This window comes from Microcoleus pseudofavosus SVA1_A4, assembly GCF_036700565.1.
GTDB lineage: Bacteria > Cyanobacteriota > Cyanobacteriia > Cyanobacteriales > Microcoleaceae > Microcoleus.
In genome coordinates this window covers 57,169-114,839 of record NZ_JAUBPE010000005.1, presented here as the reverse complement: position 1 = coordinate 114,839, position 57,671 = coordinate 57,169, and the positions used below count along the sequence as shown (strand labels likewise).

51 protein-coding genes (1 of these 51 running past the window's edge) are annotated in these 57,671 nt (G+C 46.9%); 20 read left to right on the top strand and 31 right to left on the bottom strand.

Annotated elements, in window-relative coordinates; translation table 11 throughout:
• The 3 genes from QUA02_RS03950 to QUA02_RS03940 form a co-directional block, all read right to left on the bottom strand.
• Positions 1–744, bottom strand: partial view of a calcium-binding protein gene (locus QUA02_RS03950; protein WP_333025461.1) — the beginning only. Its footprint begins 1,245 nt before the window's first position; only the first 744 of its 1,989 coding nucleotides appear in the window; its start codon is at positions 742–744; its stop codon lies off the left edge, out of view.
• Between the two features lie 6 nt (positions 745–750).
• A complete protein-coding gene (locus QUA02_RS03945) occupies positions 751–930 on the bottom strand; it encodes a hypothetical protein (RefSeq protein ID WP_333025459.1) in 180 nt (59 codons plus the stop codon).
• A gap of 278 nt (positions 931–1,208) precedes the next feature.
• Positions 1,209–2,342: a cob(I)yrinic acid a,c-diamide adenosyltransferase gene (locus QUA02_RS03940; protein ID WP_333025458.1), complete on the bottom strand. Its 1,134-nt coding sequence runs from the start codon at positions 2,340–2,342 to the stop codon at positions 1,209–1,211.
• Positions 2,343–2,569: 227 nt separating this feature from the next.
• Here QUA02_RS03940 and fraC point away from each other — a divergent pair, with 227 nt between their 5' ends.
• From fraC to larE, 5 genes are all read left to right on the top strand, one after another.
• Positions 2,570–3,088 (top strand): filament integrity protein FraC, encoded by a 519-nt coding sequence (fraC, locus tag QUA02_RS03935; RefSeq protein ID WP_333025456.1) that lies wholly within the window; start codon positions 2,570–2,572, stop codon positions 3,086–3,088.
• A 5-nt stretch (positions 3,089–3,093) separates the two neighbouring features.
• Positions 3,094–4,092 (top strand): DUF5357 family protein, encoded by a 999-nt coding sequence (locus QUA02_RS03930; protein ID WP_333025454.1) that lies wholly within the window; start codon positions 3,094–3,096, stop codon positions 4,090–4,092.
• A 172-nt stretch (positions 4,093–4,264) separates the two neighbouring features.
• Positions 4,265–5,038 carry an ABC transporter permease gene (locus tag QUA02_RS03925; RefSeq protein WP_333025452.1) on the top strand — a complete coding sequence of 258 codons (774 nt, stop codon included), beginning with the start codon at positions 4,265–4,267 and terminating at the stop codon, positions 5,036–5,038.
• A 301-nt stretch (positions 5,039–5,339) separates the two neighbouring features.
• Entirely contained in the window at positions 5,340–6,119 is a 780-nt protein-coding gene (locus QUA02_RS03920) for a Uma2 family endonuclease (RefSeq protein WP_333025526.1), read from the top strand.
• 20 nt (positions 6,120–6,139) lie between these two features.
• On the top strand, positions 6,140–6,970 hold the full coding sequence (gene larE, locus QUA02_RS03915; RefSeq protein WP_333025450.1) for an ATP-dependent sacrificial sulfur transferase LarE: 831 nt from the start codon (positions 6,140–6,142) through the stop codon (positions 6,968–6,970).
• Here the strand turns inward: larE and QUA02_RS03910 are convergent.
• The gene (locus QUA02_RS03910) at positions 6,967–7,425 is read right to left on the bottom strand and encodes a hypothetical protein (protein ID WP_333025448.1); all 459 of its coding nucleotides are present in this window, start codon (positions 7,423–7,425) and stop codon (positions 6,967–6,969) included. The two genes, larE and QUA02_RS03910, sit on opposite strands and share 4 nt — an antisense overlap.
• A 5-nt stretch (positions 7,426–7,430) precedes the next feature.
• Entirely contained in the window at positions 7,431–7,754 is a 324-nt protein-coding gene (locus QUA02_RS03905) for a polymorphic toxin type 24 domain-containing protein (protein WP_333025446.1), read from the bottom strand.
• Between the two features lie 157 nt (positions 7,755–7,911).
• On the opposite strand from QUA02_RS03905, the gene QUA02_RS03900 reads away from it, so the two are divergent.
• A complete protein-coding gene (locus QUA02_RS03900) occupies positions 7,912–8,646 on the top strand; it encodes an SGNH/GDSL hydrolase family protein (RefSeq protein ID WP_333025444.1) in 735 nt (244 codons plus the stop codon).
• Positions 8,647–8,775: 129 nt separating this feature from the next.
• Here the strand turns inward: QUA02_RS03900 and QUA02_RS03895 are convergent, their stop codons facing one another.
• Positions 8,776–10,599 (bottom strand): polysaccharide biosynthesis/export family protein, encoded by a 1,824-nt coding sequence (locus QUA02_RS03895; RefSeq protein ID WP_333025442.1) that lies wholly within the window; start codon positions 10,597–10,599, stop codon positions 8,776–8,778.
• A 237-nt stretch (positions 10,600–10,836) separates the two neighbouring features.
• Between QUA02_RS03895 and QUA02_RS03890 the strand changes: the two genes are divergently transcribed.
• Together QUA02_RS03890 and QUA02_RS03885 are read left to right on the top strand one after the other, a co-directional pair.
• Positions 10,837–11,520, top strand: coding sequence for a class I SAM-dependent methyltransferase (locus QUA02_RS03890; protein ID WP_333025441.1), 684 nt, complete (start codon positions 10,837–10,839; stop codon positions 11,518–11,520).
• Positions 11,521–11,711: 191 nt separating this feature from the next.
• Complete coding sequence (locus QUA02_RS03885; protein ID WP_333025439.1) at positions 11,712–11,840, top strand: hypothetical protein; 129 nt, start codon at positions 11,712–11,714, stop codon at positions 11,838–11,840.
• Between the two features lie 17 nt (positions 11,841–11,857).
• Here QUA02_RS03885 and QUA02_RS03880 read toward each other — a convergent pair whose 3' ends face one another.
• The 3 genes from QUA02_RS03880 to QUA02_RS03870 form a co-directional block, all read right to left on the bottom strand.
• Entirely contained in the window at positions 11,858–12,196 is a 339-nt protein-coding gene (locus QUA02_RS03880) for a type II toxin-antitoxin system RelE/ParE family toxin (protein WP_333025438.1), read from the bottom strand.
• Positions 12,193–12,447 (bottom strand): hypothetical protein, encoded by a 255-nt coding sequence (locus QUA02_RS03875; protein WP_333025437.1) that lies wholly within the window; start codon positions 12,445–12,447, stop codon positions 12,193–12,195. The genes QUA02_RS03880 and QUA02_RS03875 overlap by 4 nt, the downstream gene beginning before the upstream one ends.
• Before the next feature lie 301 nt (positions 12,448–12,748).
• Positions 12,749–13,018, bottom strand: coding sequence for a hypothetical protein (locus QUA02_RS03870; protein WP_333025436.1), 270 nt, complete (start codon positions 13,016–13,018; stop codon positions 12,749–12,751).
• A gap of 323 nt (positions 13,019–13,341) precedes the next feature.
• Here QUA02_RS03870 and QUA02_RS03865 point away from each other — a divergent pair, with 323 nt between their 5' ends.
• Entirely contained in the window at positions 13,342–13,980 is a 639-nt protein-coding gene (locus tag QUA02_RS03865; protein ID WP_333025435.1) for a histidine phosphatase family protein, read from the top strand.
• 147 nt (positions 13,981–14,127) lie between these two features.
• Positions 14,128–14,895: a YebC/PmpR family DNA-binding transcriptional regulator gene (locus QUA02_RS03860; RefSeq protein ID WP_333025433.1), complete on the top strand. Its 768-nt coding sequence runs from the start codon at positions 14,128–14,130 to the stop codon at positions 14,893–14,895.
• A gap of 129 nt (positions 14,896–15,024) precedes the next feature.
• On the opposite strand, the gene QUA02_RS03855 is transcribed toward QUA02_RS03860, so the two are convergent.
• From QUA02_RS03855 to QUA02_RS03815, 9 genes are all read right to left on the bottom strand, one after another.
• Positions 15,025–15,627: a Uma2 family endonuclease gene (locus QUA02_RS03855; protein ID WP_333025432.1), complete on the bottom strand. Its 603-nt coding sequence runs from the start codon at positions 15,625–15,627 to the stop codon at positions 15,025–15,027.
• Between the two features lie 121 nt (positions 15,628–15,748).
• Positions 15,749–17,623, bottom strand: coding sequence for an adenylate/guanylate cyclase domain-containing protein (locus QUA02_RS03850; protein WP_333025430.1), 1,875 nt, complete (start codon positions 17,621–17,623; stop codon positions 15,749–15,751).
• Positions 17,624–17,782: 159 nt separating this feature from the next.
• Positions 17,783–21,091 (bottom strand): PAS domain-containing sensor histidine kinase, encoded by a 3,309-nt coding sequence (locus QUA02_RS03845; protein ID WP_333025428.1) that lies wholly within the window; start codon positions 21,089–21,091, stop codon positions 17,783–17,785.
• A gap of 332 nt (positions 21,092–21,423) precedes the next feature.
• A complete protein-coding gene (locus tag QUA02_RS03840; protein WP_333025426.1) occupies positions 21,424–24,543 on the bottom strand; it encodes an AAA family ATPase in 3,120 nt (1,039 codons plus the stop codon).
• A 64-nt stretch (positions 24,544–24,607) separates the two neighbouring features.
• A complete protein-coding gene (locus tag QUA02_RS03835) occupies positions 24,608–24,949 on the bottom strand; it encodes a type II toxin-antitoxin system PemK/MazF family toxin (protein WP_333025425.1) in 342 nt (113 codons plus the stop codon).
• Entirely contained in the window at positions 24,942–25,217 is a 276-nt protein-coding gene (locus QUA02_RS03830; protein WP_333025424.1) for a hypothetical protein, read from the bottom strand. The genes QUA02_RS03835 and QUA02_RS03830 overlap by 8 nt, the downstream gene beginning before the upstream one ends.
• A gap of 104 nt (positions 25,218–25,321) precedes the next feature.
• Entirely contained in the window at positions 25,322–25,786 is a 465-nt protein-coding gene (locus QUA02_RS03825; RefSeq protein WP_333025422.1) for a type II toxin-antitoxin system VapC family toxin, read from the bottom strand.
• On the bottom strand, positions 25,787–26,050 hold the full coding sequence (locus QUA02_RS03820; RefSeq protein WP_333025420.1) for a hypothetical protein: 264 nt from the start codon (positions 26,048–26,050) through the stop codon (positions 25,787–25,789).
• Between the two features lie 324 nt (positions 26,051–26,374).
• On the bottom strand, positions 26,375–27,484 hold the full coding sequence (locus QUA02_RS03815) for a hypothetical protein (protein ID WP_333025418.1): 1,110 nt from the start codon (positions 27,482–27,484) through the stop codon (positions 26,375–26,377).
• 681 nt (positions 27,485–28,165) lie between these two features.
• On the opposite strand from QUA02_RS03815, the gene QUA02_RS03810 reads away from it, so the two are divergent.
• Positions 28,166–28,705, top strand: a complete 540-nt coding sequence (locus QUA02_RS03810; RefSeq protein ID WP_333025417.1) for a cyclic nucleotide-binding domain-containing protein — start codon at positions 28,166–28,168, stop codon at positions 28,703–28,705.
• A gap of 528 nt (positions 28,706–29,233) precedes the next feature.
• On the opposite strand, the gene QUA02_RS03805 is transcribed toward QUA02_RS03810, so the two are convergent.
• From QUA02_RS03805 to QUA02_RS03795, 3 genes are all read right to left on the bottom strand, one after another.
• Complete coding sequence (locus tag QUA02_RS03805) at positions 29,234–29,647, bottom strand: hypothetical protein (protein WP_333025415.1); 414 nt, start codon at positions 29,645–29,647, stop codon at positions 29,234–29,236.
• 126 nt (positions 29,648–29,773) lie between these two features.
• Positions 29,774–30,808, bottom strand: a complete 1,035-nt coding sequence (locus tag QUA02_RS03800; protein ID WP_333025413.1) for an FAD-binding domain-containing protein — start codon at positions 30,806–30,808, stop codon at positions 29,774–29,776.
• A complete protein-coding gene (locus QUA02_RS03795; RefSeq protein ID WP_333025412.1) occupies positions 30,787–30,945 on the bottom strand; it encodes a hypothetical protein in 159 nt (52 codons plus the stop codon). The genes QUA02_RS03800 and QUA02_RS03795 overlap by 22 nt, the downstream gene beginning before the upstream one ends.
• An 11-nt stretch (positions 30,946–30,956) precedes the next feature.
• Here QUA02_RS03795 and ribD point away from each other — a divergent pair, with 11 nt between their 5' ends.
• Both ribD and QUA02_RS03785 read left to right on the top strand, forming a co-directional pair.
• Positions 30,957–32,132 (top strand): bifunctional diaminohydroxyphosphoribosylaminopyrimidine deaminase/5-amino-6-(5-phosphoribosylamino)uracil reductase RibD, encoded by a 1,176-nt coding sequence (ribD, locus tag QUA02_RS03790; protein WP_333025411.1) that lies wholly within the window; start codon positions 30,957–30,959, stop codon positions 32,130–32,132.
• 52 nt (positions 32,133–32,184) lie between these two features.
• On the top strand, positions 32,185–32,796 hold the full coding sequence (locus QUA02_RS03785; protein WP_333025410.1) for a hypothetical protein: 612 nt from the start codon (positions 32,185–32,187) through the stop codon (positions 32,794–32,796).
• A 183-nt stretch (positions 32,797–32,979) separates the two neighbouring features.
• On the opposite strand, the gene QUA02_RS03780 is transcribed toward QUA02_RS03785, so the two are convergent.
• On the bottom strand, positions 32,980–33,894 hold the full coding sequence (locus QUA02_RS03780; RefSeq protein WP_333025408.1) for a PPC domain-containing protein: 915 nt from the start codon (positions 33,892–33,894) through the stop codon (positions 32,980–32,982).
• A gap of 93 nt (positions 33,895–33,987) precedes the next feature.
• Between QUA02_RS03780 and QUA02_RS03775 the strand changes: the two genes are divergently transcribed.
• Positions 33,988–35,691, top strand: coding sequence for a flavin monoamine oxidase family protein (locus QUA02_RS03775; RefSeq protein WP_333025406.1), 1,704 nt, complete (start codon positions 33,988–33,990; stop codon positions 35,689–35,691).
• Positions 35,692–35,750: 59 nt separating this feature from the next.
• On the opposite strand, the gene QUA02_RS03770 is transcribed toward QUA02_RS03775, so the two are convergent.
• Positions 35,751–36,506: a Uma2 family endonuclease gene (locus QUA02_RS03770; protein ID WP_333025405.1), complete on the bottom strand. Its 756-nt coding sequence runs from the start codon at positions 36,504–36,506 to the stop codon at positions 35,751–35,753.
• 139 nt (positions 36,507–36,645) lie between these two features.
• On the opposite strand from QUA02_RS03770, the gene QUA02_RS03765 reads away from it, so the two are divergent.
• Together QUA02_RS03765 and QUA02_RS03760 are read left to right on the top strand one after the other, a co-directional pair.
• Positions 36,646–37,128, top strand: a complete 483-nt coding sequence (locus tag QUA02_RS03765; protein ID WP_333025402.1) for an FxLYD domain-containing protein — start codon at positions 36,646–36,648, stop codon at positions 37,126–37,128.
• A gap of 340 nt (positions 37,129–37,468) precedes the next feature.
• On the top strand, positions 37,469–39,196 hold the full coding sequence (locus QUA02_RS03760) for an ABC transporter ATP-binding protein (protein ID WP_333025401.1): 1,728 nt from the start codon (positions 37,469–37,471) through the stop codon (positions 39,194–39,196).
• Positions 39,197–39,574: 378 nt separating this feature from the next.
• Here the strand turns inward: QUA02_RS03760 and QUA02_RS03755 are convergent, their stop codons facing one another.
• Positions 39,575–44,035, bottom strand: coding sequence for a WD40 domain-containing protein (locus QUA02_RS03755; RefSeq protein ID WP_333025400.1), 4,461 nt, complete (start codon positions 44,033–44,035; stop codon positions 39,575–39,577).
• Positions 44,036–44,731: 696 nt separating this feature from the next.
• Between QUA02_RS03755 and QUA02_RS03750 the strand changes: the two genes are divergently transcribed.
• Positions 44,732–45,088, top strand: coding sequence for a hypothetical protein (locus tag QUA02_RS03750; protein ID WP_236506825.1), 357 nt, complete (start codon positions 44,732–44,734; stop codon positions 45,086–45,088).
• Between the two features lie 143 nt (positions 45,089–45,231).
• Here the strand turns inward: QUA02_RS03750 and QUA02_RS03745 are convergent, their stop codons facing one another.
• The 3 genes from QUA02_RS03745 to QUA02_RS03735 form a co-directional block, all read right to left on the bottom strand.
• Entirely contained in the window at positions 45,232–46,191 is a 960-nt protein-coding gene (locus QUA02_RS03745; RefSeq protein ID WP_333025398.1) for a YegS/Rv2252/BmrU family lipid kinase, read from the bottom strand.
• A 389-nt stretch (positions 46,192–46,580) separates the two neighbouring features.
• A complete protein-coding gene (locus QUA02_RS03740; RefSeq protein ID WP_333025397.1) occupies positions 46,581–47,309 on the bottom strand; it encodes a DUF3891 family protein in 729 nt (242 codons plus the stop codon).
• A 157-nt stretch (positions 47,310–47,466) separates the two neighbouring features.
• Entirely contained in the window at positions 47,467–49,062 is a 1,596-nt protein-coding gene (locus tag QUA02_RS03735) for a metallophosphoesterase family protein (protein WP_333025525.1), read from the bottom strand.
• A 461-nt stretch (positions 49,063–49,523) separates the two neighbouring features.
• Between QUA02_RS03735 and QUA02_RS03730 the strand changes: the two genes are divergently transcribed.
• On the top strand, positions 49,524–50,909 hold the full coding sequence (locus QUA02_RS03730; protein WP_333025396.1) for a hypothetical protein: 1,386 nt from the start codon (positions 49,524–49,526) through the stop codon (positions 50,907–50,909).
• Positions 50,910–51,477: 568 nt separating this feature from the next.
• Here QUA02_RS03730 and QUA02_RS03725 read toward each other — a convergent pair.
• Positions 51,478–51,876 (bottom strand): DUF4342 domain-containing protein, encoded by a 399-nt coding sequence (locus tag QUA02_RS03725; RefSeq protein WP_333025394.1) that lies wholly within the window; start codon positions 51,874–51,876, stop codon positions 51,478–51,480.
• A 712-nt stretch (positions 51,877–52,588) separates the two neighbouring features.
• On the opposite strand from QUA02_RS03725, the gene QUA02_RS03720 reads away from it, so the two are divergent.
• Positions 52,589–52,834, top strand: coding sequence for a hypothetical protein (locus tag QUA02_RS03720; RefSeq protein ID WP_333025393.1), 246 nt, complete (start codon positions 52,589–52,591; stop codon positions 52,832–52,834).
• 470 nt (positions 52,835–53,304) lie between these two features.
• Complete coding sequence (locus tag QUA02_RS03715) at positions 53,305–54,789, top strand: sensor histidine kinase (RefSeq protein ID WP_333025392.1); 1,485 nt, start codon at positions 53,305–53,307, stop codon at positions 54,787–54,789.
• A gap of 96 nt (positions 54,790–54,885) precedes the next feature.
• On the opposite strand, the gene QUA02_RS03710 is transcribed toward QUA02_RS03715, so the two are convergent.
• From QUA02_RS03710 to secF, 3 genes are all read right to left on the bottom strand, one after another.
• Positions 54,886–56,079: an RNA-guided endonuclease InsQ/TnpB family protein gene (locus QUA02_RS03710; protein WP_333111826.1), complete on the bottom strand. Its 1,194-nt coding sequence runs from the start codon at positions 56,077–56,079 to the stop codon at positions 54,886–54,888.
• 133 nt (positions 56,080–56,212) lie between these two features.
• A complete protein-coding gene (locus tag QUA02_RS03705; RefSeq protein WP_333025390.1) occupies positions 56,213–56,593 on the bottom strand; it encodes a hypothetical protein in 381 nt (126 codons plus the stop codon).
• 109 nt (positions 56,594–56,702) lie between these two features.
• The gene (secF, locus tag QUA02_RS03700) at positions 56,703–57,671 is read right to left on the bottom strand and encodes a protein translocase subunit SecF (RefSeq protein WP_333025389.1); all 969 of its coding nucleotides are present in this window, start codon (positions 57,669–57,671) and stop codon (positions 56,703–56,705) included.

Genomic DNA, 57,671 nt, shown 5'->3' with positions numbered 1-57,671 from the left:
ATCGTTGCCCCCACCGCCAATCAAGGTAGTTCTCTCAATGCCGATCGTGATGACGGTCGAAGCAAACGGGCTGGTTTGGGTACTGTTGGTAATGACCAAGGTGTCGTTGTCATTATCGCCGGACAGGTAGCTGCTGCTGGCCACACCTACTAGGGTGTCGTTGCCTCTACCGCCGAAGAGAGAGTCTCTCTGGTTGATACCTACAACCAAGTCGTCGCCCAAATCGCCCCGCAAATAGTTGCTGCCTTCATTGCCAGCGAAGCCAACAGCCAAGCCACCAGGTAAAGAGAGGTTGTTGCCGCCGCCTGCGATGAAGAAGCCGATCGCGTCATTGCCCTTGCCGCCGTAGAGGGAGTCTCTTCTCTGCGCCCCTCCCAGCATCGTATCTGCGCCCTCATTACCAAAAAGGAGGTTAGCTTCGACAGTACCTTGGAGGAAGTCTTCTCCCAAACCGCCGTAGATCGTAGCGCGGGCTTCAGCGACTATGGTGTCTGCGCCTGCGTCGCCAAACAGCAAAGCCGGAGTGCGCTGGGATCTGATTGAGTCTTCGTCGTCGCCGCCGTACAGGGTATCGTTCGGGCCGACGGAAATCAGAGTATCGTTATCGCCTTGGCCAAATATTAAGCTGCCGCCCAGGGTGGAAGTTCTCACGAAATCCGCCCCGGCTCCGGCGAATATTGTATCCGGGCCCAGTCCCGGAAGGTTTAAATCTAATTGATTAGGATCGTCACTTAACGTTGTCATACAGCTTCACTCCTCTACTTCTTGTTGGTCATCGCTTGTGCGACTACAGACACTGCCTAGAACACCGAATGTTTGGATGCCGCTGTAGTTTAACCTGTTTGCCAGCCGCAAGTCTAGCCTACTGGCGTTAACCATGTCTAGACTTTCTCCCTCGCGGACTTTTTGCTTGTAAGCTTTTATTTTCAATGCCTTCCACCCTTTTATAATCCTTTTGCACAGTCTCAGGTGCTCACGCTCAACAAGACGCGGCTGATATTCTTAATGTTCCATTCTGGATTGGCGGTCGGGGATCGCCTCCGGGGGAGGACATTAAAGATTAAAAAAGGTTGATCGGGCCGATCGGGAAGACAAGGAAAAGTGGGAGATTGGTTACTTGGTTGCAAGGCTTTGTGGCAATTTCCGGTTTCCCAGGCAGCGCCGTCTTTAAATAACTGGTACGATCGAACTCTATACCACTCCGGGGTCTAAAAGTCTACACCCCGCTTTAGTTCTACGCCCCGATCTCCGTAGTGTTTGTGACAGTATACCTCGGAGTGCACGCTTGCCAAGTCAAAGTAAGCGTGGGGTTTGTGGCAGCGCCCGGTGATAATAATTTCTGTATCGCGGGGCTTGCGCAGCAGCGCTTCGACGATCGGCTCTACGGGCAGCAGTTCTAAGTCTACTGTGGGATTGAGTTCGTCGAGAATAATCGTTTTGTACCAGCCGCTGGCGATCGCACATTTGGCGATTTCCCAGCCGCGTTCTGCTTCGGTGCAGTCTAGCTCTTGCTGTTGTCCCCGCCAAACTATAGCATCTCGGCCGCACCGCTGGTGGTCTACTAGCTGCGGGTAGCTTTGGCGCAAAGCTGCGATCGCCGCATCTTCTGTATAACCGGTGCCGCCTTTGAGCCACTGCACGATTAACACCCGGTGAGATTGGTCTTGGCTGATACCCCTGCCGATCGCCTGCAAAGCTTTTCCCAAAGCGCTTGTAGACTTGCCTTTGCCCGCTCCGGTGTATATTTCGATACCGGAAATATTATGCTCTGCCGCTGCCGGGTGATAGTGGGGCTTCATTTCTGAGTGCAAGTCGGCAATATCCAGCAAAGCTTCGGGGGCCGCTCGGCCTGTGGCGATTACTTCTAAATATTCTGGTTTGTTTTTGAGGGTTTGGACTACTTCGTCTACTGGCAGCAAACCCAAGTCCAATACTGGGTTTAGTTCGTCTAGTACCACCACGGAATAGAGATCGCTGGCGATCGCTCCTTTGGCGATATCCCAGCCTCGCTGAGCTTCTGCGCGATCGAAGCGGGTGATTGCTTCGGCCCCAAAATATTCGGCTCTGCCGGTACGCACTTGGTCGATCAAGTGCGGAAATGCCCGTTGCAAGGCTTCTATTGCCCCGTCTTCGTCGTAGGAGCGGCCGGGGCCTTTGAGAAAGCGCAGCAACAAGACTCGCGTGGGCGAGGCTGAATTGATACCCAGCCCGATCGAGCGCAACACTACTCCCAAAGCTGCCTGAGACTTGCCTTTACCAGCGCCGTCGTAGACGTGAATCTGACCTGCGGCGCGTTCCGAGCGGGATGAGGCTGTCCGAATACCTATGCCATTCCTTACCATAATCAGCAGTTATTTGAGTCTCTCTCGGGGTGGGTATTCGATCGCGCGGATTGAATGTTTAATGTTTCCATTCTGTTGGCCGATCTCAACAGATTATACGATAAGTCCTAACTCCCAATCTTACTAGGGGCGATCGAACGCAATCAGGGGATCAAACCGGCGGTTAAGATTATTCCGTTTGTGCTGTAGAATTAAAATTTAACACGGACTGATATACCTGAAGGCTTATGATTGCGAGTGTTTTCCCATTTCGGACTGTTTTGGTACAAATTTTAATTATGTTTTTGGCGATCGCGATCGAATCGTGGTTTCTGCAAAAACTACTTAAACTAGGTCCCAAAACCAGCGTTGAATATACAGCCATCCTCAATCTATCTTGCACTTTCGTAGGCTGGTTAGTTTTCTTCGGCATTGAAAGCGTTCTTCCCAAAGATTTGCGGGAACAGCTTATCGGTTATATTTTATTAGGTCGAGGGCAGGATGTTTACGCTCGAATAACTATGATAGCAGTCTCAGTATTGGCAGTGACTTTTATAGCTAAATGGCAGGGATTAGAAATCATAGAAAACATGGTTTTCGGCAATAAAAAAGCTTCCAAAACTCAGTTTTTAGGACCGCCAACCCTCACCCGCCGTCCTCCCAAAAAAAGTTTTCAAGTAACTACCCAGTTGGGGGGAATTTTAATCGCCCACACTGTTAGCAATTTCGTTATTTTAACCGTGTTGTTTTTGCAAAGCGTCAATTGAAATATATGATGAAGCAATTTTTTGATGCCACCCAGCAACTCACTAAGCTGACGAACAACCTTTGGGAAACCAATAAAAAAATCCAAAAGGCGATGATTCCGCCTAAAGTTGTCCACTGGAAGACGCCTTTACTGCTCAGCATTTTTTTAGCTTTGCTGTCAGTAGCGGCAGTCACTGACTGGCGGACGAGAACTCTGCTTTTTGATATGAGCTGGTTATTTTTTACACTTTCAATGGGTTTGCTGAGCAGCCAGCAACCTTTTGTGATTAAAGGAGTAAGTCTGAGTCCGTGGGTGACAAGCATCTTAATTGGCTTGTGGTTGCTGGTAAGATTGCCGGCGGATAAGAAGGAAATAGCATGGATATCCGGCCCAATTATAGCAGTAGTAATTCTTGCTACAATAGAGATTTGGAATAGCGAGTCAAAACGGGAAAGTATCAGGTCGTTGATGCGCCCTCAGTTTGTGATGATTACCCTAGTTCACCTGCTGTTTTCGTGTTGGTTTGCATTTCACTTTTTAATTCAAGGTTGGATACAACAGTATCCGAGCATTTTATCGCAGGATTTGAGGCAAAGCGATTATGTGGTGACATTTCAACAGCCAACTATTAATCGCTCCCGAGGAATTGTGATCCTCAATGCAATGGAGCGATACCTGCAAAATGAAGCCCGGACAAAACCGTGGGCGCAGGTAGAGCAAATGTTAATAGATATTGACAACGAGCGATTTTTTCTGCGGAATCAAGCCTTAAAAACAACTGGGATAGTCCCAGAAGATGCGAGCTGGGATGTCAAAACTTCGATCGTCCAAGGGCAGTCGCGCTATCAGTTAGAGATGCAGGCAACTTGGCTGGGGCTGGTTTTTCGACCGGAAATATATTCGTTTACCAAGTCTTGCGAGGTGTTCGAGACAGGCAATAGGGCGACTGTAACCTGCGACGCTATCAAACGCTCTCAACCCGGACAGAAAAAAGATGGAACTGCGGGAGACAGTCAAGTTTGATAATCTCGCAGCTAATTGCAAACATACAGCAGGAGATGATTCTGCTGTAATTAAATCTCATTTACCAATTCCCAAGCAGTAAGGTGCGCACTGCAAACCTGCAATATAGAGGCTTTGCGTAAGTCCCGATCGACCAATTTCCCATTCCCCATTCCCCATTCCCAATTCCCAAATGAATTTGAGAAGAATCTTGACAGTCGCGACCAATGTATTTTGGGAAGTAATTCGCGATCGCATCCTTTACTTAATTATTATTTTTGCTCTGTTGATGGGAGCCTCGGTACGGTTGATACCGGAATTGGCTGCGACAACCGAGAAAAAAATTATCTTAGATGTCGGTTTGGCTGCTATGAGCATTCTCGGTCTAATTGTCACAGTCTTTGTGGCTACCGGACTGGTCAACAAAGAAATTGAAAAGCGCACTGTTTACCTGTTAGTTGCTAAACCGATAAGTCGGGCTGAGTTAATTGTGGGCAAGCATTTAGGGCTGTCGGCGGTGCTGGCGGTGCTTGTAGCAGCAATGACTGCGATATATCTGGCTATTCTGAGTTTGAGCCGGATTCCTTTCCCTTTGGAAAGCATTTTAATCGCTTCGCTGTTTGTCTGGTTTGAGCTGTGTCTCATGGCCGGTGTCGGGATTTTATTTGGGGTGTTCAGCAGTTCGCTGCTGGCAACTTTACTGACATTTGGCGTTTATTTGATGGGACATTCGACGCGGGATTTAGTGGCTTTGGGCAAGTTAACTAAAAATCCTGGAATTGAACAATTGATGATGGGACTTTATTTGGTTTTGCCGGATTTAGCCAGATTCAATTTGAGAAACGATGCTGTTTACGGACAAGTTCCTTACTTGGCAGGTTTGATTACAGATGCTGGCTACGGTTTGCTGTATGTGGTTCTGCTGCTGTCAATTGCGATCGCCATATTTTCCCGCCGAGAATTTTAAAACGCGCATTCGGCACCGCCCGGGGTAATGGTTTGTAGTGAGGATTAATATCATTCCGGTTGCATCGGAATTAAGATTACCCGAAATCAGGACACGGCAGTGCCGTGTCCCTACGATTAATCTGGCGTAGGGAAACGGCACTGCCGTGTCCTCTATATCATTCCGGCGCAGCCGGAATTGATATAAAGTCCTCATTACAAACGAATTTTATTAGCGAATCAGCACGCTAAGATAGAGAGAAGGTTGTCGATCGGCAATCTCGACTAAAACTCAAACTTTTATTGATAAAATGACGTTGCCTATGGCTGCTGTAATTCAAAAACCGATATCGCAGCTAAAAATTACCTGGCCGCTGCTTCCCGATGATTTCATCCTACCAGACGACCCTGTAGACGATACAGACCATCCCTTGTTAGCTCACGGTTTGCGCCAGTCTGTAGTGGATTCCCCAGAACTAATGCAAGACGCACTCATAGTTTCTAATTTTGCTTTGTGCGCTGCTGTGGACGATCGCACTATTTGCAAAGCCCCAGACTGGATGTACGTGCAGCCAGTGCAACCTTGGCCTCACAACTATCCCCGCCGCAGCTACACCCCTCATACCGAAGGAACAGTGCCTTTTGCAGTGATGGAATTTCTATCAGCTACTTACGGCGATGAATACTCTGTCGAACACACAGAAGAAATCGGTAAGTGGTTTTTTTACGAACAAGTAATCAAAGTTCCCCGCTATGTCATTTTTCGACCGCATACAGGCAGAATAGAAGTTTATGCGCTAGAATCGGAGCGTTACGACAATCAAAATCCTGATGAAAACGGTCGTTATTTAATACCTGGATTAAATCTCTTTTTGGGAGTTTGGCAGGGAACTCGTGAAGGTAGAACGGGATATTGGCTGCGCTGGTGGAATGCGGAAGGAGAATTGCTTTTGTGGCCGGAAGAACGGGTGGAAAATGAACGCCAGCGAGCCGATCGCCAACAGCAAGACAAAAAGTTAGCCGAGACGCTGTTGGAACAGGAAAGACAGCGCAATCAAGAACTTTTGGCTCGATTGGCCGCCCTCGGTATAGATCCAGAATAGCAGTAATCAAGGTTGAAATCATGTTAGTGGAAAAACTCGAACAATTAAAAGATATTTTCGCGCAGATGGAACGGGCACTGATTGCCTATTCCGGCGGAATTGACAGCACTTTGGTGGCAAAAATTGCTTTTGACGTGTTGGGCGATCGCGCTTTGGCAGTAACGGCAGTTTCCCCGTCTTTATTGCCAGAAGATTTAGAAGATGCGCGGATTCAAGCAGCAGAAATTGGCATTGTTCACGAAGAAGTAGAAACTCAGGAAATGGCAAATCCAAATTACACTTCTAACCCGGTTAACCGCTGCTATTTCTGCAAAAGCGAACTGCACGATACTTTGAAACCGCTAGCACTAGCAAAGGGTTATCCTTATGTGGTGGATGGGGTTAATGCTGACGATTTAAAGGATTACCGTCCCGGAATTCAGGCGGCAAAGGAACGCGGCGCGCGATCGCCTTTAGCAGAAGTAGGAATTACTAAGTTTGAAGTGCGGCAATTGGCAAAAGAATTGAGTTTGCCTTGGTGGGACAAACCGGCTCAACCTTGTCTGAGTTCGCGCTTTCCCTACGGCGAAGAAATCACGGTGGGAAAGTTGCAAAGAGTGGGGCGCGCCGAACGGTATTTGCGGCAGTTGGGACTGAAAAATCTGCGAGTGCGATCGGACGGAGATACGGCGCGCATTGAGTTACCCGCCGAGGAAATTAAGGAATTTGTGGTAAATGCGGATTTGCCTGCATTGGTGGCGGTGTTTCAGGAGTTTGGTTTTGTTTACGCGACTTTGGATTTGGAGGGGTTTCGCAGCGGCAAATTAAATCAGGTTTTGCAGCCGGAATTGTTGGGGCGAAAGGTTGATTAATTATCCTGAAAAAATGTCACTACAACAGTGTGTTCGTCCCGATCGCATTTAACTTGAAAACGTCGCTGAGGATATAGTAATTTTAGGCGACTTTCCCACATCTGAGCTAATGCTTGTCCCAAATACAATAAATTCTCAGTGCTAGCGTTTTCCGCACCGGGGAGAATATCATCAATGTGGTGGTGGTTCATCACCTGCTCAATTGCAGCGACATCATTCCCCAGTTTGATTTTCCACTGTTCGTATATTTGACTGTTAAAGGCTTCGGACAAAAAGATACCGCCTTCATGTTCGACAAAATCTGGCCAGAATAGTTTTGTGAAAGCTATAGCAATTTCAATGTTAGCAGCTCCGAAAAGATAATCCCAAAGTGAAAAATCATCGCCGTTGGCTTTTTTCCACTGCTGGAAATCGGTTAGTTTATCTGCATTCAAGGATATTTGTTTGATGAACATAATTTCTAAGGTATTTCATCCAATCTAGCTGGCCTAACTGTTTTCTCAGCTTGCACGAAAATGTCTCCTGCTGAGTTTTGGTTGTATTTGTATTCAACGGCGTGAGGTGTCGGCACATTTGCATGAGCCTTTCCTGTCAAGTCTACTCGCTTAATTGCCCGTCCGCTGTCATCGTAGACGATATAGCTGGTAATGTTCTGGCCATCCATGCGGTAGAGTAAGTTTCTGGCACCTGCTCCATCTAGAGGAAATCTCCCGCTGACTTGGGTTCCGACGGCTATCAGGGTGGTAGCGGGGATGCCAACTGTCCAGTCAACTGGTTTAGACATAATATGTGTCCTAAATTATTTTACCATCTCAGTTTGATATATGTAGCGGTATTTGGATATGTACAAATTACTAATTTATAGAAATTTGCATCAATCCTGACTGCTTGTTAAAGCAATAGCATAAACTGAAGTAGCAGCAAGAGTAGCAGCAAGTTTTATGAAAGTTAAGTTTAAGTTAATTTCCGCCGTCTTGGCGTTGTCACTGTCGGCGTACATCCCGTTTCGGGTGTTAGCTAACCCGCAACCTGCGGGAGATACGGTTAGCTCTGCGCTGTGGTGGCAAGTTTCTGTATACAATCAGGTACAACAAATTAAAGACAAGCAATATCAAGGGTGCGTGTGGGGCGATTCTATTTCCTCGGCTTTGGGCGATTCTTTGGGCGAACAAAACTTTAATTTTGCGATCGGCGGAATGAGTACGGTTTCCCTGCTGGAACAGCTTAAGCTGGTAGTTCCTTTGCGGTTTACGTGCGAAAAAACTATTATTGCGATCGGTACAAATGATGCTATGTACGGCATTAGCGACGAGCAGTTTGTCAGTAACTTAAAAGAGGCGATCGCCGTGATGCGATCGCTCGGAACAAAACAAATTATTCTGATTCCTGCTTTTTATTCAACTCTTGCCGCCAGCTACAATCCTAAATTTGCCGGAACAATTGCCAGAGTTGACGAAATCAATGTTCTCATCAATAAAGTAGCCGCCGACGAAAATCTGACCGTGGAATCTAGCGGTATACAAGCCTTGTTTAAGGAACAAGCTCTCAATGCAGATTTAACAATTGACGGCGTTCACCTCAATGCCAAAGGTTTAGATATATACAGAAAAGTTTTGTTAAATATTTTGAATTATCCCTTAACAACCCGCACTTTTTATGATATAATATCTGTTTAAATTATTGCTTTAAATTCCGTGCGGACTTTAATAGTGTGTTGTGAACTCAACGACCCAAATTATTTTTTTTTCATGGAGGACTTTAGTCCTCACTACAAACTTATAAGGGTTATTTTACCTGACTAGATATCAAGGAGTAGTTGTCGTAGTTTGTGGCTGCTGATTTTGGAGCTGAAGTTGCTGCTGCTGAATCTGAAGTTGCTGATTTTGAATATCTATTTGCCGCTGTCTGTCTTCAAGTTGCAGTCTTCTGTCTTCTGCTTGCTGTAGTCTGTCTTCACGTTGTATCTCTCTTTCTAGCTGTCTGTCTTCACGTTGCTCTTGTCTGTCTTCACGTTGTTCGCGAATCTGTCTGAGCTGATTTTGTCGCTCGAAATCTCCTCCCAAAAATAAGTTTTGAAAAGCGTTGATAGTTGTTTGAAACCCAGTAAAAACTCCGCTAACAGCGCCGATCCCTGTTGCAACTCCTGCGATCGGCTGCAAGAAACTGTTGATATTGTCTGCTACCCTAGTATAGCCCGATCGCGCTACAAGAATCACATCGTTGTTGCGGAGAGTTGGGTTATTATTAGGATTTAACCCTTGAGCAAAATCCACCTCGATCGTGCGGCGAGAAACAGTACCGTTGGGGTTCAAACGCAATAATTCTACCTTGTCTTTTTTTGCCCGCAATTGATTGAAACTGCCTGCGGTCAGCAAAGCTTGGTGCAGGGATGTACTGGGTCGCACCAGCAAAGCCCCAGGCCTAATTACTTCCCCCACAATATTGATGCTAATCGCGTTCGGAGAAAAACTGCTATTGGCGACTTGAGAAACTTCAGCTAAGTCTACAGTAGCTGCTGTCGGGATAATCACGCTATCTCCTTCTTGCAGCAAAACATCTTGGGTAGCATCACCTTTTTGCAGCAAATCCCAGAGATTTACCAGGATAGTTTGTTCAGTACCTCCTCTGACTTGGCGGCGGATTTGTACGCGGCGAATGTCAGCTTCTGTGGTAATACCGCCAGCAATTTTGAGTGCTCTAGTTATAGTTGGTAAACCTACAACTGCTCCTTGCTGTTGGTCGATGTTGACAAAACTCAGCTCTGTTTGTTGGTTGGTAGATCGCAAGTCAGAAGCAGATACAGTATAAGGCCCCGGCCGGTTCACTTCCCCGACAATTACCACGCCAATTGGTTTAGTAATATCAGCGGAAAAATTAGCACTGGCTCTTTGACGGACTTCTTGAGTATTCAGGGCACTTGCTGTCGGTACAAAAATTGTATCTCCATCTCGAATCGTGACATCTTGACGCAAATTTCCGGTGTCTAAAAAATCCTGCAAATTAACAGTAGTAACTTGCTCAGACGCGCCTCTGCGAGGACGGCGAATTTGGACGTTTCGCATATCTCCTGCTGATGTCACCCCTTTTGCCAGTTGCAGCATTTCCATCAAAGTCGGGAATTTTACTCCTCCTCCTTCTCTAGTGGGATTAATCTTGTAGGAACCCGGGCGAGTAACTTCACCGGCAAGACCTATATTTAGGGGGCGGGCGACGATCACAGTCACGGTAACAACGGGAACATTGATGAAGGGTTCGTATCGCTGGGTAATGACGTTAGCGGCTTGTTGCAGCGTCAACCCTTGAATTGAGACGCTGCGAATGATTGGCAAATTGAGCGTCCCGTCAACTAACACTTGATATTCTTTGCTGAATTCAGGGACGCCGAAGATATCTAAAGCAATGCGATCGCCCGGGCCTAAAGTATAAGCTGCTTCTTGTGTCAGCGAACCAGAATTGCCGATCGGTGGCAAACTCGAACCCCCAGGAGGCGGCGGCGGTACTCTGGGCCGGTTAGGAGTGGGTGCAGGAGTTCTGACGGCAGGCAACTGAGCTATACTGGGCAGCGAACTCGATAGCACCAGGAGTGCTGACAAACTCAGACTTGTAGCGGTTTGAACGGTATGTTTCATCTTTCTTCCCTGGTTGCAGCCTGCCAATGAACGAGAGCAATACAAGCTAGTTGATTTTAGTTTATTTTCCCTGCTGTCCAGTGTAGCCTCGCTTCGCTGCAAAATCCACAGGTGGAATAATAAAAATTGTGCGATCGATCGATTTTATATTTTATATTTTATATTTTAGATTGGGAAATTGAAGGATTAAATTGATATAATCATAATTATCTGCTCTTATTTGCGAGTAAAAAATACGTGGGACTTAAGCTTGATAAGGTGATTCCCTGGGGACGCTGCTTGGATGAATACATAGGAATGTTTAGCTTGACATCAAGTGATCTCAAGCTAGCCATTCTTGATTGTGCGGGCGGGCCGGCGAGTTTCAATGCCGAAATGACTCGCCAAGGTAGAAAGGTAATTTCTTGCGATCCAGTTTATCAGTTTACTGCGGTGGAAATTGGCGATCGCATCCAAGAAACATATCAAACTGTGATTGACGGTGTTAAAGCCAATGTAGACGGCTACCTGTGGAATAATTTTGAATCCCCGTACCAGCTAGGCCAAGTGCGAATGAAGGCGATGCAGGAATTTTTAGAAGATTTTCCATCAGGCTTGCAGCAATGCCGCTACATGACTGCTGAGCTGCCTGTTTTACCTTTCGAGAACAGTCAATTCGATTTAGCTTTGTGCAGCCATTTCTTATTTGCTTATTCTCACCTGCTTTCCGAAGAATTCCATCTGGAAGCAATTACAGAAATGTGTCGGGTTGCGAAGGAAGTTCGCGTATTTCCTCTGTTGCAGAGTTTTAGCGGGGAGGAATCCGATCACTTAAACCAGATTATTGCTGAATTGAAAAACAGAAGTTTTCGTGTGGAAATTCAAGAGGCTCCTTATGAGTTTCAAAAAGGTGGAAATAAGATGCTGCGAGTTAGGGTATGAATGTAATTCGCGTCTATAGAACCCATTTGATATCTATTTTGCGTAAATCTCAGAAACCGGGTTTCTCTCTATATTTCTGGTCACCAACCAAAAACTCGTAGAAACCCGGTTTCTCGCCCCTTGCGTAAATCTCAGAAACCAGTTTCTATCTATATTTCTCGTCACCCAACCCAAAAACTGAAAGATGTCAAATGGGTTCTATACAAATTAAGTTACCGGGCGAATGGAATTCGCGGCTGTACAAACGATGTCCGCCTCTGCGGACTGGAAGAAGTTACCGGGCGAATGGAATTTGCGATCGCTTATTTCCCAAAAATTAGATAAGCTAAGCATAAAGTTATGCCTCTTCTTGGGGTTCGCCAATGGCACGCTGGAGTGCATTGCGAATGTGGATAATCCTCACCGTTGGTATGGGTAGATCGTCAAGAATAGTGAAGAGTATGCGATAGGTGGTTTTACCACTTCCATATAGAAGCTGGCGAATCTCTTGGCTGAAGAATGCGTTTTCACTGGCTAAAACACAACGACGCGGCATTTCTTGGAGTGAGGAAATCGCTTTAATCAGACCCTGATACCATGCTTGAGCGCGATCGGGAGTCGTGAATTGAGAAAAGTTCAGAAACGCTGCATCAGCTTCAGATTGAGCTGTACTGGAAAAGTCAATGCGATAGATCATGCTTCCAAAGAAAGTCCGTATTTCTGGTTTTGTCGATCTATAAATTCTTCCAGACTAGAAAATTGACCCCGATCGAACTCATCAAGTCCGTGTTGAATCCCTTCCAATGCCTCGAAGAAATCGCTTTCATCAAAGCTAAGTCCGAACGCGAGAACAGCTAAGGCAATACTTGTTATATCTTGTCCTGTACTTTCAGCCCGTTGGCGGAGCAGTGCTTCGAGTTGGGGGGGTAAGGTGAGTGTAAGGGTCATAAAAGTTATGATGAATGGTTAACTTTATTTTGTAACTCTATTTTGGCATAGGTAGCCAAAACGATCGCTTCCTAAACTATCTGCCCATTGAGGCGATCGCCCTCTTCGGCCTGTCTTGTTTGTCTGCTAATCTTGCAAGGCTGCGAGACTTTGGGCGATCGTTTGGGGAGCATCCCATTTTTGCTTTCAGATCGTGGACGCTTGCATCAGAATAATATATTTGGATGATATAGCGCGCTCACGTCATCTCGCTCGCGATCTATGCCGCGAGCGAGAGGCTCGCACTCCTAAAAAACGCTTTTTACCAAATTGGGATGCTCCCGATCGTTTGTTCTTCGCTGAGGGGTTGAAACTCATTTGCTGTGTCAATTTCTCCACTAATTCTAATCGAAAACCGCAGAGCTTCATTCACTCCTTCAGAATCGGTAAACATCTCTGCAACATCCGATTCTAAACGAATATTTACACCACCAATGGTCTTTCGTCCAGATCCTACCCTTCTTAAACGCAACTTCCTCAAATCATATTCCGACCGAAGCTCATCGTCCATCCCTGTTTCATCCTTCTGCATAAACTTCTCGCTCCACTCGTGTTACTTTTCTGGCGCTAATCAAACGAAGAAAATCTGCTCTTTCTGTATACGACACTATCAATAAATTACCTTACTGGGACTCTCCAACAATAATATAGCGATCTTCTTCATCAGAGCGATCCGGATCGTAGAAATCGACGTAGAGGCGATCGTCAAAAAACCGTTCTGGCTTCCTCAAATGAGATCCCGTGCTCGGACAAATTTACCGCAGCCTTGTTTTCATCCCACTCGAATTTCATAAAGATCCCAAATCAGCATCTTTGATATAATATTACATCAAGAAACCAAACTAAAACCAACTCATGCCGCAAACAGTCTGGATCGCACGACACGGAAACCGCATCGACTTCGTTAACCCCGACTGGTTTCTCACCGCAGAACACCGCTACGATCCCCACCTTTCCGAAGACGGTCACGTTCAAGCCAAACAACTCGCTAATCGCCTCAAAGGTGAAGGAATTTCTCATATTTTCGCCTCCCCTTTTCTGCGAACCGTCCAAACAGCAAATCACGTGGCCAACGCCCTCGATTTGTCAATTAAACTAGAATGGGGATTGTGCGAATGGCTGAATCCTGAATGGATGACAGAAATGCCGGAAACTGAGTCCGTCGAAGCTTTGTGCAGGCGTTTTCCCAGGATTGATGCTTCCTACAAAGGCGGTATTGCTAATTATCCCGAAACTGGGGAAGCTTGTTTCAAAAGGGCGGGGGAAACTGCTAAACGCCTCGCGGCTGAGTTTCCCGAAGATATGTTATTAGTAGGTCACGGTGCGTCGGTTTTAGGAACTGCGATCGGGCTGGCGGGCGGTGCGGAAACCGAAATTAACGCTTCTCTGTGCTGTTTGGTAAAATTGGTGCGGGGTGAGGGAGAATGGTCGATCGCACTTAATGGCGATACTTCTCACCTGACTGACTCTGAAACCGCGATCCGGTTTAATTAAAGTTGAGATTCGTGCGAAAAATCCCATTCTATGCTAAGTGTGTAAGGTGCGCGACCCGGCGCACCCTACGTTAATCCGATCTGTGAGAATCTCGGTGTTATTGTTTAATCTCGATCGCACATTTTAAATCGAAAATCTTAAATCGATATGGCAGGACACAGTAAATGGGCGAATATTAAACGCCAAAAAGCTAGAGTTGATGCCGTTAAAGGCAAGGTTTTTGCTAGAATATCTCGCGAAATTATTGTCGCGGCCCGCAGCGGAGTTCCCGATCCCGCTGGCAATTTTCAACTGCGGACTGCTATAGAAAAAGCGAAGGCGGCGGATATTCCTAATGAAAACATAGAAAGGGCGATCGCCAAAGGTGCCGGCTTGGCGGGGGGGAGTTCGGAATTAGAAGCTATTCGCTACGAAGGTTACGGCGTTGGCGGGGTTGCTATTCTGATTGAAGCGCTGACAGACAACCGCAACCGCACGGCGGCTGACTTGCGAGAAGCTTTTACTAAAAATGGCGGCAACCTGGGCGAAACTGGTTGTGTGGGCTGGATGTTCGACCACAAAGGAGTTTGTACGGTACGCGGCCCGATTGATGAGGAACAGTTGTTTGAAGCGTCGCTAGAGGCGGCTGCGGAATCTTATGATTTGATATTAATTGATGAGGATACTGAAGGTGCAGAGGTATTTACAAGTGTGGCTGATTTGGAACAACTGGCTGATGTTTTGAAGCAAAAAAAATTTGCTGTTTTGCAGTCGGAAAACCGCTGGATTCCGAGCAATACAGTGGAAATAGACACTCCTGAAAAAGCTCGATCGCTCTTGAAGTTAATGGACGCACTGGAAGATTTGGACGACGTGCAAAGCGTGACGGCTAATTTTGAAATGGCAGAGGAATTAATGTCTTTGAGTATGGTGTAACGATCGATAGCGGTTCTCAAGGGTGGTGAGGTATGGGGGCGAGTCCTATGCCAATGCCCAATGCCCTATGCCCTATGCCCTATGCCCTATGCCCTATGAGCACCTCATGTTACTGAGAAAGGCTATAAATCACCAGATTTTTGCCATCCGCAAGACAAATCCCGGTAACTCTGGATCTGCGCTGACTGTTTCAGGATTATCTAAGATTTCAGGTTCGCAATCGGGACGGTAGATGTAGACTTTTCTGTTTTTGCGATCGATCAACAAGCCGAGCGATACACCGTTCTCAATATATTCTTGCATCTTTTTTTGCAATCCCTTGAGAGTGTCACTAGAAGACCGCAATTCAATCACAAAGTCTGGACAAATCGGTGCGAATGAGGCTTTTTGTTCTTCAGTTAAGGCATTCCAGCGCTCTAGTTTAATCCATGAGGCATCGGGGGATCGGGTTGCTCCATTCGGCAAGGTAAAGCCTGCACTGGAGTCAAACGTTTCACCTGTGCCATCTTGTTCAGCCCAGTTCCCCAATTGTAGGGCAATCTTACCGTTTCGATTCCCTGTATCTGAAAAAGCTGGTGACATAACGATCACTTCCCCACTGGCAGTACGCTCAATTCTCAAATCGCGATTAACTAGACAAAATTCATAGAACTGTTCAACAGTCATCGATTCGATCGCAGGGAAATAGACCGTCAGTGGGACGCTTTCGGTTTGAATTAGCAGCGTCGTCATGGTTTTTCCTTTTTTTGGTGCAGGGGTGATAAAATACCTCGAGCTTATCATATCTTAGCTTGGCGATCGAAAGTCTTAGTCGATCGCGGATTCGGAGGCTTGTATCCGTTTTTGCGCGGTGTTAATAATCTTTTTTTCCAGTCAGCAAATAAGTAACCATGTATCCCTTGCCCTTAACTTGAATAGCGCCGCGCTTCTGAAAAGTATATTTATCTTTTAATATCTCGTAGGTTTCGGCGGTGACTTGAATGCAGCCGGTAATCCCGTGGGATTCCATGCGCGAAGCAATATTTACTGTGTTGCCCCAGAGGTCGTAAATAAACTTTTTTAAGCCGATGACGCCGGCAACGACAGGGCCACTGCTAATCCCGATCCGAATGCTGAAAGGTTCCGAATGTTCTAAACTGAGGAGCCGAATTTCGTGCAGCATATCGATCGCCATGTTCGCAACTGCCGCGGCGTGATCGTCTCGGGGCGTAGGCAAACCGCCGACAACCATGTAAGCGTCACCAATAGTCTTAATTTTCTCTAAACCGTGGCGATCGGCCAAGTGGTCAAAAGCCGAAAAAATATCGTTGAGCACTTCCACCACTGCCGTCGCTGAAATTCTCGACGAAAGCTCTGTAAACCCCACAATGTCGGCAAACATCACAGTTACTTCCGCAAAACTTTCGGCGATATTGTGTTCGTTGTCCTTCAAGCGCAGGGCGATCGCTGCCGGCAAAACGTTCAGCAGCAGTTGCTCGGATTTAGCTTGTTCGAGTTCCAACTGTAGGTAAGCAGCCTGCAACTGTTCGGCTTGGCGAATTCTTTCTTGAGCTAGCTTTTCGATTTGGGCGGTGCGGCTCAAAGCTGTCAGCATATATGTCACCGGAATCAGAGTCCACAGCATCCCCATCGTCAGAGTTCCCCAAGAGCGCCAGTGCTTGCGAATCCTGCGAATTTCCGGCGTTGCCGACACGTACATAGACCACTGGCTGCCACTAATTTTCAGCCGCCTTCTGCAAGCTGTATAGTTAGGGCCTGGATTGTCAAAAATCGGGCAGTTTTGCATCAGGGCTCGGTCAGCAGCGGCTGATGCTGGAAGCACTTGTTGGGTCGCGGATTGGAACTGCACCGCAAATTGCTGAATTTGGCTCTCAGCAGGGAGATTTTTGAGCACCGGGTAGGCCCTTTGCGGTAAGAGTGACGCTGCTTCTTGCTTGTCTGGAGCCTCGCTAACGAGATAAATATTGAGGTAGTCGGTATTGCGTCCTTTTAAAGAGGTTTGGAAAATATCTTTGCCTCGAAATACGCCCAGAACAAATCCTTGCAGCAGTTGGCGGCGGGATTCCAGCGTAGTCGGTTTACTGCTGTTTTCGTAAATCGGAACTATGGCCAAAAGACCTAGTTCGGGGGAATTGCTCTGAGTTAGGCCGACGTAGTTGGTGACAATCATCTCTCCAGTATCGCGCCCTCGATCGAGCGCGGCGCGGGTTTCTGGGTGGGAGGCGAGGTCAAAGCCTAATACTGTCTCGTTTCCGGCTGGTGGTTCGACGTAGAAAGCCGGGAAGTATTCGGAACGCTGGAGGGCCTTGCGGAGTTCTCCTCGCGGGCCGCGCTCTGTAATCTCGAAGCTGGGCTCTGTTTCGGTTCTAGCTGTGATTTCGTAGTTGCGCCGCTCGTCCTGGGGGACGCGGGGGGCCCAAGCCAAGAGTTGCAGGCTGGGGTGGACGGATAGGGGCCGGGCGACAAACCTAGCAAAAGAGGAACGCTCGACGGCGCTGAAGGCTTTCATGTAGTCGCTGAGGGCGAGAACAGTATCTAAGTCGGAGTTGAGCTGGCGTTCGATGCCGATCGAAATATCGTCGATCCGGCGGTGCATTTCGTAGTCGCGGCGGTTGTCTTCCCAGTCCCAAACCAAGGCAAATGCCAGGACCGACAGTCCGACACCCAAAGCCAGCGTCAACCCGGCTGGCTTGTAGCGAGACCAGGATAAAGGTAGTTTTTTCAGCATAATTGCCTAGCGAATAAGGGCAGCAGATTAGCACACCGCTGAGTGCGATTTATTTCGGCCTCTGAGTGCGGTTAATTCAAAACCCTGATAACTCAAGCACCGACGGCAATTGGGAATTAAAAGTTAGATATTGAAACTTTTAGATTAATGGACGATCGCTCAGCACGGGATTTCAATCCAGAATTCCGCTCCCTGTCCCGGCGCACAGATGCACCGCAGGCTTCCCTTATGTTTTTCTACCACAATCTGATGGCTGATGGACAATCCCAAACCGGTTCCCGAGCCGACCGGTTTGGTGGTGAAGAAGGGGTCAAATAGCCGCTTGCGAACGTCTTCGCTCATTCCCGGGCCGCTGTCGGCGATGCAAATAACGATGCGATCGCAATGACTGAGATGGCTTTTGCTGTGGCTTTTCAACCCGGCTTTTTTCATTTCAGTGCGAATCACGATCGTCCGAGGTTGCGGTTGGTTTTCTAGAGCGTCGATCGCATTGCTGATAATGTTTAGAAATACCTGGTTTAACTGCCCCGCACAACAGTAAATTTTCGATATTTTTCCGTATTCTTTAATAATTTCAATCCGGCTTGTTTTATTTTCTTGATGCAATCTGTGCTGCACAATTAACAGCGTGCTGTCAATTCCTTCGTGAATGTCGGCAAACTTCATTTCCGATTCGTCTAGCCGCGAAAAGTTCCGCAGCGACAACACAATTTTACTGATTCTTTCTACTCCTACTTTCATGGAGTTGAGCATTTTTGGCAAGTCTTCCTTGAGGAAATCCAACTCTAATTCTTTAACTTTTTCAGCAATCTGAGGAACTGGGGACGGGTAGCAGTTCTGGTAGAGATTCAAGAGTTCTATTAAATCGTGAAAATAGTTGTATGTGTGAGAAATATTGCCGTTAATAAAAGTTGCGGGATTGTTGATTTCGTGGGCGATTCCAGCCACCATCTGACCGAGGCTCGACATTTTTTCGGATTGAACTAATTGGATTTGAGCGTGTTGAAGCTGTTCGTAGGCTTCTTGCAATTGGGTTGCTTGTTTTCTCAATTGAGATTGGGAAGCTTGAAGTGCTGCTTCGGAAATTTTGCGGTTGGTAATATTTTCAATCATCCCTAATTTGTAAATAGGTTTTCCTTCGCCGTCTCGAATCAAAGTAGCTGTCACGTTTACCCAAACAATCTTACCTGTCGCCGAAATCTGGCGAATTTCGATTTGATAGCTCGTAATTTCTCCCCGATAAAGAGAAGCAGCAACTTGGATATTTTTTGGATTATCTTCGGGATGCCCAATTTCTATAAATGTTTTGGCGAGCAATTCGGCTGCGGTATATCCCAGCATTTCGCAGTAAGTTTTATTGACTCGTATTAACTTGTTATCGTCTAAATGGGCTAAGTAGATAGCGATGGGTGCATCTTCAAATATTTGGCGAAATAGTTCCTCGCTGGCCCGGAGTTTAGCTTCGAGGGAAAGCCGTTCGGTGATGTCTTCAAAAGTACACAAAATGCCGACTACATTGCCGTTATGGTCGTGTAAAGGTATTTTATTTGTATCCAGCCAGCACTGGGTGCCGTCGGCTTGCAGTTGGGGTTCTATAATGTGATATTCTGCGGTGTTGCTATCCATAATGTGGCGGTCGCAGGCTCGAAAAAATTCTGTTTCTTCTAACTTCCAGGGCATATCGTAGTCCGTGAGACCGACGATTTCACTGGGGTGATTGAAACCTGCGACGTTGGCCAAGTTTTTGTTGCCTCCCAAGAAAACTGAATCTCGATCTTTCCAGACGATTAACTGAGGGATGTTGTTGATTACCAACCACAGCATTTTCTGGGATCTTTGCAAGGCTTCCGTGCGTTCTAGGACGCGCTTTTCCAGCTCTTGATTAGCTTGCTGCAGGGCGATTTTTGACTCGCTGAGGGCGATTTCTGCTAGCTTGCGATCGCTGATGTCGATTGTCACCCCCTCCCAAAGTATATCGCCGCCCTGTTGCAGTTCGGGCCGGGCGATGCCGCGAATCCATTTCAGTTTTCCCGATCGCGTTACGATCCGCCCTTCATATATCCAAGGTTTTAAAGTTTCGCCGGAAATTGCGACTGATTCTAACAGGGGTTTTAGGTCTTCTGGATGCACCGCTGACCACATTAAATCGGAGTTTTTTTGAACTTTTTCGGGATCTAATTCGTAAAGTTCCCAACAGCCGGAACTGACATAAATGAATTCATCGGAACCGTCGGGATGCAGCAAGTATTGATAAATCATTCCCGGCACGTTGGCGGCCATTTTTTGGAATCTGGCTTCGCTTTGCCGCAGTGCGGATTCTGCAAGTTTGCGATCGCTAATGTCAATCAACAAGCCGTCCCAAATAATGTCATCTTTTTCGCCCCGTTCGGGTCGGGAAGCCCCGCTAATCCACTTAATCCGATCGCCCGGAAAAACTAATCTCCCTTCCCACCGCCAAGGTTCTAAAGTTTTAGCTGAGATAGCAAAAGATTCGTGGAAGCTTGGCGCATCGTCTGGATGAATCATTTCGATCGCGGGAATAGCTGAGTTTTGGAGTACCTCTGGTTCTAATTCGTAGAGTTCGCGGCAGCCGGAACTGACGTAGGGGAATGACATAGTGCCGTCTGCTGTTAACTGAAATTGATAAATCATTCCGGGAAGGTTGGCGGCTAGTTTTTGAAACCTTGCTTCGCTTTGCCGTAGTGCTGTTTCTGCTTCTACGCGATCGGTAATATCGTAAAATGCCGATAAAATTGCTGCTTCGCCGTTAAAATTAATCGAGCGCATCGACATTTTTACCCAAAATAAACTGCCGTTTGCTTTCCTGAGACAGATTTGTTCGCTGTCGCTAAAGCCGTTTTGTTTGACTAATTCTAGCAATTGACGGCGGTCGTTGATATTGGCATAAAATTCATTTTTTTTTCCGCCGATAACTTGTTCGTAACTCAAACCAAAAGTTTTGCATAAGGCAGGATTTGCGTACAAAATAACGCTGTCTTCCAGGCGCGTAATTAACATGGGAACGGGAGTCGCAGTGGCGATCGCCCGCAATCTTTCTTCACTTTCTTGCAGGGCTGTTTCGGCTGCTACTCTTTTGCTAATATCGTTCTGAACTCCGATAAAATGGGTTAATTTTCCCTCGCTGTCTAGGATGGGGGAAACGATTAATTCGTTCCAAAAAGGAGTTTTGTCTTTGCGATAATTTTTGAGAACTACCTTAATTTCCGTTCCCGATCGCAAACTGCTGCGGAGTTTGTCTAATTCGGCGCTATCGGTATCGGGGCCCTGCAAAAACCGGCAGTTGCGTCCAATAACTTCTTCGCCGCTGTAACCTGTCAGTTTCTCAAAAGCAGGATTGCAGTAGATAATAGGTATGTCAGGCCTAGTAGCATCCGCGATTAGGATGCTGTTGCTCGACGCTGCGATCGCCCGTTCTAGGAGAGATAGGTGGAAAAAATCTGTTGTCATCGGTGGCAATACCCACGCTCCCAAGGAGCGGACAGAACTATAAAAAAATATAAATAGCTGGAGGCATTCTTATTTTATATTCTTATTTTTAATTTAGCATTTTTAACAAAGCCAACAGCCAAAAAAAAGCCGGCGGGGGAGACGAGTAATATGGTTTCTGCTGGCATCGGAATCATAATTCTCCGAGTGCAGTGCGAGCGTCCCGCTCGCGATCGCTCCCAGGAACGAGCGGGACGCTCGCACTGCATTAGGAAGGTAGAAAAAAGAAGGTGAAAATACTGATATTTTCAACTTTTTTTCTTCTCCTCCTTCCATCCGGCTCGTCAACCCTTTTAAACGGACAAGCTGATGCAAGAACCCTGAGCAGTCTTGCTTACTTCAATCCTGGCTTGAAAAGCTTCTTTCAGGTGGGGCATATGGGTAACGGTGAGGATGCAGGCGAAGTCGGAGGCGATCGCATTAATTGCAGCAATCAGCCGATCGCACCCAACCGCATCCTGAGTCCCGAATCCCTCATCAATAATCAACATTTGCAAAGCCGTGCCCGCCCGCTGAGACAGCAGTCTCGCCAGCGCCAGCCGAATCGCAAAATTAATCCGAAAAGCTTCGCCGCCCGAGTAAGTTTCATAGGGGCGAGTGCCGCGAGCATCAGCAATTAAAATGTCTAAAGTGTCAATCAATTTAGTTGCTTTTTTAGAAGCAGCAGCCCGCTGAGTAATAAATTGAACGTGCAATTGATTCGCGCTCAATCTCGCCAATATCTGATTGGTTTCAGCTTCGAGTTGAGGCAAAACATTTTCAATCATTAAAGCTTGAATGCCGTTTTTGCCAAATGCTTGACCCAACTCTTGATAAACTCGATACTGGCGTTTTGCAACTTGCATTTGCTCTTTTTGAGCTACTAGCTGAACTTGCAGAGCTTCCAGATTTTGCTGCTGCTGCTGGAGGCGTCCGAGACTTCCCAAATGTTGGTCTAGCTGCTGGCGGCGGCGACTGATTTGCTGTTCGATCGCGCTTATGCGGGCTGTAGGATCGGGATGTTCTTGCAATTGCTGGTTCATCGCGGAAGTTTGAGCGCTGACGGCTTCCAAATCTCGATCGCGCACTGCGATAGAATTTGCGATTTCATTAACGCGCTGCTGCACTTGCGGGTACTGCACAGTTGCCGAGCGCAATTTTTCGGCGCGGGCGATCCAAAACTGCGATCGGCGCATTTCGCTCCGCACGTGTTCGTGCTGTTCCAAATTATAGCCAACTTCCGCAATGTATCTATCTAAAGACAGAATTTGCTGCTGTATTTCCGAGCTATTTTTTTGCTGTTCTAACTGTTGCTGTACGGTGGCTAATTGAGTTTGCAGATCCGGGCGGCGGGCATTAATTTTATGCAGTTTCTGTTGAGCGTCTTTGATTTGAGCTTGCTTAATTTCCGCCCACCGCAAGCGCTTTTCATCGCTGCGGGCGAGGGAGTGGCTGCTATCGCTGTAATTGAGCTGTTGCAGTTGCTGTTCGATTTGCTGTAGTTCGCCCAAATCCGAAGCTGCATACTCGCCGGTGCGCAGCAACCGCTCGATTTCCGCAGCGTCTTCACGCATACTTTGCAGCCGGTTTTCGTCTTGGCTTAGTCCATCTAATTGTGCTTGCAAATGGCTGCGGCGTTCCCGCAATTCTTGGTAGGGTGCTAATTCCTCTTCTAGTTCGCGGTATTCATGTCTGAGGACTTGAATTTCGCGCTCGGAGACGGCCAATTGTTCGCGCACAACCCACAGTTGGTTCCAAATTTCCTGCTGTTGGGAGTGGTGTTTTGCGATTACCAAATTCCAGTAATGTTCGTCTAAAGGTCGATCGCACAAAGGACAATTGCCAAAATTTGTATCCCGCACCATTAAAGGCGAATTCGAGGGTTCGTTTTCCGCAAAATTCGAGGCTTTACCTTCGCCTGCGCTGGTTTCTCCTTCATGTTTCCGCAGCAGTTGCAGTTTTTGGTCGATCTCGGCGAGTCTGGTTTGATAGTCGCGGCTTTTGGCTTGCAGGTTTCCTAGAAAGTCGTGCCTTTCTTGGCCTTTTTCGCGGACTCGGTGCTGATAAACTCGCTTGTTTTCCAACTGCAAAATTTGATTGGCGATGGCAGAGATTTCCTGCTGCAATTGCGGCTGTCGCTGCTGCTTTTGAACTTGCACCTGTCGGTTGATTTCGTCTAAGCGGGCGGTTAAACCGGCGCGGGCGCGATCGAGCTTTTGTTGCTTTTGCTGCTGCTGCTGTAGCAGTGGGGAAACTTGCAGTTGCAGTTGCTCTAGTTCGTTGAGGCGCGATCGAACTGCTTGCAACTGTGCGAGTCCTTTGTCAACCTCCGGCTGCTGTTTGAGAATCTCCAGAACATCTTTTTCATCCTGTTCTAAAACATCTAATTGAGCTTGCAACTGCTGAATTTTGCTTTGCAAAAAGCTCAGTTCGTCGCGCTGCTGTTCTTGCAATTGCTGGCGCTGATTTTGGGCTTGTTGGTTAGCTTTGAATTTGCCAGCCAGAGTCTCTTCTGAGGCTTGCAAGCTGTGGAAATACGCGATTCCCGCTGTTATTTCATTTTCTTGCCCTAGGAGAGCTTGCAGCTCGTTTTGCTGCTGTTTGACGGCGCTGAGTTCTTGCTGCAAGCGGCGGCATTCTTGAGAGATATTGTAGTGCTGTTGCTGGTGGCCGGCGAGGAGTTTTTGCCAGGTTTGGCGGTTGTGGTGCTGGAGTTGCAGTTGCTGCAACTCGGTTGTGTCGGCTTGCTGCTGTGAAGAGAGCAAGTCGGTTGCTTGCTGCAATTGAGTTTGTTCTGAAGCGATCGCCTCTTTTTGTTGCAGTTGCTCTTGTACGGTTTGCAAACTGTGTTTGAGCAGTTCGACTCGAGCTTTAAATTCTCTGGACTTTTCCTTGGCTTGTTCGGATAAAGTGTCGTATCGATCGAGCTTGAGCAGGTTGGCTAAAACTTGTTTGCGCTCGATCGGCTTTTTGAGCATAAATTCATCAGCTCGCCCCTGCCGCAAATACGCCGAGTTGATGAAAGTATCGTAATCTAGCTTGATGTGTTCGAGGATTTTTTGCTGAGTTGTTCTCAGGCCCTTGTCAGTGAGCGTGCGAAAACTAAGCTTATCCTCAGTCTCGGCAGAATTCAAGCTGACTTGAAATTCCAAACTTCCCGAGTGTCCGCGCCGGCGGTTGCGAATCACCCGGTAGATTTGGCCGCCGGTGGAGAAAGTGAAATCAACGCGCACATCAGTTTCGCCGATATGGATGATATCGTCTTCCGTATCGCTGCGACAACAGCCCCAAAGTGACCAGGCGATCGCTTCTAGGAGGGAGGATTTGCCGGCACCGTTAGGCCCGCAAATGCAAGCGGTGTGCAGGCCGCGAAAGTCTAAAGCAGCTTCGCGATAGCTGAGAAAATTTTTAAGTGTAAGTTTTATAGGAATCATTTAGGCCATCGCGCCGTACAATCTATCTATAATTAACACTATTTGTGCGCTGTTGCCTAGTTATTCAATCCAGATCCAGAACAATTGTCAGTGCTTCGGAAAGGTCTTCCATAATTGTCTCGGACAGGCTTCCGAGTTGTCGGACAAATCTTTGTTGGGAAACGGAACGGACTTGAAAAGCATCCGCGGCGGAGAGTTTAGTCAAGCCATTTTCGCCGCTGGGTTCTAGTCGAACCATCCAATTTCTCTCGGTGTATCGCTCTTTCCAGTCAGTGATGGGAACAATAACTTCAAGCAGCAAAATTCCCACCGTTTCATCGCTGACAATTACTACCGGACGGGTTTTGCCGATTTCGGCGCCCACAGTAGGTTCAAGCGCAACCAGCCAGATTTCGCCTCTACGCATTAGTTTTTATCCCTGCATTAAGGTATTCTTCCTCGGATTCAAAATAGGGTTCGCTGTCAGGCGACCACAAATCATGTAAAGCACCTCCCGGCATATAATCTTTTACTGCGGCTTCTGCTGCGGCTCTGAGTTTCAGCTTTCTCTCGGCTTTGCGCTGGGCTTTTTGTTCTATTTCGTCGCGCATCATCCGCGAAGCTGTTTCGATGATTTCTAGGCGTTCTTCTGCGGTCAGATTTTTGAGGGCTGCTAAGATTTCTGTTTTAGTCACGGTTTTTTCGGGTGGTTGGTGAGAAAGTGCGATCGATCCGGGAGCATCCCCCTACTCGGCTACACACGAGATTTGTGCTGTTTTTACTGTACGGGCTTGCGACCTTACGGGTAGTTGTTGGGATTTTCAACTATCAAACCCTCACTTGTTGCTGCTGCATTCAGCTCCCCGTCAGCAGATACTAAAGTCATCGCAGGCAAACTGTTAGCTGTGCAAAGGTTATTTATGCCACAGCCTGTTGCTAGCTGCACAGCATCATAGCCTCGCAATCCGTAGGTTTCAGCTAATGCCATTGCAGAGTTAATAATGCTTTCGGTGAATTCTACAACCTGATACTCAGATTGTAGGTCACTCCTGAACTGATTGCACGCTGCTGTAGCATCTGTCGCATTGATACTTCTGCCGCGCGACCTTCTGGTAATTGCAGCAACAATTTCAACACTTGTAATAGCAGCAATCAATATATCGTTGTTAAGTGCAGGATCGCACAAACTCAAAACCCATGCCGAACCTATTTCATTAATGTAGCGTTTGACCAGCGCACTGCTATCTACAAAATAAATTGTCATCTAGCGGCGTTCCTCAATAATTGTCTCAGAAACAGGCTTACCCTGTACCTGAATTAGTCGCCGTTCTGTTTGCTGACTCCCAGAAGAATGCTTGATTTTTTTTACTAAACCAGAAGTTAACAGCGCTTGGTGCAATTTTGTCCGTTGAGCAGTTTGTTCTTTCTGGGCCAGATATATCCCTATAGCGCGCTCTAGTTGCTGTAGTTCTAGCAGTTCCAGAGTGTCAAGCTGATTGAGGATTTTGTTGAAGATTCCCTGCGGCATAGGATTCTACTTTTTACGCTTGGCTAGTCTGTCTATTATACAACTATCAGACTTGCACGCTGTCACGAATATTCCGGCTTTCTGGACTTAGATTGATGGCTGAAACGACCTATTATCCTTCATCTATCGGGATTGTGCGTCCAGGACGAGTAAAGAAACCCGGTTTCTACGAAGATTTCAAACCCTACATTACCGCTCTGTGCTTATGGCGCACCCTACATCATCGCATAGGCAGATTTTCCATCATCAAAAAAAGGGTTGACTGTATTCCTACAGCCAACCCCCCACATATTTATTTGTCCTGCGTTTGCTCGAACAGCAACACTATCTGGCAATATTCGGGAACGTATAGCCGACACCGACTAACAATCCCACTTCAGCTCCGTCTACAAAACCAATATTCAGTCCCGCTGTTGCTGTAAAATTTCTCGACAGCGGCACATCTACACCCCCCGAAATCAGGAAGCCAAAAGTACCGTCATCGCCGGTAGAAATTAGCACGCCAGCACCTGCATAAGGAGCAGCAGTAATCACAAAATCCTCGCTGACTTCGACGGTCTCTTGAGATACAAAATCGTAGGTAACAGGAATTAGAAAAGCTAAGTTGTCGCGGAACAAAACAGTCGGTCTCACCGAGAAATTGTTCGTCAAACCGATTTTGCTAATAATCGCAAATGAACCGTCGCCTAAGGCTGAATCTCCGCCAAAACCTAGATTGCCGCCAATCCCGACGTAGCTGGGCCCAGAACGGGTAGCTCGCCCTGGTCGGATTTGAGTTCCTTGAGCCACTTTTTTAGTTGGTTCTGAGGCAGTTGCCGGTTTTTCAGCAACTTTCGGTTGGTTTGTCAAAGCTGAGGCGGAAGTGCTGACAGGATTGCTCAACAATTCTTGTGCTGTTTTGACTTCTTTTTCTTCCTTCGTTGCTGTTACTTCAAGATTATTGCTCTCAGCAACAATTGAGGTAGGTCGATCGCTCTTTTTGGCAGTCTCGACCGTTGACTGCACTTTGACGCCATTATCAGCAATTTTAGCTGTTTCTTGCGAGTTTTCAGTCTCAGCAGCAATTGATGTATTTGGCGCAGTTTCTGTCCCAGCAATTTCAGATGTTGCTGCTGCCGATTTTTCTGGTGTTGCAACAGATGCTTGCAAGTTGGCTGCCGGTGCGGAGGCTGCTGGCTCTGCCGCTTCTGTTAGTTCGCTCCAACTGATAGAATCAATTTTTGTATTGCTAGCCGTTGTTTCTGCGTCGGGTTTAACTGCTGAAGTTGCCGCCGGCTCAGAAATTTGGTCAATATTTTGAGCTGCCAAATTTGCAGTTGTAGCGACATCGGGCAAGTTGCCCATTTCAGCTTTCGCTGACAGGGTACTGCAAGAAACAGCTAAAGCTGCAAGGTTTATTAACGCGAAAGCAGACTTAGAAAATAGACTATTCATAGTAACTCCTCAACGAATGGTGTGTTAAAAGTGTAAGTGTTTGAGGGCGACAGTCGAGAGCTTTGCTCAAAAATGACACAAATTTGAGTTGTGTTGTTCCTAGATTGGCACTCAACCGTTGAAGAGTCAACTCTCTAGCTGATTAGATTCAAGAACTGACGGCGGGTTTACAGGCTAATTTTAATTTACCGATCGATCGGCTAAAAATCAATCCTAGGGAGGATTTCACCCTCGATCCTGTTTAATTGAGGGGTCGATCGGGCGACTCGCTGGCATTCTACAATTCTGTACTTGGGGGCGCGGCACTCGCACGAATAGTCCGAACCAGCAGAATTTTGAGGGCGCGGAGGCTTATAACCAAGAGACAGCAAGCTTTTAAAACTGTTTTAGAAGTCAGGGCTTCCAAATTGTGACAGTTGCGGTGCGCGATGGCGGGCGAGCTGGCGAGCCCGTGCTACGGCTGCTGCACAGTCCCCGACAAGTAATGTAGAATAGCACTGCTCCGAAAAATAGTTGTAGCTCGATCGTGTCAAAATTACCGAATATTATTAGAATTGTCTAAAATTTAGTATTTTATTAGTAAAGTTTAGTTTTCGCTTTCGCTCAGGGTCTGACCATCGAACAACAGCACCCAACTAAACAAGTAAAAAAATACAAAGTATCTCATCTCAACCTGACTTTATGAGCAAAGTTCTAGTGATATTAGGCGAATTGAGCGATCGCGACATCGATTGGATGCTCGCCAACGGCACCCGCACCCAAGTCCCCCCCGGCACCACCCTCATCACCGAAGGAAAGCCCTTAGACGCCCTGTACATAGTTCTGCATGGAACTTTGAGCGTTGCTGTATCATCTTTGGGCGACAAAGAAATTGGCAAAATTATTTCCGGGGAAGTGTTGGGCGAAATGTCTTTTGTAGACGGGAGGCTTCCTTCTGCTAGCGTCACGGCAATTGAAGAGTGCCTCATTCTGTCAATTCCGAGGCGGCTGCTAACTGAAAAACTCGAGCAAGACGTGCTGTTTTCCCTGCGGTTTTATCGGGCGATTACCAAATTTCTGTCGTCGAGACTGCGGGGCACAGTCAAACGTTTCGGCGAAGAGACTGATTATTTAATATATCAAGACCCCGACGACGAGGGCGCGATCGCGCAAAATGTCGAAAATCCAGATTTGGCTGAATCTCGATTTCAATGGCTTTTGCAGCGTTTGAAGGGGAGTTAAATTGGTTGCTAGTTATTGGTTATTAGTTAGTTGTTAGTTGTTATTGGTTATTTACTACCAATTAGCAATTTCCAATAACCAATTCCTAATTTCCCATTCCCAGAAAGAACAGTTTTACGCGCTACTGATAGCGGTAAGGTGCTTATGGGCGCACCCTGCATAGGTCGGTTATGCGTCCAGAACTACTGAAGTCAGAAGTCAGAAAGAGCAGTTATAAAATCAATCCCGGTTGCATCGGAATTAGTATTACCCGAGATCGGGACGCGGCGCCGTGCCTAAGTCCCTACAATTAATGTGGCGCGCAAGAAACGGCACGGCGCCGTGTCGAAAGCTTATCATTCCGGCGCAGCCGGAATTGATATGAAATCACAAATAATTAATAACCAATCATATCGTTTCCGGTTGCATCGGAATAATATATTTGGATAATGTCAGTGCGAGCTTAAGAGCTCGCGGCGTGGCTCGCGAGCTCTTAAGCTCGCACTACATAATTCCGATGCTACGGATTTGATATCACAAATAACACACTTAAAAAACATATTTTTCAGCGACGCGCCAGTAGCGGGAAAAACGCTTCAAATCAATGTAGCCATCGTAGCGGACAAACGGTTCTGGCGGCAAAACTTCTACTGGGTGCGATCGCCTAATTTCCCGGCAAATATCCTGAAACCGAGGACTGGGACTTTCCGCTGTGACTACTTGATTCGCGCCGGATTCTTTCGCAAAAGCGATAACTTCCGCAGCCACATCGCCCCGCCGAATAACTACCGGCAACTCCAGCAAACATTCGTAAATAAACACCATTCGTTTGAGACTCAACTGCCATTCATCAATGAGCGCATCATCCCAAACCCAGATGGCCGGTGCCTCTGGGTGCGCTTGAAAAGCCGGGCCTTCAGGATTCAAGCAGTCGCCGTGCAGCCAAATAATCGGATTGTTCATAAATTGCGAATTGTTGACTGTTGACTGTTGACTGTTGACGGTTGACGGTTGACTGTTGACTGTTGACTGTTGACTGTTGACTGTTGACTGTTGACGGTTGACTGTTGACTGCTGACTACTGACTTTTTAATTTCTGCGACCTTTTTTAGGGCGTTCCCAACTTTTAGAACCGCCGCTGCGATCGACCTTTTCTCCCAAAGGAAACAACTTCCCTTCCAAATATTCGTAAGTTCCCTCAAAATCGCATTGCCCGTACAGAGGACAATCGCGACAATAAACCGCCTTAGTGTAACGCTCCAAATTTTCCCGATTAAAAAAATAAGGCTTGTGGCTAAAAGTGCTCGCTACCCACTGCCAAGAAAGATTATTGCTCGCCGGATCTCCATCTAGCAAATGTTCCAAAAACCAGCGAGCTCCGGCTTGCCAACGAACGCGCCGCCAGTGTACCAGATAAGCGGCCATCCACATCCGCTGGTGATTGTGCAAATAACCAGTTTCTCGCAACTCGCGGCTGAAACTGTCGATGCAAACCAAACCAGTCGTGCCCTCGACGACATCCTGCGGCAGAGTTTCGCTGTAATATGAAGCAGTGTAACCAGTTTTATATGGTTCTCGGTCTTGCCAAATCTCCTTGCCCAATTCGGCGTACAGTCGCTGCCAATAATCCCGCCAACCCAACTCGTTGACGAGTTTTACTGCATCTTCTGGATGCGGCACCTTCTCCAGCACGGCATCCCGGACTTCCGCAAGACTCAAAACTCCGTAGCGCAAATAGGGCGACAAGCGCGTTACCGCGCCGCCCTGAAAGTTGCGGGTTGAGGCGTATTTGCCGGGATCGACTTGTTGCAGCAATTTCTCGGCTGCTTTGCGCCCGCCTGGGGTGAGAGGTACGCTGCTGTCCCGGGCGGCGGCTTCGGGGAACTGTTCGCTCACGTAGGCGATTAATTCGTCGCGGCTGGCAAAGTCCCGCTTCATGTCCTGACTCATTGTTTTTCTAAAGCGGCTGCTATTCTTTCTTAATATTAAAGCTATTCGATCGGGCGTGCCTGGTCGATGCCCTAAATTGCCCGCTTGCTCCTGGTAACTTACATCTTGCACCATTGTTAGCAACAGGCAAGATGCCTGTGAAGCGAGAAAATTTATCTTTTGTGGAACAGGCATCTTGCCTGTTCATAAAAGGCTAATTCAGAATGGTGCAATATCTCAGCGGTAACGTACAGTTTGCCCCAGCAGCAATCGATCGTCGGCCCGCAGCCAAAATTAGCATCAAAGTCACTAAACTTAGGATTAAATATCATCGCAAAATCTCATGGAAACTTTTCCGGCGGGCGCTAAACCGATCGCCAGCTTAGCCAATCGACAGCAGCAAGCTACAAAACAACTGGACAACAGCGAAATTCAAGAGTTCGATCGAGCCATGATGCGCCGCTGCATAGAATTGGCCCGCCGTGCTCTGGGCAAAACCGCACCCAATCCTCTCGTCGGTTCTGTAATTGTCCGAGACGGCAAGATTGTCGGCGAAGGGTTTCATCCCGGTGCCGGTCAACCTCACGCCGAAATTTTTGCTCTCCGGGAAGCGGGGGAACTCGCCGCAGGAGCGACGGTCTACGTGAACCTGGAACCCTGCAACCACTACGGGCGGACTCCTCCCTGTTCCGAAGCTTTAATTAAGGCCAAGGTGGCAAAAGTAGTGGCTGGCATGGTCGATCCGAATCCTTTGGTAGCTGGCGCTGGGCTGGCTCGGTTGCGGGAAGCCGGCATTGAAGTGGTGGCGGGAGTGGAAGGGGAAGCTTGCCAGAAACTCAACGAGGCTTTTGTGCACCGGATTTTGTACCGCCGGCCTTTTGGAATTTTGAAATATGCGATGACTTTGGACGGTAAAATAGCTACCAGTAGCGGCCACAGCGCTTGGGTGACAGGCGAGGAGGCTCGGAGCGAGGTACACCGGGTGCGCGTCGGCTGCGATGCTGTGATTGTTGGGGGAAATACGGTGCGTCTGGACAATCCCCTACTGACGAGTCACCAGCCTGACAGGCATAATCCCCTGCGGGTGGTGATGAGCCGCACTCTGGATTTGCCGAAGTCGGCTTGGTTGTGGGAAACCTCTGTGGCGGCTACTTTGGTGCTGACTGAGCCTGGGGTTAACCCCGAATTTCAGGAATTTTTGATCGCCAAAGGGGTGGAAGTGGTGGAATTGTCGCCGCTGACACCGACTAATGTGATGGCTTATTTGTACGATCGATCTTTTCTTTCTGTACTGTGGGAGTGCGGCGGCACTTTGGCGGCAAAGGCAATTGCTGAGGGTGCAGTTCAAAAAATTATGGCTTTTATTGCTCCTAAAATTGTCGGGGGCCAAGATGCTCCAACTCCTGTGGGAGATTTGGGATTTGCCGCCATGACTGATGCTTTGACTTTAGAGCAGGTTTCTTGGCGCGCGGTGGGTGCAGATTGTGTGGTGGAAGGCTATTTGAAAATTAAAGATTGAAAGTTAAAAGCGAGTCTTTTTAGTTTTTAATTTTTAACTTTTAACTCCTTTTATGGTTGAAATTCTGATTTGGAGTTTGATGGTTGGCAGTCTCGGCTTGGAGGCTGCGCTCGCGGGTGTATTGGTGAGCCGCGAGCAATTGGCGGCAGGGCAAAAATACGACGAGGAGGAGGAAGTTTTGACTCGGTACGAATCTCAAGAGGATAATTTTAATGCGCCTGAAAATGCGCGATCGAATGGCAATCCCAAATCCGCTCCTAATGCTGTTGATTTGACGGTTTGGGAGTACAAGATTGTGCGGGCTAGCAGCGATTTGTTTTGCAATCCTGCGATTTTTCACAAGCTGTGCGGGGAAGAGGCGGAATCTGGCTGGATTTTGCTTGAAAAGCTTGACGACAGGCGGGTGCGGTTCCAACGTCCGATCGCGCTGCGGGATGCGCCGAGGCAGAATTTACCAACATTTGACCCTTACCGCACTCATTACGGCCCGATGTCGAATGCGATGACTTGGGCTGCGGGGATCGTGTTTCTGAGCGCGATCGTGCTTCCTGCTGTTTTGGGCTATGCTTTGGTGTCTGCTACTCTAACCAGAAGTCGCTCTAATTGGCCTCCGACACCTGTTCAATCTTTGCCCTCTCCCAGCGGGCCAGAAACTAATAATTGAAACCTGGGCAAATTGTCGATCGCCCTTTTTGCAACCTGTTTTATAGCAAGTCTAAATCATTTGTGAACCAGATGTTTTTTTACGAACCGCGAAGGCGCAAAGACCGCGAAGGAAGAGAGGAGAAGTGAGGAGAAGTCTGGGTTTTTTTGATTGATTTAGGCTTGCTATATACGTTATTTTGATTTAAATTTGGGGCGGTATTACTGAGGGAGCGGATAGCAATCTCAAGTCATAATTTGTATCGCCTTGAAATTGGGAAACCCGGAGGAAATAAGTCCCCGCAGGCAAAGCCCCATTGCTGACAATTGTTTCTGATGCCGTGCCTAAATTGTTAGACGAAGCAATAATATCGTCTAATCCAACTGCGCCGTTGCCGTTGAGATCCTGAATTAATTCTACATCAACATCTGCACTCAAACCGTCAACAGTTACACTGCAAAGGCTGGGAGTATTGAGGATGAAACTGTAAATGTCGGCTGGTTCAGCAACGCCCACAAAATCGCTCGCAGTTTGAATTTCTGTCAAAATACCCAGGCTTTTTGCTGCGTTCAAATTGTCGGCGGGATCGGGGAGAGTGCTCAACAGTCCTTCTTGTTGACCGAATTGAATGTAGTGGTCGATCGCACTTTTAACTGCGCCGTTTGTGACTGCTGCTGCTACCAGCGGATATTTTTCTAGATAAAAGCTGGGATCGAAGAAAACGCTGGCTTTGCGGTTTTCTAATTGACCGGCTTTGAAGTAGTGTTCAAATGCGGTAAATTGATTTGTTTGGACTGCTGTCTGAACGTCTGGGTTGCTTGCTAGATAGAAACCAACATCGAAGAAAGGGTTGGGGTTGCGTCTTTCAAATTGACCGAATCTGATAAAGTGATCGGCGGCTGAAAAGCCGTTGAGTTTGGCTGATACCGCTACATCTGTATTGGTGTCTAAATAATAGCTGGCGTCGAACAGGGCATTGGGGTCGCGATTTTCAAATTTGCCAATTTTTCGGTAGTGATCGAAGGGACTCGATACCGTGCCTCTGGCAACTGCTACGGCGACATCTGGGTTGTTTTCGAGATAAAATTTGCTGTCGAACAGTGTTCTGAGGGTTAGCATTATTAAAAAAATCTCTCTGGACTTTAGTCTGGAAAGTGCACGATCGAGAATCCAGTTTACATCAAAGTTTTGTTTTGTGAGGGTGTCTTAATTATGGCTAAATCTGGACTGATGGCAATGCTGCGCCGCGCTGCGAGTATTGCCCAGAAATCAAGGGAAACCGGCATTCCGGCTGATGAACTGCTGGGGATGCTGACCGATCGCACTCCCAATTCTCCCATATCTCGGCGTAGCTTGCTGCACGGGGGCTTAGCTGCTGCGGGGGCTGTCGCTGCTGCGACTTTTACCAGGGATGGAGGGGGAGCTTTTGCTCAACAGGGCGGGCGATCCCCGATTTTGGTTGTGGGTGCGGGAATTGCGGGTTTGACGGCGGCTTATCGCTTGCGCCAAGCGGGCGTGCGCGCCGATATAATCGAGGCAACTAACCGCGTGGGGGGGCGGATACGCACTATTCCCAAGGCGGCTGGAACGCTGATTCCGGTGGACGTGGGAGGAGCATTTATTGACACCGGTCATACAAATTTAATCTCGCTGGCGACGGAATTGGGTTTGCGGGCGATCGACTTAGCCCAAGTGCAGAGTGGACTGGTGAAGGATACTTTTTTCTTTGAAGGGCGCCGCTTTTCTCTTGAGCAAATAATCGCCGACTTTGCGCCGCTAGCGAGTAAAATTAATGGAGATTTGGGCGCTATCGGAGATAACATTAGCTATCAAGATTTTACAGAAGCAGCGGAAAGATTGGACAATCTTTCGATCGCTGAATATGTAGATCGAGCTGATACTAGCACGATTGTCCGGCAGTTGCTCCGCATTGCTTACACGGGGGAATTCGGTCGAGATCCCGAAGAACAGTCGGCATTAAATCTGCTGTTTTTAATCGGTTCTGAAGCTGGCAGTTTTGAATTGTACGGCAACAGCGATGAGCGTTATGAGATTGACGGTGGCAACAGTCAAATTATCAACAGTTTAGCAGGTCAATTGTCTGGTTCGATCGAGGCGGGGACGGTTTTGGAAGCGATTACTCTTTTGCCGGATGGCCGCTATCGGGTAAATTTGCGATCGGGACAAAGCGCGTTCGATCGCACTTACGAGCGAGTTTTGTTAACTTTGCCGTTCAGCACTCTGCGAGACGTTAAAATTAACGTACCTTTGCCCCAACCAAAGCGCAGGGCGATCGAGCAATTGGGTTACGGTACTAATTCTAAATTAGTTACCGGCTACCGCAGCCGAATTTGGCGGGAACTTTATCGATCGACTGCTTCTGTTTATAGCGATTTAGGATTCCAGAATACCTGGGAAGCTACGCCTTTCGCCCCTACTCCTAACGGTTTAGTTACTAATTTTACAGGAGGAAAGCAGGGTTTGTCGATCGGTGCCGGAACTCCTGAAGACCAAGCACAAAGATTTTTGAACCAATTTGAAAGAGTTTTTCCCGGAGTGAGAAATTTGCGATCGGGCAAAGCTGTGCGAGCTTATTGGCCTGGTGAACGCTTTTCAAAAGGTTCTTATTCCTGTTATTTAGTCGGACAGTGGACGCAAATGTACGGCGTTGAAGGCGAACGAGTTGGGAACTTATATTTTGCCGGGGAACACACTTCGCTGGAAAATCAAGGTTATATGGAAGGCGGTTGCGAAACGGGACAAAGGGCGGCTTTTGAAATTTTGCAAGATTTGGGTTTAACAGGTTCTGCTGATGCTTTGAATGCTCGAACTGCTAGCAATTTGAACAGTCGCCGTCCGAGCCGAAAAGTTCCCGGAGCTAGGAATCTTGGGAATAGGAAGCCGAGTATTAGATAATATGGAGTAATTGCGGACACGGCAATGCCGTGTCCCTACAGCTTATGGCGTACAACTTATCAAATAATCTCGTCCGGGTTAATTCCCCGATCGCGCAAATATTCAGCCAGTCGATCGGCCCGTTCACGTTCGCGATCGGCTCGCTGCCGTTCTGCTGCTAACTGTTCTACACCCCACAACAGCAGATTTCCTGCTTCATCCCACCAGCGCAACCAATAGCCTGTACGCTGTTCTTTCTCCCCTCGCCACGTTCCTAAATACAAACCAATATCTGCCATCCAGTGGCGACCTTCCGCGTCGGGAAATTCTAGTTCGTAGTTACCATTTTGCAAGCGATATACTTCCAGCAAGCCAGTTTCTGGATCAAAAATGATATAAGTTGGTACTTGCAGAATTTGTTCGTAAAAAAACCACTTTCCCGGAGGAAAAGTACGTTTGACAGAATATTCGCCGCCGTCTGTTTCCGACAAAAATTCCATCACAATGGTCGGGATTTCTCCTTCCAAGTTTGGGGTATAACTTTTGCGGTCTCTTCTCGATTCTGCAGGCAGTACCGACGGTACATAAACCCAATCTGGTGCTTTGATTACTAACTCGCCGTTGACAGTAGCGCAAATGCCAAAGTTGCTGGCTATCAGCATTAGCGGCCCGATAAATCCTCTCAGTTCTAAGATTTCTCGCAGTGCTCCAGCAATTAGCGGTTGACCTGTATTCTCCACTGGTTTTTCTTCTAATTGGAAGTCGTCTGGCAACTTCTCCCAAGTTACGATCAGTTCTAACGTTTTTTGTCCTGGGTTATCTTGAGTAACGACCATGACTTTACTTTACTTTCTAAAATTTGATGTCTTATCATAACACAATGCAGCGCGATCGCGGTGCACCATATAGATATGCCAGCCTAAATTTTAGCTGAATTATATTGTATAATTAATTTCAAAAATTACCGAAAAAAATATGATTTATTTACCTTTGACAGTAGCTTTAGCGATTTTGCTAATGTCACCGATCTCGGCTCGCCTTTTGATTGCAGACTCTATAAATACAATTGCCCAAAACTCCGAAATTGACGAACCGTTTTGCTACATGAAAACTCCCGACGGCAAAACAGTAGACTTGGGCAAGTTGTGCGAGAAACAGCCAGCGTCGGGAACTTCCCAAACTTGCATTCCCGGTTCCAACATTGCTGAAAAAGTGTCAATTGCTGCGGCAAATTATGACGGCAACTTTTTCAGCGGTCAAGTCCTTAATCAAGGGTGCAAAATAATCAAGAATATCAAAGTCAATTATGAAGTGTTGGACGAGTCAGGCAATTTAATTGACAACGGATTTATCTACACTCAACCCGTTACTCTTTCGCCCGGAGAGTCAGCCACCTTTCGGGGCGCAGTTGTCGCGGGGGCTAAGGTACTAGCGACTTATGCTGACGGGCAAGAATGATTGTTGATAGATGGCGACCCACTTCCAGAAACCCGATCGAGGTTATAGTAAGGTGCGTCGCTTTGAGATTGTCACTGTTTTTGAAGATTGTAGATGGCGACGCACCCTACAGCAACTATTCCATGAGTTTTGAGAATTAGTATTATTTACCGATCGCTGATATCATATTCAGGCTCAGATATCTCTATGACTTACGCAGATATCCCCCTAAATCCCCCTTAAAAAGAGGGACTTTGAATAATAATCTTGTCCCCCCCTTACTAAGGGGGGTTAGGGGGTATCGAAGTTTGAATATTATTGCAGAGATCCCCAAAAACAGAACTTGCGAGGGCAAAATATCTTGAAAACTCGATCGACATACTGGCAAATTTTACCTTACCTCCGTCCCCAAAAACAAACCATCGGTAAAGCATTAGCTTGTACCGTAGTATTTACCGTATTTTGGCCAATTATCGCGTGGCTGGTTGGCGAAACAGCCAAATTTATAGGTAAAGGAGATTTACAAGGGTTTGCTCAAATTGCTGCACTCAGCGCCGTTATATTTCTGATTCGCGGTACAGCCCAGTACGGTCAAGATACGCTGATGGCAAAAGCAGCTTTGACTATTGCTTTAGAAATCCGTAAAAAAGTTTACGCACACCTGCAAAACCTCAATCTCGGCTACTTTGAAACTGCCAAAACCGGAGATTTATCCTACCGCCTCACCGAAGATATTGACCGCATTGGCGAAGTCGTAAATAAATTTTTTCATCAATTTATCCCTTGTGTTTTGCAGCTAATTGCCGTGCTGGGATATATGATTTATCTCAACTGGCAATTAACTTTAGGTGCATTAATTATCGCACCGCTGATGGCTATCTTAATTGGCTGGTTTGGTGAAAGACTGCTGAGTTATTCGCGGCAAAGTCAAAATCGCATTTCTGATTTATCCGCTTTGCTGACAGAAGTATTTAGCGGCATTCGTTTAATCAAAGCATTTGTGGCTGAAGATTACGAAATTGCCCGCTTTGGAGAAGAAGCAGAACAAAACCGCCGCGCTAAGTATTTGTCAGAACGAGTAAAAGCGCTTCAGTTCGTTGTAGTTGGCTTTCTGGAAGCGATGAGCGTGATTTTGCTGTTTTTCCTGGGAGGTTGGCAAATTGCTCAAGGAAATCTCACAGGTACTCAGTTTATCAGTTATATCGCAGGGGTGGCACTGTTAATTGACCCGATCGCCATTACAACTGCAAATTACGGCGATTTTAAGCAGGGAGAAGCTTCTAGCGATCGCATTTTTGAACTTTTAGCCATTCAACCCGCAGTCGTCGAAAAGCCAGGGGCTATCGAACTTCCCCGCGTTACAGGTAAAGTCGAATATCGCAACATTAATTTTGCCTATAATTCGGAAACACCAATTCTGCAAAACATGAGTTTGTTGGTGCTTCCCGGAGAAATGATCGCCCTTGTCGGCGCATCCGGTGCGGGGAAAACTACTTTAGTAAATTTGTTACCGAGATTTTACGATCCGCAAGCGGGACAGATTTTAATTGACGGTATTGATATTCAAGATGTCACCTTAAATACTCTGCGCCGGCAAATCGGGATTGTACCGCAAGAAACGATTTTATTTTCGGGTACAATTGCTCAAAATATTGCTTTCGGTCAATCTTATTATGAACTAAAAGATGTGGAAAAAGCGGCACAAATTGCTAACGCGCATCAATTCATTAGTGAGTTTCCCGACGGTTATCAAACTTGGGTAGGAGAAAGGGGTGTAAATTTGTCTGGCGGACAAAAACAAAGAATTGCGATCGCCCGTGCAGTTCTGCTCGCTCCCAGAATATTGATTTTGGATGAAGCGACATCGGCGCTGGATTCGGAATCCGAAGGTTTAGTGCAAGAAGCGCTGGAAAGATTGATGCGCGATCGCACGGTGTTTATTATCGCTCACCGCTTGGCTACTGTGCGGAGAGCCGATCGTATTTTAGTTTTGGAAAAAGGCAGAATTGTGGAATCTGGGACGCACGAGGAGTTGCTGGAAAAGGGCGATCGATATGCTGGCTACTACGCTCAACAGTTTAGTCAGTAGGTACGTTAGAAACCGGGTTTTTAGCCGTTTCTGCTGGTCTCAACCAAGTATTCTCGAAAAAACCCGGTTTCTGACCACCTGTGCGTACTAAAGCCCAAGAAACCGGGTTTTTGGCCGTTTCTGCTGGCCTCAACGAAGTATTCTCGAAAAAACCCGGTTTCTGACTACCCGCGCGTAAGTTCTGTTCGGGATAACTGTAGTAACGGAGGACACGGCAATGCCGTTTCCCTACCCCAAAATCATCGATTTTCCTCGATGAGAAATGTAACCATCGCCCGGTTAATTGTAGGGACACGGCACTGCCGTGTCCTAATTATGGGTAATATCAATGTGGTAATCCCTATTGCTGACTGCATAGTTTCTCCTTGGCGATCGTGATTAATTTTCAACAGCCCCTAAAGCTTTGAGTGTGGCTTTTTCAGCTTCCGTTAAACCCGTAACACCCGTGATATTCATGTTTTCATAAGGTCGGTCACTTTTGAGTATTTTAAGGCACTCGCCGGTCTCAATCTCCCAAATCATAATTGTGCCATCACGACTGCAAGTAGCAATCAATTTACCATCATAATTGAAGGCAAATGAGTTAATTCTACTGGTATGACCTTGCCAAACTTTTAGACATTCACCTGTACGAATATTCCATAGTCTTACCGTTTTATCAACACTTCCACTAGCAACTATTTCACCAGAATAACTAAAGGCAACTGAACGTATCCAATCAGTATGCCCGTGAAAAATCTTGAGGCATTCACCGCTGTTGATATCCCATAGTCTTACTGTTCGATCGATACTTCCACTGGCAAGTATTTCACCGTTCTGGCTAAAGGCGATCGCGCGTACCCAACCCGTATGCCCCTGCAAGATTTGGAGGCATTCACCAGTATGGATATCGCACAGCCTCACCGTTCCGTCAAAACCTGCACTGGCAAAGATTTCGCCCAAAGGACTGAAGGCAGCCGACTGTACTGAACTGTTATGCCCTTGCGAGGTTTTGAGGCATTCACCACTGCGGATATCCCACAGCCTCACCGTTTGGTCATAACTACCACTAGCAAGTATTTCACCCGAAGGACTAAAGGCGATCGAGCGTACTTCCTTTCCACACTCTGACAAAGTATGAAGGCATTCACCACTGCGAATATCCCACAGTTTCAGCGTTTGGTCATAACTTCCGCTAGCAAGTATTTCACCGTTTGGATGGAAGGCAACTAAATGTACCCGATCGAGATGACCCTGCAAGATTTGGAGGCATTCACCAGTCTTGACATCCCACAGCTTGACTGTTTTTTCGTCATCGCCGCTGGCAAGAATTTCACCGTTTGGACTGAAGGCTACTGACCTTACTTGAGTGCTATGCCCTTGCAACGTATTCAAGCATTCACCAGTGTCGATCGCCCACAGCCTAAGCGTTTGGTCGTAACTACCGCTAACAAGTATTTCACCAGCAGGATGAAAGGCAACTGACCCTACTTGATTGCTATGCCCCTGCAAAGTATTCAAGCATTCACCAGTGCGGATATCCCACAGCTTCACTGTTCGATCGTAACTTCCACTCGCGAGTATTTCGCCATTTGGACTGAAGGCTATTGACCGTACTTGACCCAAATGTCCTTCCAAAGTTTTGAGACATTCACCGCTAACGATATTCCACAGCCTCACTGTTTTGTCGGCGCTTCCACTAGCAAGTATTTCACCAGCAGAATTGAAAGCCACTGAAAACACATTTTTAGTATGACCTTGCAAAGTTTTGACACATTCACCAGTACCGATATTCCACAGCCTCACTGTTTTGTCGCCGCTTCCACTAGCAAGTATTTCACCAGCAGGATGGAAAGCAACTGACAATACAACTTTAGTATGGTCTAGCAAAATTTTGAGGCATTCACCCGTGCGGATATCCCATAACCTTATCGTGCGATCGAAACTCCCACTAGCGAGTATATTTCCATCAGGATTGAATGTGAGAGACATTACTGATTCGGTATGTCCCTGCAAAACTTTTAAACATTCACCAGTATTGACATCCCATAACTTGATTGTTTTGTCATAACTCCCGCTAGCAAGTATCTCGCCGTCTGGACTGAAGGCGACAGACTCCACGACGTTGGTATGTCCTTTACAGGTCAATATTTCTCTGCCACTGCTACCTTCACACAAGCGAACTACGCCATCACTATCACCTGTAGCTAACAGTTTGCCATCAGGACTAAATATTACTGATCGAATACTGCCGAAGATTTTAGTAAAAGCAGAATTAGCCAAGTTCGCTTCAGCAAAATTGACGTGGCGCAGCGTCGCATTTGTAAAATCTGCACCTAAAATAACGGCACTAGAGAGGTCTTTACCTTCTAAAGCAGTCTTCTCCTTTCTTAACAACAGCGTCGCCGCATTCCCTCCCACATAATTTACCTCACTTTCACTTTTCCCCCGCGTTGCTTCTAGAATTTCCAGAAGAGGCAAAACCCCGGTTTCAGAAAGCATCGGCAACAACAAATCCATGACTGCTTTCGTCAGCGGTGCGTGTCCGAAACTCTGACAAAGTTTCCCTAAATCTTCAGCAACAAATCCCTTCAAAGGCGCGATGAGTTCATTCTTATTTCTCTTCTGGGTCTGAAGCTGACAATAATTAGACCAAGTGTACGATTGAGGCGCTGCATCAGGATTGACACAAGACTGTTCCGGCGCAACTAATTCGGTAAAATCTGCCGCCAAAACTCCCAATTCTGCTGCAAATTTATAAGCGACAAAAAACTCTAATAACGAACGGTGCGCCGGAGTATAATCGCCATCAGCATTGCGAATCAGCATCGTTTGACCCATCATGTCGTAGTGCCAGTGGTCTAAGTCTTTTTCCTCTTGGACGACGGAACCAAACAAGCTGCGAATGCGATCGGGAAAACCGCGATAATTCAGGCTCATTTGGTTGGTAGACAGCATTTCCCAAGACAGTTCGCACAAAAAGTAAAGTTTATCTGCTAAGGAAGTAAAAGTCCGTTCTGCTTTGATATCTCTCTCTATCTTCCGCCGCACCGCATACAGATAAATCCGCGACATATCGACTGGTTTTCCAGCTTCAATATCGGGCAATGCTTCCAAAATTAACTCGGTCATCACCGGGCGACGCGCTAAATCCAATAACTGCGGGTTTCCCATCACTTTTTCCACTGTCGCGGCTTCTGTTTGAAATGACAGCGCTTGCCCAATTTGCTCGTCGTTAAATTTCTCTAATTCTAAGACTTCAAATTGGGGAGTTTCGCCTGTTAAAATGGTTGTTGATGCTTGCAGTTCTGCATTGAACAATGCCCGTCCTTCCTTGCCTTCAGGAAAGTGTTCGGTACGGCAAGTGAGGATGACTTTTGCGCCGGGAACAACGGCTTTTGCTAGTTCCCAAAAGTTGTTGATGGTTTCTTGCCGATCGCACTTGGCGGCCATTTCATCAAAACCATCGAAAATCAACAGAAATTTACCCATGCGATTGAGTTGTTCAAAAGCCGAATAACCCGCCAAAGGTATCTCGTGTTTGCGAAAGAAAAACTCGGAAAATAGCGACTCGACACTAACTGCTTTGGCGTAATCTCGCAAAGGAATTACTAACGGCAAACGCGGACGTTCTAAGCCGCGTTTTTGAGCATCTCGGTAGCGTTGCAGCGCCATCCAAGCATAGTGCATCGCAAACCAAGTTTTCCCGGTTCCAAATTCTCCTAAAACTGAAATATGTTCTTTTACTGGGTCTTCTAACCACAGGTCAATATAACCTTCGATCCAGCCATCTCGCCCGTCATAATGACTCACGCCTATCTTGCGGTGAGTATCGGGGTCAATTTCTTCTTTCGTACAGGCTAGCGGCACATATTTGGTATCAATTTCTCTGCTGGTTATTTCTGTTTCTAGCCAATCCAGATAAGCGGTAAAATCGGCATCTTGGTCGAGCAATTCATCGAAAGTATAGCAAGCTAAATTACGATTTTCGGCTTTCTCTACCTCATCCCGCGCGGCGCGACTGATGCGGCGGGCGGTGACTAACCAACCTTCATCGGTGCGCTGTTTTGCTACAGATTCGCGCAAGGCCGAGATATCTCTGATTCCCGCTTCTCCGGCAATTCCGCGCACTAAAATGCGATCGTACCGATTGCGTCTGACGGGAACATTGATAATCCATTCAAAATAGTTATCTTCCGAGATTTGATGTGGCTCAAACTTATAACTTAATGTTTCAAACCACCCGCGAACTTGTTGCGATAAAATAAAAACTTGAGACTTTTGAATATTAGTTGATGCTGCGGCGGGAAGTGCGGGATAATCTTCGGATTCCAGTCGTGCAAATTCGGTGCGAATTCCTTCGATAGTGGGGAGGCGTTCGATGCGATCCATTACCATAGATAGGCGTTTTTGCAAAGAGGCGATCGCATTTCCCACCATCACATCTCCCAGCGTCCGCGTCCGCTTTGCGACTTCCATAAACACGGCCGCAAATGCCATGAATTCCCGTCTGGGGTCAATGCCTAAATCTCGAATTTCTTTACCTAAAGCACTCTCATTCAGATATTCATCGCCTGCTTGAATTAAAATGGCTGGGCTATCGGACTCGAAAGCTTTGCGAAATGCTGATTCAATCTCTTTTTGGCGAAATAGTTCTAAAATCTGCTTGGGTTTGCCAGCGCCGTACTCTACTAAAGTATAAACATACACTCCGCTAAAATCTGCCGGCGGAGCATCGGGGTCGAGGTTAAATCTTTTTAATAATTTGATGACTGTTTCGTTGCGCTGAAACTTGTCTTTGATAGTGCCGAAGGGAATTGCCGTCAGGAGGCTGATAACTAAGTCGAGACTAATTAGCATGATTTAGGCTTTCCTGTTTTTCCGTGAAAGTAATGCTCAAATCTAGAATCGGTAGGCTGTGTCCCTGAAATGCGCTGCGGGCGATCGCAAACTGCTCTATTTTTATGTTAACGCATCACTCAACTGTCGCGCACTGATAGTCCGATATTTCCACAGATATTCGTACAGTCCGACAGCCCGCCAGGGGTTGAAACCCCTGTCTCATAGCGAAAGTCCTCTTGCATAGGACTATGGAATCCTATTTTATTTGGTAATTTGATTCAACCCAGATATTGAATGATATTAAATCCGTTAACGGAGGAATAGTTTATATATATCTCTCTCTTCTCTTTCTCTGTGTTCTCTGCGTTCTCTGCGGTTAAATCATTCCGATCCAACAGAAATTGATATGATATGTAATAACATTGTTTGATGAAAATCCATTCACAACTTCAAGTATTTTGAATAAATTCCTCAGTCCTCTTAAGAGGACTTTAGCTTTGATGCAGGGGTTTTAACCCCTGTCGGAATATCGGAGCGTGCCAAATCAGACTGCGGAAATTTAACCAAAAATATTAGCATACTTTCCGAAGTTTTGCAGCTTTAAAACAGAGAAAAAACCGACACATATTGTAGTATAAAAAGCTCTGATATTAGTTGTTATCTCAGAGCGCAAAAGTTAAAATATAGATAACTAACAAATAAATCTTGCTATCTATGAAAATACAATCTTCCGTCTTAGTCCACCTAGGATTTGGCAAATATGTACGATCGGACAAAGTAACAGCAGTAATCCCCATCGAAGCAGAACGCGGCCCCGGACGGCGCACTTTCGTGCACGTAGACGGCGAAGCAGACCCGATCGTTGCTTCCCGCGCTGAAGATACGATCGTCCGCGATTTGGTGCAGGAACCGCGCGAAATTACTCAAGCTCGCCAACAACAAGAAATACTGCAAGATTTGCTGGCCGATTTGAGCAATGTTAACGTCACCGTGCGCCGCATCAGCCGCGATGAAGGTGGACTCGATCTCGAACTTTTGGAGCGCCGCATTCGCCAAATCTTAGAAGCCTAAAAACAAAAGACCGCCCCTGCGGTCTCCCTCCCAGTCCCCCTCTGCTGGGACTTTGTTGGTGTAGATGCGGTTTCTAACCGCCGAAATTGATTTTTGCAGACGCGGTTTCTAACCGCCGGAATGGATTTTTCTACAAGCTAATTCTACTTCAATGTAACTTCGAGGTCCGCTAAACCGGTGAGTTTTTCTATGAGTGGCTCTTCTTCAACTCGCGGTACAAAAATAATTAAACCTCCGGGAACGCACTCAATAGAAACCGGAGTCATGCCGCAGATTTCCCCGTCTACAACCACTTTTTGAGCAGGATCGGCACTAATTGTTACTTTTTTGGCGCGCAAATAACCGATGTCGTCGCGATCCGTAGGATTGCCGCTCAAAGCTGTTTGCAATAGGTGATAAGAAGCTGCGATCGCCCCAGCTTTATTCTGAGGCGCAACCAGCGTCACATCCAGCAAGCCGTCGTCAAAAATAATCCCCGCCGGGCCTTGAGCTAAAATGGAAGTAGGCGGCGCTGCATTCGCTACCGTCACCGCCACAGCAGTAACGCTGATAATTTTATCTTCTGTTTCGATTTCCGCTTCAAATCTTTCTAAATTGTTTAACTGTTTAATTCCTGACAAAATGTAAGCCAGCATTCCCCAGCGATTCTTCATTTCGCGATCGGCAAGTTCGACGGTTTCCGCCTCAAAACCCACTCCAGCTAACAAAACCATCGGCATTTTACCGTTGCAAAGTGCCGCATCCACCACCCGCGTCAACCCTCCCACAATAGTTTCGCAGGCGGCTTCAATTGTATTTGGAAGGTTTAAAGCATTAGCAAAAGCATTAGCAGTTCCCCGCGAAATAATTCCTAAAGGAATATTTGTGCTGACAATCGCCCCAGCAACTGCGGATAATGTGCCGTCACCCCCGGAAGCAATAATTTCCTCAACTCCCCTAGCAACTGCTTCGCGGGCGATTCGATCTGCGTCTACTTCTGGGGTTGTCATCCGAATGTCTAAGTCAATAAAAGGCTCTAAAAGTTCCTGAATTCTAGCTAAGTCTTGGTCGGGGTTGCTGTTGCCGGCGACGGGATTGAAAATTAGGCAAGCTGAACGTTTCATGTTTGGTAATAGGTAATGGGTAATAGGTAATGGCTGAACTGAAACCCTCGATTTTTTTCGTTTGTATCGAAGTTTCGATCCCCCTAAATCCCCCTTAATAAGGGGGACTTTGAGTGTTCTTCTCCCCCCCTTATTAAGGGGGGTTAGGGGGTATCGAGACTCAACTATAACCCTTATTTAGACATGGTTGTAACCTTAAATTTACACAAATGCAAGGCCCGCCCAACTCCGACAACAACCCTCATATCATTTCCGGTGGCCTCGGAATCATATATTTGGATGATGTCACTGCGAGCGTCCCGCTCGCAATGTGGCTAGCGAGCGTCCCGCTCGCACTACATAATTCCGATGCTACCGGAGATGATATCACCTATTTTTCAGAGGTTTAATTAAGACTTGACAAAAGTCCACTCTAAGACTTCGCGCGGAGCTTTGTGCAGCGCTTCCTTAATTTCCTGGTTGCTGTCAAACTTGACTTTATCCAAATGGCACGCTTCGACGTTCACAGTAAACTTATCCTCTTCAAAAGGCCAAGGAGTTACAGTCACGAGTTCGTTGCTGTTCTGTACAATATCGTAGCGCTTGCCGTCCGGGCCGACACTAATTTCTAAAGCTCGTTCTCCGGCGGGCAACTCGCGGCTGCAAAGAATTAATGATAGCCGATCGCACCACTGGAAAAAAGCATAAGCTGATTCTGCCTCTTCCTTAGAAATTTTCAACTCCTCGCGCCACTTTTTTTGATTTTCGAGTTGTTCGTCCAAAAAATCGTCGAGTTCCTTCGACTCTCCCCGGTTTCCTTCATTGAGATAGCTCATGTGCATAGAAATCAGCATGGCTACCCACCTACCGCGATATAGGGAATTCTGGGTCATAGCTTTAATTTTCGGCACAGAAGTTTCCGCCTGCAAGGTAAAATCTAAAGGCGCGCCCGCTTCAGTCAAGATATCTTCTTCCCACTCTTTCTCTAAATCGTCGTGATGAGAAATCGCTGCGATGGTTTCATACAGGCGAAGCGGAGATTTGGAGCGCTTCCACTGTCCGCCAAGTTGCGCCGCGAGCAAAGCGTGGGCGCGGTGGTAAATAATTTCCCAGCCGGTGGCGGTTAAGTTAGCAATCATTGAATTTTTGTCCTGAATTAAGTGGGTTTGATTTTGTGGAAAGATCGATCGCACTAATTATGTAGGGTGCGCAATGCGCACCCTACTAACTTGTTAGGCGCACTACTAACTTGCGTCCACCTTTTTAAGGCGATCGAGACTTGCAGAAAAACGAAAGTTAAATCACAAAAGGTTCGATCGAGATATCCTGCCATTTCCCCTCAAATCGTTCGACAACCAAAGGTCGGATTCGGAACTTCGGGGGACACCCGTCGAGAACATCAATCCGCAAACACGAATAAGGACGGCGTTTGTGGGAACCTTGCCCGCTGCGGCCGACATACAGCAAAGATTCCGCTACCCGCCGATCGCCTTTTTGCGATCGCCCGCCCTCGCGCGCCAACCGATAAGCTTCAGGACTCGATGCTTCCTGCAACACCGGCCCTTCCGGGCGCTGGCGGCGGAGACTGTGGCCGCTTCCCCCGCAGACAATCCAATTTATCCCAGAGTCGCCGTGTCCGGTATCCCCAGTCCGCAGGTATTCCAAACAGTGGGCGTGCCCCGTCAGCACCAAATCTACTAGCGGACGACCCCGCGCCGCCTCCCTAACTGCATCCGCCACCCCGTCGAGCACCTCGCGCAACCGCAACCGAACCGCCAAAGTTTGAGCTTGATTCCACTTTGTCGCCTCGGTCACGTAGGGGGGATGGTGCAGGTAAATTACCCGCCCCCGCACCTCTGAATCGCGCCAAGAGTCAATCAGCCGCCTTTTCAGCCATTCGAGCTGTTCAACGTCCGTGGAGGCTGTTTTGTCGGGCGACAGTTGTTTGTCAATATCCATCAGCATTTCGTCAACTTGCGTTAATTTGGCGGCCAAGTCGTCTAGCTGTTCGGCTTCCTCGGGAATTTCGGGGTTCAGCCGATCGCACATTTCGAGCATTGCCAATTTTTCTTGTTCCAACTTCTGGCGATCGAGTTCCAAATTCTGGCGGCGAATGTCGCCCTGTTTGGTTTTCGGGATCGGCAAGGGCTCGTTGAAGGTATTGGAGTCGAGGGCGAAGAAGTCGATGCCGCCGCTGCGGAACGTGTAATAGCGGTTGGGTAAGCGGGTAAAGCGTCCGGGTTGGTAGCGGATGCAGCGGCCGGTGCTGGTGCTGGCGGTGTAGTGGGCGTCTAGGTGGCGATCGAGTTCTCCCGGCAATTTGTGAGCTTTGAGGTAGTCGAGAAACGCTTTAGCGTAGGCATTTCCGCGATCGGAACCGTGCCAGCCCACATCGAGATCCAACTTGGAACCCAACAGCCGGCGCAGCGGCAAAGCTGTCGCCGACAGAATGCCGTAGACTATGGGCAAGTCGTAATAGTCGTGGTTTCCCGGTACGGGCAAAAACGGAAAATTAAACACCATGCGATCGTAAGCAATCCGAGATGGCTCCTCCCCACCGACTATAAATTCTCGGTAGGGGCGAATAAAGTTTTGCAAGTAATATTCGCTGGAACCGACGAGATAAACTACATCGCCCGTGTGGAGGACGAAACGGCAAGTTTCGCGCTCGGAGAGCATCAGTTCGGCCACTTGCCGCTGGGGGTTGTGGCCGCGGTGGTTGCCCGTGCCGCTGTCGCCTGCAACTAAAAACGAAAACTCTGGAGAGTCGGTGGTTTGAGATTCCAAAACCATCCGAGTTTGGTCTATTCCCCGATCGGCGATCGACTGTTCTTGCCACCGCACCCGCTCGTTCATTTTGCGGATTTTGACTGTTATTCGCGGGTCGGACACGAATTTCAATTCACCTCTTCTCCCAAATTGCTGAGTTCCTAGTTAATATTGCAGCGATCGATCGAGTTTTTGCATCTCTCTAAAAGCTGAAAATCGGTCGCTCGCTCCGCGCGCGGGAAATCCGGTTTCTGCTGGTCCGAGATTTGAGCGACCCCCGATCGATTTTAGAAACCGGATTTTTTTGAGATTTAGCCAGCTTGCGGTTCTTAACTAACGGGTCAAATCTACTGTTACGGATGATACAGATCGCCCTAGTTCCGGGAATCGCCGCAAATTTTTAATTTTTAATTTTTCCCTCTCGGTCTCTCCCTCTCTCCCTCTCTTCCCCTCTGCCTTTTACGCCTCGATCGGACTGTTGACATTTGCAAGTTTTGAGGAGAAAGCGATGGCACGATCGCAGCGCGTTTTGATACCATTCAATCAAGCGCAAGACAATCAGGGAATGCACGGGAGGTGCGTAAATGGAGCTTTTCGGAGAACAAAAACGGTGTTTGGATTGTTTGGCAAGCTCGATCGAGCAGTTGGGAGGTCGAGTAGACATTCCGAAGCTGGAGCAGATAGCCGAGCTAATTATTCAAACTATGAGGGGGCCTTGGCGCTACTTTCACACGTCGGAACACATTTTTGAAGTCGGGGGGTCAGTCGATCCGATCGAGGTGCTGGCTGCGCTGTTTCACGACCTTGTATACGTGCAAGTCGATCAGGGCGTTAGTTTCAATATTAGCAGCGCCCTTTGTCCTTTTGTCAAAGAAGTGCGATCGCTGTTAGTTATTAGAGATGAAACCGAACTGCCCGACGATACCATATATCAGCTAGTGGCCTCAGTCTTTGGGTTTGCTCCCGGTAAGACTCTCTCTCCGTTTGCCGGCCAAAACGAATTTTTGAGTGCCGTTATTGCTGGCAAATCTTTGGAGCCTTTTTTGCCAGCTAGTACGATCGCCGAAATCGCCGCTTGCATCGAAGCTACTATTCCTTTTCGTCCGGTTTCGCCCAGCGGTTTGAGCGCGATCGAACTTTTGCACCAGCGGTTGGTAAGTATAAATCGCGATTTTAATTTCGGATGGACTGATGCCGAAACCGCCGAAATTGTCAAGCGTTCTGTCAGGTTAGCAAATCGGGATGTAGAGAATTTTGCCTCTTTAAATTCCTCTAATTTCTTAGACAATACCTGGAACTTGATGCCGGAAACCAACCACGAATTGAGCAATGTCAATTCCTATACTGTTGCCGGATATCGCAGGTCTTTGCAAAAGATGGAAGGATTTTTGAACTTCCTCAAACCAGAACTGGTTTTCCAGCACTTTATGCAAGAGCCGGACGATGAAACCTACGCTAACCTGATTGCCCAAACTCGAAAAAATATTGCAGTTGCTAAACTTTATCTGGGTATCAAGCTAATTACCATCGCCATTTTAGAAGCCCTTTCCTACCGTTTGGGGCGCGATATTCCGCTTTCAACTATGATGGGAGAATTGCGCGCACCTGGATTTAAAACATCGGTGTTGGAGGATTACTTGCCCAACAGACAGATCGCCTACGCCTTAGAAAGTCAGTTGCAAAAAGAGGTTTTAAATTTGTTAGCAATAGGACGCAATCAAGAATCTCCCTATGATATTAAAAACTCTCCCGTAGCTACGTTTATTATCAAATCTATCGGCTTTGCTGAAACTGAAAACTTTTTGAAGAAAGCTCAAGATTTTTTTGCCGGTCATATTTCGTCGGAAGAGTTTCTGTCTTACTGCGCTCCCGATGTAATCGAGACCATTTCCTCCGGGGTTATGAAACTCTTTGACAGCAGGAAGATGGCTTTAGGGAAAGTTAGTTTAGCTCACCAAACTGTTTCTTAGGATATGTTTGCACTATCGGTTCGCGATCGCAGAACCGGGAGCATCCCATTTTTACTTTCACATCATGGACGGTTGCATCAGAACAATATATTTGGACGACGTGAGCGCTCCTAAAAAACGCTTTTTACCAAATTGGGATGCTCCCGCAGAACCTCTATATGTATGGTGCAACCTCAGCACCTTACCGCTTACATTCGTAAGTAGGTAAGCGCAAAAAACCATAGTATCTTGTAAGGGCGGGTGCCAGTTAAAATCTATGATACAAGCCAGTAGAGGAGTGCTCTCACCCGCCCTCCCCATGTAATGTTTATTTCCACTAAAATCTGCCACCACTCTCAATAAGCTTTTTATGGGCGTTGCTCAGAGCAAAGCCCCACAAGATTCACTCTTTGTCGAACAGCCCGGAAGCCTGTGCGATCGAGAATGGTGCAAGATGTAAGTTTCCACCTACTTAGTGATGAATGCAAGTTTTTTCTCATTCATAAAGAGAGGACTAAAGTCCTCCCTACAAACAAGTTTTATTACGGGAAACTAACCCGACATCAGCATTACTGACAACTGAGTTTTTTTAATCTGTTCTTTCAATGATGATGGTCATTTGAGCGACTAATGCACCGATCGCTCCTACTGCTGCAATGACTGGAAACAAGGCCGCACCGATGACTCCGCCGACTACTCCCACCGTCAGAGGAACTTCTACCAAGATCCGTCCCTCTTCATTTTTGATAATGATGCGGCGGATATTGCCTTCGTGAATCAGTTCTTTAACTTTAGCAACCAAATCGTTGCCGTTAATCTTCAACTCCTCGACGCTAACTTTTTCCTGAGTATAAGCAGGGGTTTCTTCATGAGTCGTTTCAAAATTAACCTGAGTAACTTTTTCGGCAGAAACTTTTTCAGATACAGGTATTGATTCGAGTTCTCTTGCCCCGACCGGTTCTTGTAAGCGATCTGTAGGTGTGTCCATTTTTTGTTCTCCTTTTAGGTAAAAGTATTTTTGTATAGAATTATTGAGAATAATAACACGCAACTTTTTGTCGATCAATCATTCTTTTGGGTGATATTGCTGTTGGTACTGTCGTGGTTTTCTCTCTCGATCTTTGACGGCGAGAGGCTCAAATCCCTCCTCTGCGGGCGTTAGCTGGCGACTCCCCTTGTGCCGCTCGGTTGACTGTCTCCATATCGCCCTCGCAGCGTCCCTCCATTGAAAAACCTCCGATCCAGACAGCCAAAGGATTAGACGGACATTCACACTCTCAGAGACTTCGACTCAATAGGTGTACAGGTTGAAATACTGACATTGTACTGAAAGTGCGATCGCCCCGCCGTTTATAGAGTTAGCACATTTAGTTCGGCAAATCGCACATGGAAACCGTCGCTTACTTTCCTCAGATATCATTTCAATTTAGCTCAGTGCGATCGCCAAACCAAACCCGACCCCCCGAGGTTCCTCAAATCAACATCTTAGAGTTTCTAATGAGAATTGCCTAAAATAAAAGGGGAGGAGAAATAATAACGATCGAAATATTATCGCAACCAAACCAACTTCCTCAAATTGAAGTTGAGGTTGGGGAAAAATCGGGTAAAATAGAATTATTTCCTTCTGCTTCCTCTTTATTTCCCCTGTCCGATTTGCCAGCGACAGAATTTGAATATCAAGTTGGCGGCCCGACGGTACTTTGCTGCCAACTTTTAAGGGAAATCAAGCGGATGTGTGGAGCGTGAGTTTTAGTTGCGATCGCACAACTTTAGCATCTGCCGGGAAAAATTCGTCGGTGAAGCTTTGGAGTCTCGATACTGCTAAAGTGGAAGCTACCGAACTTGACAAATTGCTCGCCGTCGGCTGTCGCTGGCTCGGAGACTACCTGCAATACAATCCCCGGGTTGAGTGCGATCGGCATTTGTCCGAAAAAACTGACAAGTGACATTTCTTGGCAATTCCCCGAAACCGATTTTGCCTGAATGCTCTCTTGGGGCGATCGCCTGCCGATTTGTCGCTATTCTTGTCTTATTGTAATATAATTTTACGCAAGGGGTAATACCAAATGTACTGTCACAGGTCGCAAATGTCTATCAATCGGAACCCGATTAATCTCAGGAAACATTAAAGGTAGTTATAACTGCTATATTCGGATTAGTAAAATCTTGGATAGATAAAATTTAGTAAATAGCCAGGTTTCAAAGGGGTGTATGCTGTTAAATTAATCTAACCTGCAATATCGTTTCGGGTGACACAGCACGATTTTAGGCAAAAAAAATCCTGCTGCATTAACTGGATTAGATCGAGCCGAGTAGAGTTGATTTCTCAGCTATAAAAAGAATCAAAAATGCAGTCCAAATAGTACGCAATACTCCAGCAGCCAACCGTAACTGCCAATTACCAAAGGAGGGAGCAGTGTATGAAACTGACGGGTTGAGTCCCCTGAAATCGCGGCTTGGTTTGCGATCGACTCTACAGGAATTAACCCTGTACGACTTTTTCCTAGAATCTGAGTGTCAGGGGGACGAAGTTGCTAAAATTTTTCAAGCAAACCCTTTAGTTCCCGGCATCATCATCACTCAGCAAGGAAAGTTTATAGGGATGATTTCGCGGCGGCGTTATTTTGAACACATGAGCCGCCCCTACAGCTTGGAGTTATTTTCTCAACAGCCTTTGTTCATACTCTACCGCTTTACTAAAACTGATATGTTGGTTCTCGATCGCCAAACCTCAATTATGACGGCAGTGCGGCAGTCTTTGGAGCGATCGCCCGAACTAATCCACGAACCCATTGTAGTACAAGTAGAACCGGAAACTTACAAACTTTTAGACGTGCACCAACTGCTGCTTTCTCAGTTGCAAATTCACGAGTTAGCAACCGTGGCGATGCGGGAATCTCAAGCACAATTGAGGCATCAAGCCCAACAGCTCGAACTTGCCCTGCTGGAACTTCAGCGCACTCAAACTCAACTAATTCAAACAGAGAAAATGTCTTCTTTGGGGCAATTAGTAGCAGGAGTAGCTCACGAAATTAACAACCCGATCGGCTTTATCTACAGCAACTTGCACCACGCTAAAGAGTACACTCAAGGTTTAATGCGGATGCTGGACATCTACCGGCAGCACTGTCCCGAATCCATCGCAGCAATTGAAGCGGAATCAGCAAAAATCGAACTCGATTATTTGCTGGAAGACTTGCCGAGAGTGTTAAATTCCATGCAGCAAGGTGCAGAAAGAGTGCGCGATATCGTTTTGTCGCTGCGAAATTTTTGCAGGTTAGACGAAGCTCAAATGAAGCAGGTCAACATTCACGACGGTATCAACAACACGATTATGCTTTTGCAAAGCCAGCTTAAAGGGAAACCCGGGCAGGAGGCGATCGAAATTCACAAAGAATACAGCGATTTGCCGCTGGTGCAGTGCTATCCAGGACAACTCAATCAGGTATTTATGAATATTTTAGTTAATGCCATTTACGCTCTTATTGAGTGGAACAAACACGGAAATATTGATGGGAAAAGCCAGAATAATTCGCAATTAAGCGAGCAAAAGCCTTGCCATGCAAACACTCAATCTTCAATGTCTAACTCTACCGGCCTGATTCCTGCCATTCGGATTCGCACGGAGTTAATCGAGGGAAAAAAGGTAATAATTAGGATTTATGACAACGGCCCGGGGATGACAGAAGATGTTCGGAAGCGGTTGTTTGACCCTTTCTTTACTACTAAGCCGGTCGGCCAAGGAACCGGTTTGGGACTGTCGATTAGCTATGAAATTGTCGTCAACCAACACGGCGGCGAATTGAAGTGTTTTTCGGAACCGGGAAAAGGAGCAGAATTTGCGATCGAAATTCCTCTTCAACAGTCTTCTCCAGCACAAATTTTGCCTCGCTTTGCCTGAGTTTTTATCGATACTTCCAGTATTCTGCCGAATGCCTTCTAGATAGCTGCCTTTCTTGTTGACACTCCTCGGTCTGAAGACGCGAGGATTCTTGGATCAATCAGTTGATTTGCTCGTTGATGCTGCCACCAACGAGTAGAGATCGGTCTGTCCCCAAGCGTTAATTTCGGTGTACCCCACCGTATTTAAAGTGATTCCTGCTTGCTTCAAACCTTTTCCCAAAATGTTAATTGCGGCGTTACGATCCCGATCCAATGTCGTACCGCAACCGCAAATATGGGTGCGAGTTGAAAGTGTTTTCTTGACAGTATTGCCACAGCTTGAACAGTCTTGAGAAGTGTACTGAGGTGCAACAGCAATTACTGTTCTGTCGTACACTTTTCCAAAGTATTCTAACCATTGTGCAAATTGTGACCACGCTGCATCACTAATTGATTTGGCAAGCTTATGGTTTTTCACCATATTCCGCACCTGAATATCTTCGTAGGCTACAAAATCGCTAGATTTTACCACGCACAACGCCGTCTTAATGGCGAAGTCTTTGCGCTGCCTGCTGACTTTCAGATGCTTTCTTCCTAACTTGTTGAGCGCTCTTCTTCGATTGCTAGAACCTTTCTTCTTTCGAGAAATCCGCTTCTGCAATCTTTTCAAAGCTTTTTCACTTTTACGAAGATAGCGAGGGTTGGCAACCGTCTTACCATCGCTATCAGTATAAAAGTGGTTCAATCCCACATCTATCCCAATAGCTTTACCAGTGAGAATAGGCTCCTCTTTTCGCTCCACGTTAATACAGAATTGGGCATAGTAGCCGTCGGCACGACGCACAACTCTGATTCGTTTGATCTCGTCAGGCGCATAGAAATGCAAATCCCGATTACCGATCAACTTAAACTTCCCAGCAGCAAAACCGTCTTTAAATGTCAGACATCTTTTGTCGGTAGAAAGTAGCCATCCTGACGTTTTGTATTCGACCGAACGAGTGTGTTTCTTGAACTGCGGGTATCCCTTTTTTCCTGGTTTCTTGGCTTTGCAATTAGCCAAAAAACGTTGGATAGCAAAAATGGCACGTTCGGCAGAAGCCTGACGTGCCATCGAATTAAGCTTACCTGCCCATTCAAACTCTTTTGCCATAATGGCGCATTGTTTGTACAGGTTAACTAACTTAACCCCTTGATTCTCTGTCCAATACCTAAGAGTTTTATTTCGGACAAATTGAGCCGTCCTAATCATCTCGTCAATGACTCGGTATTGCTTCGCTTTGCCTTTCAACTTAAACTCTAATGTTATCATTCAAATATCTTACCGTATTACGAAACACTATGTTTACAAAATGCGTATGTTTAATCATTCTTTACACTTTATAGAAACTAAAGCCGTCCTATAAGGACGGGGCTTTAAACCCAATTTTTCTGGTAAATTCCGATCAAAATCGGCAAACCCACTTCCACAAAGGATGACTCGGCCCCCGCTGGCGAATGCGGCGCACTTGTTGTTCCAAACCCTGTTTTTCCCGCAGGGGCAATCCTCGCAATCTATTGCGACTTTGCCAAGTTAGCACTGCTAAAGTCATCCCCAAGCACAAACCCAAACCGAGAGTCGGCCAGCGGTGAAAAGATAAACCGTAGCGCACCGCAGCCCAAGTGAAGTTTTCTAACCACAAAGCGATTTCGTGGCGCAAACCCCAAATACTCAAAGAACCGACGCTAATCCACAGCAGTATCACAGTTAACCAGCGACCGTAAACTGTTAGTTTGTGAAGCCTTTGGACTTCGATTTGCAAATTTGGGTCGCTTTCATTAGTCATTAGTTATTAGTCATTAGTTATTAGTCATTAGTTATTAGTCATTAGTTATTTGTCAGTCAACAGTCAACAGTCAACAGTCAATAGTCAACAGTTAACAGTTAACAGTCAACTAAACTTCGTCTGACGGGTTGATGGCTTCTACAGGGACGGGGATGGAGTTGCCGGTGCGACTGCGCCACCAAGCTAGCAGCGTGCTGGCAATGAAAATACTCGAATACGCACCAGCAATAAAACCGACAATCAAAGCTAAAGCAAAGTATTTGAGGGTTTCGCCGCCAAACAAAAAGATTGAAAACAATGTCAGCAGCGTTGTCATCGTCGTGTTAATTGACCTTCCCAGGGTCTGCATGACCGCATCATCGACAATTTGATCGATCGACTGTCCCGGATTCAGCTTGATTACTTCTCGCACGCGATCGTAAATTACCACTGTATCGTTAACAGAAAAGCCGATAATTGTCAAGAGCGCGACCACAAATAAACTGTCAACTTCCACTCCTTGAACTAAACCCAAAAACGAGAAAACACCAACCGTGATCAATACGTCGTGGAAGAGAGCAACAAAAGCAAAAAAGGCGTAATCCAACTGAAATCGGAATGTTAGATAAAGAGTAATGCCAGCAAAAGAAAGCAACAAAGCCAGCAAACCCGAAGTAAACAACTGTTTGCCGAGGGTAGGTCCAACCGTATCAATTTGAGTAGATTGAGGAGCAAAAGCGCCTATTTTATCGCTCAATGCTGTTTGCAACTTAGTGCGCTGTTCGACATCCAAAGTTTTCGTGCGCAGCGATAAACCGCGCTGTTCTTTGCCGATAACTTGAATGCTGCTGCCGGCCAAACCTTGGGCGTCCAGGACTTCGCGGACAGCAGCAAGATCGATCGGTTTACAATTTTCCGGTTTCGTGCAGTCGAGTTCAAATTGCAGCCGAGTGCCGCCGATAAAGTCCAAACTGGGGCGCAGCGGTGCGCGGATGTCGGGACGAGTCCAAGAAATCGCCATCGACACTATACCTGCGAGGATTATAGCGGCGGAAATACTCCACCAGATCGATCGCTGTTTGATAACACTGAATTTCAT

What these genes read in the sequence shown, in the direction of transcription:
- QUA02_RS03810 (WP_333025417.1), top strand. Translation starts at nt 28,166, where the DNA reads ATGAGCAAAGTTCTAGTGATATTAGGCGAATTGAGCGATCGCGACATC.
- QUA02_RS03860 (WP_333025433.1), top strand. Translation starts at nt 14,128, where the DNA reads ATGGCAGGACACAGTAAATGGGCGAATATTAAACGCCAAAAAGCTAGA.
- QUA02_RS03825 (WP_333025422.1), bottom strand. Translation starts at nt 25,786, where the DNA reads ATGACAATTTATTTTGTAGATAGCAGTGCGCTGGTCAAACGCTACATT.
- QUA02_RS03925 (WP_333025452.1), top strand. Translation starts at nt 4,265, where the DNA reads ATGAATTTGAGAAGAATCTTGACAGTCGCGACCAATGTATTTTGGGAA.
- secF (WP_333025389.1), bottom strand. Translation starts at nt 57,671, where the DNA reads ATGAAATTCAGTGTTATCAAACAGCGATCGATCTGGTGGAGTATTTCC.
- QUA02_RS03805 (WP_333025415.1), bottom strand. Translation starts at nt 29,647, where the DNA reads ATGAACAATCCGATTATTTGGCTGCACGGCGACTGCTTGAATCCTGAA.
- QUA02_RS03725 (WP_333025394.1), bottom strand. Translation starts at nt 51,876, where the DNA reads ATGGACACACCTACAGATCGCTTACAAGAACCGGTCGGGGCAAGAGAA.
- QUA02_RS03880 (WP_333025438.1), bottom strand. Translation starts at nt 12,196, where the DNA reads ATGATCTATCGCATTGACTTTTCCAGTACAGCTCAATCTGAAGCTGAT.
- QUA02_RS03900 (WP_333025444.1), top strand. Translation starts at nt 7,912, where the DNA reads ATGAAAGTTAAGTTTAAGTTAATTTCCGCCGTCTTGGCGTTGTCACTG.
- QUA02_RS03785 (WP_333025410.1), top strand. Translation starts at nt 32,185, where the DNA reads ATGGTTGAAATTCTGATTTGGAGTTTGATGGTTGGCAGTCTCGGCTTG.
- QUA02_RS03750 (WP_236506825.1), top strand. Translation starts at nt 44,732, where the DNA reads ATGAAAATACAATCTTCCGTCTTAGTCCACCTAGGATTTGGCAAATAT.
- QUA02_RS03920 (WP_333025526.1), top strand. Translation starts at nt 5,340, where the DNA reads ATGGCTGCTGTAATTCAAAAACCGATATCGCAGCTAAAAATTACCTGG.
- QUA02_RS03835 (WP_333025425.1), bottom strand. Translation starts at nt 24,949, where the DNA reads ATGCGTAGAGGCGAAATCTGGCTGGTTGCGCTTGAACCTACTGTGGGC.
- QUA02_RS03850 (WP_333025430.1), bottom strand. Translation starts at nt 17,623, where the DNA reads ATGCTGAAAAAACTACCTTTATCCTGGTCTCGCTACAAGCCAGCCGGG.
- QUA02_RS03885 (WP_333025439.1), top strand. Translation starts at nt 11,712, where the DNA reads ATGGGTTCTATACAAATTAAGTTACCGGGCGAATGGAATTCGCGGCTG.
- QUA02_RS03775 (WP_333025406.1), top strand. Translation starts at nt 33,988, where the DNA reads ATGGCTAAATCTGGACTGATGGCAATGCTGCGCCGCGCTGCGAGTATT.
- QUA02_RS03800 (WP_333025413.1), bottom strand. Translation starts at nt 30,808, where the DNA reads ATGCCTGTTCCACAAAAGATAAATTTTCTCGCTTCACAGGCATCTTGC.
- QUA02_RS03765 (WP_333025402.1), top strand. Translation starts at nt 36,646, where the DNA reads ATGATTTATTTACCTTTGACAGTAGCTTTAGCGATTTTGCTAATGTCA.
- QUA02_RS03895 (WP_333025442.1), bottom strand. Translation starts at nt 10,599, where the DNA reads ATGAAACATACCGTTCAAACCGCTACAAGTCTGAGTTTGTCAGCACTC.
- QUA02_RS03730 (WP_333025396.1), top strand. Translation starts at nt 49,524, where the DNA reads ATGGAGCTTTTCGGAGAACAAAAACGGTGTTTGGATTGTTTGGCAAGC.
- QUA02_RS03780 (WP_333025408.1), bottom strand. Translation starts at nt 33,894, where the DNA reads ATGCTAACCCTCAGAACACTGTTCGACAGCAAATTTTATCTCGAAAAC.
- fraC (WP_333025456.1), top strand. Translation starts at nt 2,570, where the DNA reads ATGATTGCGAGTGTTTTCCCATTTCGGACTGTTTTGGTACAAATTTTA.
- QUA02_RS03755 (WP_333025400.1), bottom strand. Translation starts at nt 44,035, where the DNA reads ATGCTAATTAGTCTCGACTTAGTTATCAGCCTCCTGACGGCAATTCCC.
- QUA02_RS03910 (WP_333025448.1), bottom strand. Translation starts at nt 7,425, where the DNA reads ATGTTCATCAAACAAATATCCTTGAATGCAGATAAACTAACCGATTTC.
- QUA02_RS03870 (WP_333025436.1), bottom strand. Translation starts at nt 13,018, where the DNA reads ATGCAGAAGGATGAAACAGGGATGGACGATGAGCTTCGGTCGGAATAT.
- QUA02_RS03795 (WP_333025412.1), bottom strand. Translation starts at nt 30,945, where the DNA reads ATGATATTTAATCCTAAGTTTAGTGACTTTGATGCTAATTTTGGCTGC.
- QUA02_RS03845 (WP_333025428.1), bottom strand. Translation starts at nt 21,091, where the DNA reads ATGACAACAGATTTTTTCCACCTATCTCTCCTAGAACGGGCGATCGCA.
- QUA02_RS03710 (WP_333111826.1), bottom strand. Translation starts at nt 56,079, where the DNA reads ATGATAACATTAGAGTTTAAGTTGAAAGGCAAAGCGAAGCAATACCGA.
- QUA02_RS03820 (WP_333025420.1), bottom strand. Translation starts at nt 26,050, where the DNA reads ATGCCGCAGGGAATCTTCAACAAAATCCTCAATCAGCTTGACACTCTG.
- QUA02_RS03875 (WP_333025437.1), bottom strand. Translation starts at nt 12,447, where the DNA reads ATGACCCTTACACTCACCTTACCCCCCCAACTCGAAGCACTGCTCCGC.
- QUA02_RS03930 (WP_333025454.1), top strand. Translation starts at nt 3,094, where the DNA reads ATGATGAAGCAATTTTTTGATGCCACCCAGCAACTCACTAAGCTGACG.
- QUA02_RS03740 (WP_333025397.1), bottom strand. Translation starts at nt 47,309, where the DNA reads ATGATTGCTAACTTAACCGCCACCGGCTGGGAAATTATTTACCACCGC.
- QUA02_RS03840 (WP_333025426.1), bottom strand. Translation starts at nt 24,543, where the DNA reads ATGATTCCTATAAAACTTACACTTAAAAATTTTCTCAGCTATCGCGAA.
- QUA02_RS03855 (WP_333025432.1), bottom strand. Translation starts at nt 15,627, where the DNA reads ATGACGACGCTGCTAATTCAAACCGAAAGCGTCCCACTGACGGTCTAT.
- ribD (WP_333025411.1), top strand. Translation starts at nt 30,957, where the DNA reads ATGGAAACTTTTCCGGCGGGCGCTAAACCGATCGCCAGCTTAGCCAAT.
- QUA02_RS03865 (WP_333025435.1), top strand. Translation starts at nt 13,342, where the DNA reads ATGCCGCAAACAGTCTGGATCGCACGACACGGAAACCGCATCGACTTC.
- QUA02_RS03940 (WP_333025458.1), bottom strand. Translation starts at nt 2,342, where the DNA reads ATGGTAAGGAATGGCATAGGTATTCGGACAGCCTCATCCCGCTCGGAA.
- QUA02_RS03815 (WP_333025418.1), bottom strand. Translation starts at nt 27,484, where the DNA reads ATGAATAGTCTATTTTCTAAGTCTGCTTTCGCGTTAATAAACCTTGCA.
- larE (WP_333025450.1), top strand. Translation starts at nt 6,140, where the DNA reads ATGTTAGTGGAAAAACTCGAACAATTAAAAGATATTTTCGCGCAGATG.
- QUA02_RS03905 (WP_333025446.1), bottom strand. Translation starts at nt 7,754, where the DNA reads ATGTCTAAACCAGTTGACTGGACAGTTGGCATCCCCGCTACCACCCTG.
- QUA02_RS03705 (WP_333025390.1), bottom strand. Translation starts at nt 56,593, where the DNA reads ATGACTAATGAAAGCGACCCAAATTTGCAAATCGAAGTCCAAAGGCTT.
- QUA02_RS03745 (WP_333025398.1), bottom strand. Translation starts at nt 46,191, where the DNA reads ATGAAACGTTCAGCTTGCCTAATTTTCAATCCCGTCGCCGGCAACAGC.
- QUA02_RS03770 (WP_333025405.1), bottom strand. Translation starts at nt 36,506, where the DNA reads ATGGTCGTTACTCAAGATAACCCAGGACAAAAAACGTTAGAACTGATC.